Annotated in this window: 45 protein-coding genes (2 of these 45 running past the window's edge); 30 read left to right on the top strand and 15 right to left on the bottom strand. The window is 66.6% G+C overall.

All coding sequences use genetic code 11. The annotated features are described in order from the left end of the window. The 3 genes from MWU77_RS00795 to MWU77_RS00805 all read left to right on the top strand — a co-directional run. Positions 1-10373: the 3' portion of a non-ribosomal peptide synthetase gene (locus MWU77_RS00795; RefSeq protein WP_247272726.1), read on the top strand. Its footprint begins 2935 nt before the window's first position; the window shows 10373 of its 13308 coding nt (coding positions 2936-13308); its start codon lies beyond the left edge, outside the window; its stop codon occupies positions 10371-10373. A gap of 68 nt (positions 10374-10441) precedes the next feature. Next, entirely contained in the window at positions 10442-10669 is a 228-nt protein-coding gene (locus MWU77_RS00800; protein WP_247272727.1) for a phosphopantetheine-binding protein, read from the top strand. A gap of 76 nt (positions 10670-10745) precedes the next feature. Beyond that, entirely contained in the window at positions 10746-12530 is a 1785-nt protein-coding gene (locus MWU77_RS00805) for a siderophore-interacting protein (RefSeq protein ID WP_281499128.1), read from the top strand. On the opposite strand, the gene MWU77_RS00810 is transcribed toward MWU77_RS00805, so the two are convergent. From MWU77_RS00810 to MWU77_RS00820, 3 genes are all read right to left on the bottom strand, one after another. Further along, positions 12521-13330, bottom strand: coding sequence for an ABC transporter ATP-binding protein (locus tag MWU77_RS00810; RefSeq protein WP_247272729.1), 810 nt, complete (start codon positions 13328-13330; stop codon positions 12521-12523). The genes MWU77_RS00805 and MWU77_RS00810 overlap by 10 nt on opposite strands. Positions 13331-13420: 90 nt before the next feature. Continuing rightward, the gene (locus tag MWU77_RS00815; RefSeq protein WP_169688270.1) at positions 13421-14113 is read right to left on the bottom strand and encodes a response regulator; all 693 of its coding nucleotides are present in this window, start codon (positions 14111-14113) and stop codon (positions 13421-13423) included. Further along, positions 14110-15735: a sensor histidine kinase gene (locus MWU77_RS00820; protein WP_247272730.1), complete on the bottom strand. Its 1626-nt coding sequence runs from the start codon at positions 15733-15735 to the stop codon at positions 14110-14112. The genes MWU77_RS00815 and MWU77_RS00820 overlap by 4 nt, the downstream gene beginning before the upstream one ends. A 202-nt stretch (positions 15736-15937) precedes the next feature. Here MWU77_RS00820 and MWU77_RS00825 point away from each other — a divergent pair, with 202 nt between their 5' ends. The 3 genes from MWU77_RS00825 (at position 15938) to bluB (ending at position 18594) form a co-directional block, all read left to right on the top strand. Beyond that, positions 15938-17302, top strand: a complete 1365-nt coding sequence (locus MWU77_RS00825) for a cation:dicarboxylate symporter family transporter (protein WP_169688272.1) — start codon at positions 15938-15940, stop codon at positions 17300-17302. A gap of 78 nt (positions 17303-17380) precedes the next feature. Beyond that, complete coding sequence (locus MWU77_RS00830; protein ID WP_169688273.1) at positions 17381-17875, top strand: glutathione peroxidase; 495 nt, start codon at positions 17381-17383, stop codon at positions 17873-17875. A 47-nt stretch (positions 17876-17922) separates the two neighbouring features. Further along, positions 17923-18594 (top strand): 5,6-dimethylbenzimidazole synthase, encoded by a 672-nt coding sequence (bluB, locus tag MWU77_RS00835; RefSeq protein WP_169688274.1) that lies wholly within the window; start codon positions 17923-17925, stop codon positions 18592-18594. Between the two features lie 87 nt (positions 18595-18681). On the opposite strand, the gene MWU77_RS00840 is transcribed toward bluB, so the two are convergent. After that, positions 18682-20808 carry an NAD(P)/FAD-dependent oxidoreductase gene (locus MWU77_RS00840; protein ID WP_247272731.1) on the bottom strand — a complete coding sequence of 709 codons (2127 nt, stop codon included), beginning with the start codon at positions 20806-20808 and terminating at the stop codon, positions 18682-18684. A 197-nt stretch (positions 20809-21005) separates the two neighbouring features. Between MWU77_RS00840 and MWU77_RS00845 the strand changes: the two genes are divergently transcribed. Both MWU77_RS00845 and MWU77_RS00850 read left to right on the top strand, forming a co-directional pair. After that, a complete protein-coding gene (locus MWU77_RS00845) occupies positions 21006-21710 on the top strand; it encodes a DUF2334 domain-containing protein (protein ID WP_169688276.1) in 705 nt (234 codons plus the stop codon). Between the two features lie 66 nt (positions 21711-21776). Next, on the top strand, positions 21777-23417 hold the full coding sequence (locus MWU77_RS00850; protein WP_169688277.1) for an FAD-binding dehydrogenase: 1641 nt from the start codon (positions 21777-21779) through the stop codon (positions 23415-23417). A 21-nt stretch (positions 23418-23438) separates the two neighbouring features. Here the strand turns inward: MWU77_RS00850 and MWU77_RS00855 are convergent, their stop codons facing one another. After that, positions 23439-24083 carry an MBL fold metallo-hydrolase gene (locus MWU77_RS00855; protein WP_169688278.1) on the bottom strand — a complete coding sequence of 215 codons (645 nt, stop codon included), beginning with the start codon at positions 24081-24083 and terminating at the stop codon, positions 23439-23441. A gap of 102 nt (positions 24084-24185) precedes the next feature. Here MWU77_RS00855 and purS point away from each other — a divergent pair, with 102 nt between their 5' ends. The 12 genes from purS (at position 24186) to purM (ending at position 36988) form a co-directional block, all read left to right on the top strand. Beyond that, positions 24186-24431: a phosphoribosylformylglycinamidine synthase subunit PurS gene (purS, locus tag MWU77_RS00860; RefSeq protein WP_054714511.1), complete on the top strand. Its 246-nt coding sequence runs from the start codon at positions 24186-24188 to the stop codon at positions 24429-24431. Further along, complete coding sequence (gene purQ / locus MWU77_RS00865) at positions 24428-25105, top strand: phosphoribosylformylglycinamidine synthase subunit PurQ (protein ID WP_169688279.1); 678 nt, start codon at positions 24428-24430, stop codon at positions 25103-25105. Before purS ends, purQ begins: the two co-directional genes overlap by 4 nt. Positions 25106-25514: 409 nt before the next feature. Continuing rightward, complete coding sequence (locus MWU77_RS00870; protein WP_240959190.1) at positions 25515-26345, top strand: acyl-CoA thioesterase II; 831 nt, start codon at positions 25515-25517, stop codon at positions 26343-26345. Between the two features lie 31 nt (positions 26346-26376). Continuing rightward, the gene (locus MWU77_RS00875; RefSeq protein ID WP_169688281.1) at positions 26377-26793 is read left to right on the top strand and encodes a DUF427 domain-containing protein; all 417 of its coding nucleotides are present in this window, start codon (positions 26377-26379) and stop codon (positions 26791-26793) included. A 57-nt stretch (positions 26794-26850) separates the two neighbouring features. Beyond that, positions 26851-28158 carry a M18 family aminopeptidase gene (locus MWU77_RS00880; protein WP_169688282.1) on the top strand — a complete coding sequence of 436 codons (1308 nt, stop codon included), beginning with the start codon at positions 26851-26853 and terminating at the stop codon, positions 28156-28158. A gap of 65 nt (positions 28159-28223) precedes the next feature. Beyond that, positions 28224-28895, top strand: a complete 672-nt coding sequence (locus MWU77_RS00885) for a Uma2 family endonuclease (protein ID WP_169688283.1) — start codon at positions 28224-28226, stop codon at positions 28893-28895. Positions 28896-28978: 83 nt separating this feature from the next. Continuing rightward, positions 28979-31261: a phosphoribosylformylglycinamidine synthase subunit PurL gene (gene purL / locus MWU77_RS00890; protein WP_169688284.1), complete on the top strand. Its 2283-nt coding sequence runs from the start codon at positions 28979-28981 to the stop codon at positions 31259-31261. 4 nt (positions 31262-31265) lie between these two features. Further along, entirely contained in the window at positions 31266-33041 is a 1776-nt protein-coding gene (locus tag MWU77_RS00895) for an alpha/beta-hydrolase family protein (protein ID WP_169688285.1), read from the top strand. Further along, positions 33038-33709, top strand: coding sequence for a CPBP family intramembrane glutamic endopeptidase (locus MWU77_RS00900; RefSeq protein WP_169688286.1), 672 nt, complete (start codon positions 33038-33040; stop codon positions 33707-33709). The genes MWU77_RS00895 and MWU77_RS00900 overlap by 4 nt, the downstream gene beginning before the upstream one ends. Further along, entirely contained in the window at positions 33696-34082 is a 387-nt protein-coding gene (locus tag MWU77_RS00905) for a sterol carrier family protein (protein ID WP_169688287.1), read from the top strand. Before MWU77_RS00900 ends, MWU77_RS00905 begins: the two co-directional genes overlap by 14 nt. 94 nt (positions 34083-34176) lie before the next feature. Beyond that, positions 34177-35760 carry an amidophosphoribosyltransferase gene (gene purF / locus MWU77_RS00910; RefSeq protein ID WP_169688288.1) on the top strand — a complete coding sequence of 528 codons (1584 nt, stop codon included), beginning with the start codon at positions 34177-34179 and terminating at the stop codon, positions 35758-35760. 154 nt (positions 35761-35914) lie between these two features. Continuing rightward, complete coding sequence (gene purM / locus MWU77_RS00915; RefSeq protein WP_169688289.1) at positions 35915-36988, top strand: phosphoribosylformylglycinamidine cyclo-ligase; 1074 nt, start codon at positions 35915-35917, stop codon at positions 36986-36988. 206 nt (positions 36989-37194) lie between these two features. Here the strand turns inward: purM and MWU77_RS00920 are convergent, their stop codons facing one another. The 4 genes from MWU77_RS00920 to MWU77_RS00935 form a co-directional block, all read right to left on the bottom strand. After that, the gene (locus MWU77_RS00920) at positions 37195-37395 is read right to left on the bottom strand and encodes a DUF3073 domain-containing protein (protein WP_169688290.1); all 201 of its coding nucleotides are present in this window, start codon (positions 37393-37395) and stop codon (positions 37195-37197) included. Positions 37396-37589: 194 nt separating this feature from the next. After that, the gene (locus tag MWU77_RS00925) at positions 37590-38546 is read right to left on the bottom strand and encodes an asparaginase (protein ID WP_169688291.1); all 957 of its coding nucleotides are present in this window, start codon (positions 38544-38546) and stop codon (positions 37590-37592) included. Then, positions 38543-39214: an MOSC domain-containing protein gene (locus tag MWU77_RS00930; RefSeq protein WP_169688292.1), complete on the bottom strand. Its 672-nt coding sequence runs from the start codon at positions 39212-39214 to the stop codon at positions 38543-38545. Before MWU77_RS00930 ends, MWU77_RS00925 begins: the two co-directional genes overlap by 4 nt. Further along, the gene (locus MWU77_RS00935) at positions 39211-40344 is read right to left on the bottom strand and encodes a folate-binding protein YgfZ (protein ID WP_247272732.1); all 1134 of its coding nucleotides are present in this window, start codon (positions 40342-40344) and stop codon (positions 39211-39213) included. Before MWU77_RS00935 ends, MWU77_RS00930 begins: the two co-directional genes overlap by 4 nt. Before the next feature lie 55 nt (positions 40345-40399). Here MWU77_RS00935 and MWU77_RS00940 point away from each other — a divergent pair, with 55 nt between their 5' ends. The 6 genes from MWU77_RS00940 (at position 40400) to MWU77_RS00965 (ending at position 49472) form a co-directional block, all read left to right on the top strand. Continuing rightward, positions 40400-41254 (top strand): aminodeoxychorismate lyase, encoded by an 855-nt coding sequence (locus tag MWU77_RS00940; RefSeq protein ID WP_247272733.1) that lies wholly within the window; start codon positions 40400-40402, stop codon positions 41252-41254. A gap of 208 nt (positions 41255-41462) precedes the next feature. Then, positions 41463-42986: a cytochrome ubiquinol oxidase subunit I gene (locus tag MWU77_RS00945; RefSeq protein ID WP_169688295.1), complete on the top strand. Its 1524-nt coding sequence runs from the start codon at positions 41463-41465 to the stop codon at positions 42984-42986. Positions 42987-42995: 9 nt separating this feature from the next. After that, the gene (gene cydB / locus MWU77_RS00950; RefSeq protein WP_169688296.1) at positions 42996-44033 is read left to right on the top strand and encodes a cytochrome d ubiquinol oxidase subunit II; all 1038 of its coding nucleotides are present in this window, start codon (positions 42996-42998) and stop codon (positions 44031-44033) included. Beyond that, on the top strand, positions 44030-45739 hold the full coding sequence (cydD, locus tag MWU77_RS00955; RefSeq protein ID WP_247272734.1) for a thiol reductant ABC exporter subunit CydD: 1710 nt from the start codon (positions 44030-44032) through the stop codon (positions 45737-45739). The genes cydB and cydD overlap by 4 nt, the downstream gene beginning before the upstream one ends. Then, positions 45736-47433: a thiol reductant ABC exporter subunit CydC gene (gene cydC / locus MWU77_RS00960; protein ID WP_247272735.1), complete on the top strand. Its 1698-nt coding sequence runs from the start codon at positions 45736-45738 to the stop codon at positions 47431-47433. Before cydD ends, cydC begins: the two co-directional genes overlap by 4 nt. A 311-nt stretch (positions 47434-47744) precedes the next feature. After that, entirely contained in the window at positions 47745-49472 is a 1728-nt protein-coding gene (locus tag MWU77_RS00965; RefSeq protein ID WP_247272736.1) for a BCCT family transporter, read from the top strand. Between the two features lie 22 nt (positions 49473-49494). Here MWU77_RS00965 and MWU77_RS00970 read toward each other — a convergent pair whose 3' ends face one another. From MWU77_RS00970 to MWU77_RS00995, 6 genes are all read right to left on the bottom strand, one after another. Beyond that, positions 49495-50148 (bottom strand): FABP family protein, encoded by a 654-nt coding sequence (locus MWU77_RS00970; protein ID WP_247272737.1) that lies wholly within the window; start codon positions 50146-50148, stop codon positions 49495-49497. A 213-nt stretch (positions 50149-50361) separates the two neighbouring features. Then, on the bottom strand, positions 50362-50667 hold the full coding sequence (locus MWU77_RS00975) for a DUF1416 domain-containing protein (RefSeq protein ID WP_169688300.1): 306 nt from the start codon (positions 50665-50667) through the stop codon (positions 50362-50364). Between the two features lie 4 nt (positions 50668-50671). Beyond that, entirely contained in the window at positions 50672-51505 is an 834-nt protein-coding gene (locus MWU77_RS00980; RefSeq protein WP_169688301.1) for a sulfurtransferase, read from the bottom strand. Between the two features lie 87 nt (positions 51506-51592). Continuing rightward, entirely contained in the window at positions 51593-52051 is a 459-nt protein-coding gene (locus MWU77_RS00985; protein WP_169688302.1) for a DUF4395 domain-containing protein, read from the bottom strand. 230 nt (positions 52052-52281) lie between these two features. Continuing rightward, entirely contained in the window at positions 52282-52707 is a 426-nt protein-coding gene (locus MWU77_RS00990; RefSeq protein WP_169688303.1) for a thioredoxin family protein, read from the bottom strand. After that, positions 52704-53486 (bottom strand): LmeA family phospholipid-binding protein, encoded by a 783-nt coding sequence (locus MWU77_RS00995; protein WP_169688304.1) that lies wholly within the window; start codon positions 53484-53486, stop codon positions 52704-52706. Before MWU77_RS00995 ends, MWU77_RS00990 begins: the two co-directional genes overlap by 4 nt. Positions 53487-53620: 134 nt before the next feature. On the opposite strand from MWU77_RS00995, the gene MWU77_RS01000 reads away from it, so the two are divergent. The 4 genes from MWU77_RS01000 to pstC all read left to right on the top strand — a co-directional run. Beyond that, positions 53621-54343, top strand: a complete 723-nt coding sequence (locus MWU77_RS01000) for a response regulator transcription factor (protein ID WP_247272738.1) — start codon at positions 53621-53623, stop codon at positions 54341-54343. A gap of 17 nt (positions 54344-54360) precedes the next feature. Then, entirely contained in the window at positions 54361-55293 is a 933-nt protein-coding gene (mshD, locus tag MWU77_RS01005) for a mycothiol synthase (protein WP_169688306.1), read from the top strand. Positions 55294-55531: 238 nt separating this feature from the next. Further along, entirely contained in the window at positions 55532-56650 is a 1119-nt protein-coding gene (gene pstS / locus MWU77_RS01010; RefSeq protein WP_169688307.1) for a phosphate ABC transporter substrate-binding protein PstS, read from the top strand. A 61-nt stretch (positions 56651-56711) separates the two neighbouring features. Next, a protein-coding gene (gene pstC, locus MWU77_RS01015; protein ID WP_169688308.1) for a phosphate ABC transporter permease subunit PstC crosses the window boundary here: on the top strand, positions 56712-57671 show its 5' portion. The gene runs 90 nt beyond the window's last position; only the first 960 of its 1050 coding nucleotides appear in the window; the start codon lies at positions 56712-56714; its stop codon lies off the right edge, out of view.

The following is a 57671-nucleotide window of genomic DNA, read 5'->3' on the forward strand; positions in this document are numbered from 1 at the left end:
AACTGCCGGATCCTTCCGATCGCGCATCTGCGCGGGGCGACTCCGGTCGCGAGCCCGGTACACCTGCGGAGTACGCGCTGTGCGCCGTCGTGGCCGAGGTGCTGGGCGTCGAATCCGTGTCGCTCGACGCCGACCTGTTCACGCTCGGCGGCGACAGCATAGGTGCGATCAGCATCAGCAGCCGGCTACGTGCGCACGGACTGGCCCTCACCCCCAAGGAACTGCTGTCGGGTCGGGACCTGGCCACACTCGCGGCACTTGCGCGCGAACTGGTCGACGACACCGCGGCACTGATCGACGACAACGGAATCGGGCAGGCGCCGACCACGCCGATCATGCGCAACGTCCTGCGGAGCGACTCGATCGAATCGGTGTCGTCGTACTCGCAGTGGACGGCCGTCGAGGTCGACGGCGACATCGACGGGGAGGCGCTGGCAGCTGCGGTACAGACACTGCGGGAGCGGCATCCCGCCCTGCGGATGATCGTCCACGACGACTCCGTGGACATTCCCGCCGCGACCACCGCGCCCGTGACGATCGGGGAGCGCGGGCCGGTCTCCGCAGGCGACTTCGTGCGCGAGGTGGCCTCCTGGGCCCGGAGCAGCGCCGACGAGCTGGCACCGGGGGCGGGCGATCTGCTGCGGGTGAGCATCGTTCGGATGACCGACGGCAACGATCGGTTGCTCGTCGTGGTCCATCACTTCGCCGTCGACGCGGTGTCCTGGAGCATTCTGCTGACCGATCTTGTGGCGGCCTACCGCGGTCGTGCTCTCCCGGCGACGGCGAGCGAATCGTGGCGGCACCGCGCGAGGGATCTCGCCGCCCGCGGTGCCGTACACCGCTATGTCGACGAGAAGGCGATGTGGTGTGAGGTTCTGGAGACGGGCTCGCGGGTGCTCGTCGACTCCGAACTCCGGCCCGGCGTCGACACCCATTCGACCGCGGAGGTGACTCGAACGAACACGACAGCCGCGGTCACCGCCGCGGTCGTCGACACCCTGTGCGCGATGTACCGGGCACGACCGGACGAGGTGCTGCTCGCGGCGCTGACCGTCGCGATGCGCGCCTACCGGGGAACAGCAACGGGCGATTTCCCGGTCCTGGCGGAAGGGCACGGCCGCGACGCGGACTCGGGTTCGGATCGTGGTTCGACCGTCGGCTGGTTCACCACCGAGTATCCGGTGTCCGTGCCTGCCGCGTTCGTCGACACCGACGAGCGTCTGACCGAAGCGTTGGGCGGGGGACGCGTCGTCGCCGAGATCCTGCACGAGGTCAAGGCCCGCCGCCGCGCGGGACGCGACAACGGAATCGGGTACGGGGTCCTGCGATTCCTGGACGATGCCGGTGCGGCACTCACCGAGCTGTCCGCGCCCCAGGTCGTGCTCAACTATCTCGGAAAGCCCGCCGGAATGTCGGGGCCGGACTGGCGCACGGTTGCGGGTGACGCATTCGGCGTGGTGGAGCCGGGCACCCGCACGCTCACCGAGGTCCTGGCGATCAATGCGTTCGTCCACGACGACCCGGCGGGGCCTGTGCTGTCCATCGAATGGACCGCCGCCGGTGAACTTCTCGACGGAGCGGCGGTCGCGGAGCTGCAGCGATGCTTCGAGGATGCATTGAGCGGTTTCGCCGCCCACGCCGCGCTGAATACCGGTGGGCTGAGCGCCGTCGACTGCGATGACGTCGTCGTCACGCAGAGCCAGATCTCCTTCCTCGAATCGGTCGCCGGACCGCTCTCCGAGATCCTGCCGCTCTCCCCGCTGCAGGAGGGGCTGCTCGCACATGCTGCTCGCTTCACCGAACACGACCCGTACGTCCTGACCGCGGTCGTCGACCTCGCGGGCGAACTCGACACCGACCGGTTGCGTGCCGCGTTCTCGGCTGTCGTCGCCCGTCACCGGAACCTGGCCGCCGGATTCCATTTCGACGGTGTCGATGAACCCATCGCGACGATCCCGCAGGTGATCGAGATTCCGTGGCGGGTCTCCGATCTCCGGGATCTGCCGCAGAGCGCTGCCGCTGCGGCCGCCGCACAGGCCAGGCTGCGTGCCTCCGAGCGGATCTTCGACGTGCAGCGGGGACCTCTCCTTGCGGGGCACGTGCTGCGGCTCCCCGGCGGGCGGACACAACTCGTACTCAATGCGCATCACCTCGTGACCGACGGCTGGTCGACGCCGATCGTGTTGCGCGAACTGGTGCACGTCTACAACCACGGCCGGTACGACGACGGGCAGTACACCAACGGCACGGCCGGTTTGCCGCCCGCACCCGACTATGCCGACTTCCTGCGGTGGCTGCGCCGGCTCGACCGCGCCGAACTGCGTGGAGCATGGCGCCGGCGTCTGGCCGGGCTGGCGGAGCCCACCCTGATCGCCCGTGGCGACAGCACCGGTGAGCATCCGGTGGCAACCGAGGTCGCGGTGGACGACACACTCGGGCAGCAGGTCGCGGAGGTTGCGCGCGCGAACGGGCTCACTGTCAACACCGTCGTGCAAGGTGCGTGGAGTGCCGTCCTGTGCGCGCTCGTCGGCAGCGACGACGTCGTGTTCGGTACGACCGTGTCCGGCCGGCCCGCCGACCTCGAACGGGTCGAGACGATGGTGGGCCTGTTCAGCAACACCGTTCCGGTGCGGATGCGGATGGATCATCGTCTGCTGCGGGACGTGCTGCAGGCGAGCCAACGAGACCAGTACGACCTCGGCGACGCGGAGCACCTGCCGCTGTCCGAGATCGAATCCTGCAGCGACGTACGAGGCGGCACCGGTCTGTTCGACACCCTGGTGGTGTTCGAGAATTATCCTGCGCGGTTCGGTGCGAACCCGGACGACTCCACCGACTCGACACATATCGTCGGTATCGGCAACATCAGTACGACGCAGTACCCGCTGTCGCTGCTCGCGCCGCCCGGCGATCGGTTCCGTCTCGTGGTCGACCACGACCCTGCCGTCGTGGATGCGACGACCGCGTCGAAGGTCGTCGAGGCGCTCCCGGCGGTGATCGCGGAGATGATCTCGAAACTGGATCATCCTGCGTCCGAGTTCGTTCCGCTCACGATCGGCGTCCTGCCGCCGCGGGCCGTTGCCGCCCGCGTACCGTCGTCCGGCGGTACCGCACTGCCGCACCTCGTCGATACCGTGACCGCGCAACTGGGCGAGGTACTCGAGACCACTCTGCTCCCCGATGACGATTTCTTCGATCGTGGCGGGCATTCGCTGGTCGCGATGCGCGCGGTCAGCGGTCTGCGGCGGCACGGCATCGTCGTCTCCGTCGCCGACATCTTCGCGGCGCGCACGGCCCGGGCACTCGCCGCGCGCGCACAGGCTTCCCCGGCAGCCCCCGTCGTGGATGCATCGGAGCCGGACGACATCTCCCATGAGCCGATGTTGTCGTCCGCGCAGGAGCGGCTGTGGATCCTGCACCGGATGGACGAGCAGTCCCGTGCGCACGATGTCCCCATCGTGCTCGCCTTGTCCGATGCCCCGGACACGGCGGCGCTGCGGGCCGCATGGCGAGACCTGGTGGCGCACTTCCCGGTCCTGAGGACCTGCTATCCCGCAGGGGCCGACGGTAACCCCGAGGTGCGGGTGCTTCCGGAGTCGGCTATCCCGGAACTGCGGAACTTCAGCACCGAGGTCGACCTCGACTCCGCTGTGCGTCAAGATCTCTCGGCCCCGGACTCGGTGTTCGATCTGACATCCGCGGTGCCTGCTCGGGCGACTGTGCTCCGCGGACGCGGATGGGCAGCGCTCGTCATCGTGATCCACCACATCGCAGTCGACGGCGCGTCGGTGCCGATCCTGCTCGACACCCTGGCCCAGGCCTACCGGGATCGGCTGGCGGGCCGCACTCCGCGGCTGGCCTCTGTCGCACCCGATTTCGCTGAGTTCGCTCGGGCAGACCGGGTCCGGACACGCTCGGCGGATGCCGAGCGGTCGTTGGCACACTGGAAACAGCGGCTCGCCGCTCTTCCTTCCGAGCTCGAGCTGCCTGCCGATCGGCCCCGCCCCCGGCATGCGACGCACAGGTCGGTCGATGCAGTCCGGCTGCTCGACAGCGCGATGGCGGACGCACTGAAACACGCATCCGTCCGGCGCGGTGTGTCGGCCCTGATGCTGCTCGAAGCTGCGGTCGCGTTGACGTGGCAGCGATTCGGAGCGGGCAGTGACATTCCACTCGGCACGACGGTATCCGACCGGGAACTTCTCGCGGACGGGCGATTCCGGGACACCGTCGGATATCTGGTGAACACCGCCGTACACCGGATCGACCTCACCGGTGATCCGACACCCGGACAGGTGCTCGACCGCGTGCGCGCTGTCGGCCTCGACGCGCTCGAACACCAGCACGTGCCGTTCGATCGTGTCGTCGACGCGGTCGCGCCGGAACGCACCGCAGGGCGTCACCCGTTGTTCCAGACGATGGTTGGACACGAAATCCTCGGTGCGCCAATCGAACTGGGTGGCATTGTTGCCACTCCCGTCGAACCGATCGATCCGCCTGCGCGCATGGATATCGCCGTCTGGCTCCGTGAGAGCGGAACGACGACCGAGATCCGTTTGGGCGGCGCCGCCGACCTGTTCGATGCGGACACGATCGCCCACATGGCCGACGAACTCCTCGTCACCCTCACCCACATCGTCGAGCAGCCGGACCGGCCGATCTCGATGCTCGGCAGTGTCGATGCCCACGACGGTCCGATGCGCGAGGGTGCACCGCAGTCGGTGGTGCAGCGGTTCCTGATCCAGGTCGGGGAACGACCCGACGCCCCCGCGATCGTCGTGGACGGGGCGGAGACCAGCTATCGCGAGGCCGGTGCCCGCGTCGAGGCGCTCGCCCGCGCGCTGACCGCGCGCGGAGTAGGCGCAGGGTCGGTGGTCGGGGTCGCGGTCGGCAGGGACGCCGGCCTGCCTCTGGCGTTGCTCGCGGTGCTGCGGTGCGGTGCCGTCTACCTGCCGCTGGATGTCGACTATCCACGCGATCGTCTGCAGTACATGCTCGACGATGCGCGTCCGATCTGTGTTCTGGTGTCTGCGGAGACCGCCGGCGACGTCGGATGGATGGACCTTCCCGCGGTGCGGGTGGACGCTGCCGGCATGGAGATTCGGACAGAATCCGTGCTGCCGGAGATCCCCGTCGCCGACGACGGGCTCGCCTACATCATTCACACCTCGGGGACGACCGGAAAACCCAAGGGCGTCATGGTCACCTCGGCCAACCTCGCGGCGTTCGCGGATACCACCGGCCGGTTGGGCTGGATCGGCAGTGACGATCGGGTGATGGCGGTGACCACCGTGTCGTTCGACATCGCAGTGCTGGAACTGCTGTGTCCGCTGGCACTCGGTGCGTCCGTGGTCGTGGCTCCGCGCTCGTCGGTGGTCGATCCCGAGAAGCTGGCCGCGCTGATCGAGGCGTCCGGTGCCACGGTCGTGCAGGCGACCCCGTCGCTGTGGCGACTGCTCCTGACCGTGCCCGGCGTGCGGACGGTGCGTGCCCTGATCGGTGGTGAAGCGGTCCCCGCCGAACTGGCCGATCAACTGACCACGGTCAGCGACGAGGTCTGGAATGTGTACGGCCCGACGGAAGCCACGGTGTGGGCCACGACGGACCGCCTCACCGCGGGTGCGCCGGTCACGATCGGTGGACCGTGGATCGATGTGCGAGCCACTGTTCTCGACGACCTCCTCCGGGAGGTTCCCGAAAGTGCGTTCGGCGAGCTGTACCTGGGAGGCGCCCAGATCGCGCGGGGCTACCTCAACCGACCGGGGCTGACCGCGACCCGATTCGTCGCCGACCCGCGGCGACCGGGGGAGCGGCTGTACCGGACGGGCGATGCGGTACGCAGACGCCGCGGCCGTATCCAGTACCTGCGGCGCACCGACGATCAGGTGAAGGTGCGCGGGTTCCGGATCGAGCTCGGCGAGGTCGAGACTGCGCTGCGCGCGTTGCCCGAGGTCACCGACGCGGCCGCGAAGGTGGCTGCGATCGCGGATGGATCGTCCCGGCTCTTCGGGTACGTCGTTGTCCGTGACGCTGCCGCGGCCGATCCGGTCCGGATGCGGCAGGCACTGGCGGAGTCGCTGCCGGATCAATTCGTGCCGCAGGCGATCACTGTCGTCGAGTCTCTGCCGCGCACGCTGAACGGCAAGCTCGATCGCGCGGGCCTGCCTGCGCCGGCGATCACCGCCCCGCCGAGCGGGACGCGCCCTGGCGCCGGCGACCGGGCATCGGGATCGATCGCAGAGGATCTCGTTGCCGCAGCCCGTGACGTCCTCGGCACCGAGATCGACATGCGATCGAACTTCTTCGCTCTCGGTGGGGACAGCATCGCCGCAGTGCGGTTCGTGGCAGCGGCGTCCGGCCGGGGGGTGCGCATCGTCGTGGCCGACGTGTTCGAGTGCGACACCCTGGATGAACTCGTGGATCGTGCAGTTCGGGTGTCGATCGGAGACGACGTACCGCACTCGCGTGCCGAGCTCGTCGAGATGGACGATGCGGCCCGAGCGCGCGTGGACACCGAGTACCCCGGGTGGCAGCAGGTTCTGCCGCTGACCCCGTTGCAGCGGGGAATGTACTTCCAGTCCGTGAGCGGCGGGCTCGGTGCCGCGGACAACTATCACGTGCAGCACCGCTTCACATTCGCGGAGCCCGCCGACCGCCGGGCACTGGCCGCTGCGTTGGCGGCCATCGTTCTCCGATACCCGAACCTCGCTGCGGCATTCACGCATTCGATGTTCGCGGAACCTGTGGCGGTCATCGGTCCGGTGACGATCGACATCGAAGAGAAGCAATCCGGATCCCTCGCCGGACTCGATGACATCGCTGCCGACGAGTTCGCTCGGCCCTTCACGCTCGACCGCGCACCACTGGTGCGCACGGTGCTCGTCACGGCACCGGATACGGCCGGGCAGCTGATCGTGACTCAGCATCACCTCCTGTCCGATGCGTGGTCCCAGGGAGTGCTGTTCACCGAACTGTTCACGCTCTACGGCGTCGCGAAGATGCTCGTCGGCCTGTACCCGGCGGACGCGGCGGGCGACCAGGAGGTCGCATCGGCGCTGCAGCGTGTGCTGGTTCCGGCGGCGGACTTCACCGATCATCTGCGTCATCTCGCCGGACTCGATGCGGAGACGGCTGCGAAGGCCTGGGCACTCCACCTGGCCGATCTCGACGAACCGACGTTGATCGCACCGAACGCGGCGCCCGGCACGATGTCGCTGCCCAATCGCGTCACCCACCGGCTCGACGACTCGGTGCGCGACGAGATCGTGGCTCTTGCAGCAGAGAACGGTGTCACGGTGTCGACCGTGATGTCGCTCGCGTGGGCACTGACCTTGCGCCGACTGACCGGACGCGACGATGTGGTCTTCGGATCCACGGTGTCGGGACGCGACCCGCTCGTGCCGGATGTCGATCGTATGGTCGGGCTGACACTGAACACCGTGCCGGTCCGCGTTCACCTGCGGTCGTCCATGACCTTGGTGGATACGTTGCGCCGGTTGTTCGTCGATCAGGGTGCTCTGATCGAACACCACCATGTAGGCCTCGGCGAGATCACCCGCGCCGCAGGGTTCGGGGTGCTGTTCGACACGCTCGTGGTGTTCCGCAACGTCGGAGGTGCCGAGGCACGATTCGGTGTGTTCGAACGTGCGGGGATCTCGACGGCGGAGGCGATGGACTCGACCCACTACGCGATCACGCTCGACATCGACCCCCGGAGCCGCAGTGGTGCCATGGAGGTGACGATCGAGAACCGGCCCGATCTCGTCGACGACGAGGCAGCGGCGTCGCTCCTCGCGGACCTCACCGGCATGATCGAGGAGCTCGCGAGGGCTCGGGCGCGGGTCGCTACCACGGTGGCAGAGACCGGGCGTGCGTACGCGGAGCTGGAACGGACCGCGCTCACCGCGCCGCGCGAACCGATCCCGCTGCCCGGCGCGGCACAGGGCAGCATCGACACGCTGTTGTCCGAACGCGCCACCGCGACCCCGCACTCGCCGGCGCTGACCTGCGGCGCCGAGACGTTCACTGCCGGTGAGTTCGACAGCCGGGTAACTGCGCTTGCTCGGCATCTGGTGGCGAGCGGAGTCGAGGCCGGCGACCTCGTCGCCCTGATGCTGCCGCGGATCGCCGATCACGTCGTGGCGATCTTCGCGGTGATGCGCGCAGGTGCCGCGTATCTTCCGCTCGATCTCGCGCACCCGGCTTCGCGGCTGACGGAGATCGTGCTCGACAGCGGAGCCCGGACGGTCGTCACGGCCGACGCCCGCGCCGAAGGTGTTGCCGAAGTCGTGGCCGGGCTACCCGGGATCTGCGTCGTCGACCTCGCCGTCTCGGAGGTCGCCGAGGTCCTGGCTGGAGTTCGTCCCGCACCGGACGTGGCGCCGCACCGCATCGCTGGACCCATCCATCCGGACCAACCCGCCTATGTCATCTACACATCGGGCTCGACAGGTAAGCCGAAGGGCGTGCAGGTCGGTCACCGCGGCCTGACCACGATGTACCACAACCATCGCGACGAGATATTCCGAGGCACAGAGGATCTCGTCGACGGTCGGCAGCTGCGGATCGCACATACCGTGTCGTTTTCCTTCGATATGTCGTGGGAAGAACTGTTCTGGCTGCTGGCAGGTCACCACGTGCATGTCATCGACGAGGAGGCCAGGTCCGATCCGCGCTCACTGGTGCAGCACTATCGGACCGTCGGGATCGACGTCGTCAACGTCACGCCGTCGTATGCGCGCGAACTGGTCGCTGCCGGCCTGCTCGACGGCGATCGGGCCCCGAAGCTGGTGATGCTCGGTGGTGAGGCCGTGCCACAGGAACTGTGGAGCCGGCTGCGGGACCAGGAAGGTATCGACGGCTACGATCTCTACGGCCCGACCGAATTCACCATCAACGCGATGGGATCGGCCGTCGCGGACAGTGCGACCCCGTGCCTCGGCACACCGATCCGCAATGCCTGTGCACGCGTGCTCGATTCCGGGCTGCGTCCGGTCGCCATCGGCGCTGCCGGTGAGCTCTACATGTCCGGTGACGGTGTGGCGCACGGATATCGGGGCCGGCACGGACAGACCGCGTCGTTGTTCGTGGCGGATCCGTTCTCGGCCGGAGAGCGGATGTACCGCACCGGCGATCTCGTCCGTTACCTCGACGGAGGGCGGCTGGAGTATCTCGGGCGAGTCGATCGGCAGGTCAAGATCCGGGGTATCCGCATCGAACTCGGCGAGATCGAGTCGGCACTCGAGGCGTTGCCGGGAGTGGCGCGGGCCGCCGCGACGGTCCTGTCGACCGGCAACGCGTCGCGACTGATCGGGTACGTCGTGGCCGACGGTGCGCAGACGGAGAGCGAACTGCGCGCACAATTGCGTGACACGGTTCCGGCGCATCTCGTTCCGGCGCAGATCGTGCGAGTGGACACCATCCCCCTCACGGTCAACGGCAAGCTCGACCGGGCGGCCCTACCCGAACCGCCGCGCCGCAACGTCGCGGATTCGCTTCGCACACCGACACAGTGGATGGTGGCCGCCGTGTACTGCGACCTGCTCGGGTTGGACGAAGTGGGCGCAGACGACGGTTTCGTCGACTGTGGTGGAGACTCGCTGGCAGCGATGCGATTGGTCTCGCGGCTCGAACGCGACACCTCCGTCCGTGTGGATGTCGCCGAGTTGCTCGAACGCCAGACCGTGGAGGCGGTGGCAGAACTCGTCGACGCCCGCCGGGGCGGTGACGCCGACGATGCGACGGGCGACGTGATCCGCTTCGGCCGCAGCGGAACCGGAAAGCCCCTGTTCTGCATCCATCCGGCCGGAGGCTTCGCGTGGCAGTTCGCGTCGCTGGGCTCGATGCTCGACCGTCCCGTCGTCGGACTGCAGCTTCCCGTGCACGACCGTCCCGAGTCGTTCGACGACCTCGTCGCACACCACTTGCGGGCCGTGCGCCGCGAACAGCCGCGAGGGCCGTACCGCCTGCTCGGATACTCATTCGGTGGAACGCTTGCGCACGCGATCGCGGCGGCGTTGACAGAGTCCGGTGACATCGTCGACTTCGTCGGGTTGGTGGACAGTGAACCACTCGACGGGCACAGCACCGATGTGCCGGCAGGACACGCGTCCGGACTCCCCTCGGAACTGGCCGCCGAGATCGCCGAGAACTTTTCCTACACCGCGACTCTGCTGGAAACGGCGAAGGCGCCGGTGTACTCGGGGACCCTCACGCTGTTCGAGGCCCAGCGGTCGAGGCCGCCGGTCTGTTTCTCCGACCGGTGGGAGCGAATCCACGACGGGACACTCGTGGTCCACTCCGTGGACGCAGATCACGACGGTATCGCGACGGCAGCCGGGTGGCGGCAGATCCTGCCCGCGCTCGAGGAATGATCCGGTTCGCGACAGGGTCTCGGACGGTACGAAGAAACACGCAAGACGAATCAGGGAAGGACAACACAGTGCTCACGCGCGAGATCGTCATCGGAGACATCGCCAGTGCTCTGGATCAGCCGCTCGAATCGATCAGCGACGAGGTGAATCTCCTCGACGAAGGGTTGGATTCGATCCGGATCATGGGACTTGTGGAACGCTGGCGCTCCGCGGGGGTGGAGGACCTCGATTTCCCGACGCTTGCTGCCGATCCGACCGTGGCACACTGGGTTGCTGTTGTGCTCGGCGAGTACTGATCTTCTTCGAACGAAAGGGCTATCGATGGCTGGGACCGTCCGCGAGCTCGAGGTATTTCCCATCTGTATCCGAGAGATGGACGTGCTTCGAGTCGAAGATGTCACACCGGGTATGCGCCGGGTGACGGTCGGAGGACCGTCGATGGACTCCCATGTTCGTGACGGTGTCGAGTTGCCGCCGGTGCGGACCAGTGGTTTCGACGACGACGTCAAGCTGTTGCCGGTCGACCCGAAGACCGGGGAACTGCCGTTCGAGGTGCCTCGGAACTCCGACAGCGGTGCTGTCGAGTGGCCGTCGGGATCGTTCCAGTACGCCCGGACCTACACGGTGCGCTCCTTCGACGCGGACAGCCGTGAGATGGCCATCGACTTCGCGATGCACGAGGGCGGGCTGGCGTCGGACTGGGCGAATCGTGTGCAGCCAGGGGAGAAAGTCCTCATGGCGGGGCCGAAGCATTCTGCCGGCCTACCCACTGCCGCCGACTGGATGCTCATCGCGGGCGACGAGACCGCACTGCCCGCGATCGCGCACTGCCTCGAGCAACTCCCACCGGATCTGCCCGCGACGGTGGTGATCGAGGTCGCCGAACCGTCGCATCGACAAGAGCTGAAATGCGAGGCACCCCTCGACGTCACCTGGCTGTTCCGTTCCGACAACGGGGGTGAGTCGAGGCTGGTCGAGACGGTGCAGGCGGCACAGTGGCGTCCCGGTCAACCGTATCTGTGGGTTGCAGGCGAGACACTGACGATCAAGCCGCTGCGACGATGGGCGAAGCGGGACAAGGAGATCGCGAAGGAGTTCGTCGAGATCACCGGGTACTGGCGTCACCGGGAGGTTGCGCATGCTGCGGCGGATTCGCAGGCAGTCACGGCGGTTGCCGAGGCCGACCCGGACGCGCAGTTGCACGAGATGTCCGAGTTGCTGCCGGCGCTCGCCATCCGGACAGCAGTGACCGTCGGGCTCTTTCCCGCGATCGACGGCGGTGCCGACACCGCGGCCACGATCGCCGCAGAGTGCGGTACGCACCCCACGGCGACGGCGAAACTGCTGCGCCATCTCGTACTGATGGATCTGTTGTCCGTCGAGGACGGCCGGTTCGCACTCACCGAGATGGGATCGATCCTGGCCGATCAGGACACGTTCGCCAGCCAGGCGCTGCACTTCGACAAGATCCACACCCGGCTCGACATGGCCTTTCTGGGACTGCTCGACGCTGTCCGGACCGGGGCGCCCGCAGCCGGACACGGCTTCGCCGACAAGCTTCGGGAGCCCGGGTTCGTGGATGACTTCCACGAGGAGGTCGCGTTCGGGTCCGTGTACCGCGCGCCGGCACTACCCGACGCGGTCGATCTCGACGGTGTGCACACGGTCGCGATCTACGGGGAAGGTGCAGGCGTCTACGCCGATACTCTCGCCCGCCTTCATCCCGGCCTCGAGATTTCGCTCGTGGGACTGCCCGCCCAGAACACCCGGAACCTGCGCGACGTGGCCGAGTCGCGCCGCGAGAAGATCCAGCGCATCGACGGCAGCGAGTTCACCGCGCTCGCGACGCCCGTCGACCTCGCCGTCGCAGTGGAGATGGTCGACAGTCACCCCGACGCCGACGCGCGCCTGCTGCTCGGTGCACTCGGTGCGTCTGCGCGACGGGTCGTGCTGGTCACCGACGTACTCGATCCGCAGACCACCGACGACCACGAGACAGAAGCGGATCTTCTGAAACTGTGCCTGCACGGCTCAGGCCAGCGCACCGAGGCGGAACTGTCTGCGCTGGTAGCGGAGTCGGGATGCGGAACCCCCCGATTCGGGGCGCTGGGCTGGGGGTCGACGGTCGTCGAGTTCAGCGGTACGCGTCAGCTGTAGGCCTGCACCGCTCCGGTGGCCGACCACCGCCCGGCGCGGCGCTCGACGGCGATCGGATGCCGGAAGGCCTCGGAAATCGTTTCGGAGGTCAACGCCTCGTCGACCTCACCCCGAGCGACCACCGTGCCACCGGAGAGGACGAGAGCGTGTGTCGTCGAGGCGGGCAGTTCTTCGAGGTGGTGGGTGACCAGCACGGAAGCCAGTTCGGGGCGGAGTTGACGTAGCTCGGCGAGGACACCCAGGAGGACCTCGCGGGCTGCGAGGTCGAGTCCGGTGGTCGGCTCGTCGAGCAGTAGCAGATCCGGGTCGGTGACGAGGCCGCGCGCAATCAGTGCGCGGCCTCGTTCTCCTTGCGAGAGCACCGACCACGGACTGTCGGTGATCGCACCGAGCCCGAGCATGCCGATCAACTCGCCGGCCTTGCGCTTCTCCTCGTCCGACGGGGTGGCTCGCGGCGGCAGTGAGGTGGATGCGTAGAGCCCGGTCAACACTGCGTCACGCACCGTGACACGAGGGTCGATACGTGTGCGTGGGTCGACGTGACCGATGTGTGTTCGCAGTGAGCGCATGTCCACGCGCCCGAGACGGTGTCCGAGGACGTGCACGGTGCCGGTCGTCGGGTGCTGGTGGGCTCCGCACAATGCGAGCAGCGTCGACTTCCCGGCGCCGTTCGGCCCCATCAGCGTCCATTGCTCGCCTGCACGGACATCGAGATCGATGTGTGCGATCAGTGACCGGCCCTGACGCACGACGCTGACGTCCTGTAGTTGGAGGACGGAGGGGCGGTTATCTGTGCTCATGAATTCGTATTCTGTCATTTCGGAGTCAGAGCATCGGCGATGGCCAGCAGGTGTTCCCGGGCGGTGGGCGCTGTGACGGTGAGGGCGGTGTCAGGGAGTGCGCGCGTAGCGCACCTGCGGTCGCCCGGCCTTTCCGTATTCGGTGAGTCGCACGAGTGCCCCGTCGTCGGCGAGACGCTCGAGATAACGCCACGCCGTCACCCGTGACACGCCGATCCCGGCGCCGACCTGAGCGGCAGTGCACGGGGCATCCGCGTCCCGGAGGTACCCGACGATGAGGTCGAGGGTCGCGGGCGCGATGCCTTTCGGACTCGATGCGCGCGAGTCGGACGTGCGCAACGCCGACATGGCGCGATCGATCTCGTGCTGCCCGGCGGCCTTTCCTGAGTCGTCGAGCGCCTCACGGTAGGACACGTAACGTTCGAGTTTGTCGCGCAGGGCCGCGAAGGTGAACGGCTTGAGTAGATACAGCACGATTCCGCGGGCGACGGCGGTGCGCACCACCTCGAGTTCGCGCGCCGAGGTCACAGCGATGATGTCGGGACTCGGATGGAACACACTCAGCGCGGCTGCGATGTCGAGTCCGCTGGTGTCGGGTAGCCCGATGTCGAGGAGCACGAGGTCGATCGGCTCCCCCCCGTGAGCTGCCGTGGTCACGGCGCGCAGTGCATCCTGTCCGGTGTGCGCGACCGCAACGACGGTGAAACCCGGTATGCGAGCGAGATATTCGCGATGGGCTTTCGCGATCAACGGCTCGTCCTCGACGATCAGCACACGGATCATTCGTCGTCTCCAGGCTCGGCGGCGAACGCAGCGTCGTCGGTGCCGGTCCGGCCGAGCGGGATCTCCACAACGACCATCGAGCCGAGGGACGGCTCGGTGCGCAGACTTCCCCGGTACTTTCTGACCAGCCCGTTGACCAACGCCAGACCGAGCCCGTGGTGATCGGACTTCGTAGAGTAGCCGCGTGCAGTTGCTCGTGCCAGGGTCTGCGCGGACATGCCCGGTCCACTGTCTGCGACTTCGACGATCATGGTGGTTCCATCCTGCCGTATCCCCACCTCGACCCACGGTTCGTCCGAGATGCGCGCAGCGTCGATCGCATTGTCGACGAGATTGCCCACGAGCGTCACCAGGTCGCGAGTGCTCATGATCGAGGTGGAGTCGAGTGCGGTGTCCTCGGTGATCGTCAGCTCCACACCCCGGTCGGAAGCGTCCGCACTCTTCCCGAGCAACAGCGCGACGAGCGCGGGTTCGCGCACGGCCGAGGTGAGACGGTCGATGAGCGCCTGCGACATCGCGAGCTCCTCGGTCGCGAAGGCAACCGCGTCGGTGGTTCTGCCGAGTTCGACCATGGTGATGATCGTGTGCAACCGGTTGGCGGATTCGTGGGCTTGCGCGCGCAGTGAATCGGCGAAACCCTTCACCGCGTCGAGTTCACCGAGCACACTTCGCAGCTCCGTGTGGTCACGCAGCGTCACGACCGTGCCGAGCGTTCGCCCGTCCCACCGCACCGCATCACTGTTGATCAACAGAACGCGGCCCTCCGTGACGTGGACCTCGTCCCGAACGTCGTGGCGGCTGAGCAGGTCGCGGACCGTCGCGGGCAGAGCATCGAACGGCACCGGACCGGTGCGCGGCAGATCGAGAAGCCGCCGTGCCTCGTCGTTGACCACATCGATCCGCGGTCGCGACGACTCGAAATCGAATACGAGCAACCCTTCACTGATCGAATGCAGTACAGCGTCGTGATGCTCGTAGAGGGTGCGGAGCTGCCGCGCATCGAGGCCCAACGTCTGCCGGCGGAACCGGCGGGCGATGAGATACGCGCCGACAGCCGACACCGCAACTCCCGCCGCAACCACTCCGAGGATCGTGGGTAGCCCTGCGACGAACTCTTCCCAGATGTGGGTACGCGTCACCCCGACGGACACGAAGCCGACGAGGTCGTCCGCCTCGTCGTAGACGGGCGCGACGGCGCGGATCGACGGGCCGAGCGAGCCGGTGTATGTCTCGGTGAACGTCGCACCCGCGCGTGCCTGATCCGTGTGGCCCGTGTACGGCCGCCCGATCTCCTCGGGGGTGGGATGAGTCAACCGGATCTCGTTCATTCCCATGACCACCACGAAATCGACCCCGGTCGACGTGCGAACCTCTTCGGCCCGCACCTGCAGGTCGCCGCCCGCGTCATTCGTCGTGATTCCGACAGCGACTTCGGGGAACTGCGCGAAGGTGTCGGCGATCTCGGTCACTTCGCGTCCGGTGGCGTCATCGGCCTCGCGGCGTTCGTCGAGTACGAACAGGACTCCGGCGACCACGGCCATCACCGTGAACACCACCAGCTGCAGGATCAGCAATTGGCGCGCGACGCTCAGAGGGCGGCCGCGACCCGGTCCCGACCTCATCTCGACCTCCCGCCGCGCGTCTTCTCCAAGAGTTCACGCGCACGTTCCCCGTGAACACAATGCACGCAATCTTCTGCGCGCACTGCCCTTCACTCCACCATGTTCACAGTGCGCGTGACTTCGGTCACCCGATTCGACGCCGGTGGAACCTCGATCCGAGCAGGTTCGTCGCCGACACTGCACCACAACGTGAAAGGCACACATGAGTATCACCACGCGCGGGGCGAAACACCGCGACCGCACCCACTGGTTGTACATCGGCGTCATCGTTGCGGTTGTCGCGGGTGTGATCGTCGGATGGCAGGCACCCGAGGCCGGTAAATCGCTCGGTGTGCTCGGCACGATGTTCGTCGATCTGATCAAGATGATGATCAGCCCGGTGATCTTCTGCACCATCGTGCTCGGCATCGGCTCGGTGCGTGCCGCCGCCAGCGTCGGGCGGATCGGTGGTCTCGCCCTGGCCTACTTCGTCGGAATGTCCACGGTCGCCCTGGCGATCGGACTCGGCGTCGGGAATCTTCTCGACCCGGGCTCAGGCCTGACGCTCGACCCGGAGACCGCAGATTCGGGTGCCGCACTCGCCGAGCAGGCGCACGCTGCGGGCGGCACTGCCGAGTTCATCTCGTCGATCATTCCCACGTCGCTGCTGTCGTCGCTCACCGCGGGCAGTGTGCTTCAGACACTGTTCGTCGCGCTGCTCGTCGGCTTTGCGATCCAGGGCATCGGGAAATCGGGTGAACCGATTCTGCGCGGCGTCGCGCATATCCAGAAGCTCGTGTTCAAGATTCTGACGATGATCCTGTGGCTCGCACCGATCGGAGCATTCGGCGCAATCGCCAATGTGGTCGGGCAGACGGGGCTGAACGCAGTCGTGCAGTTGGGTGCGTTGATGCTCGCGTTCTACCTCACGTGCCTGGTGTTCGTGTTCGGTGTGCTCGGCTCGCTGCTCAAGGCAGTGGCGGGAGTCTCGGTGTTCAGACTCGTCCGCTATCTGGCCCGTGAATACCTCTTGATCTTCGCGACGTCGTCGTCGGAGTCCGCGCTGCCGCGTCTGATCGCCAAGATGGAGCATCTCGGCGTCGAGCGCACCACCGTCGGTGTCGTCGTGCCCACTGGGTATTCGTTCAACCTCGACGGAACCGCCATCTACCTGACGATGGCCGCGCTGTTCGTCGCTGATGCAATGGGAAGTCCGCTCACGCTGTCGGAGCAGGTGTCGCTGCTGGTGTTCATGGTGATCGCCTCGAAGGGCGCGGCCGGGGTCACCGGCGCCGGTCTTGCGACGCTGGCCGGTGGCCTACAGAGCCACCGCCCCGACCTGCTCGACGGTGTCGGTCTGATCGTGGGTGTCGACCGCTTCATGTCGGAAGCGCGCGCGGTCACCAATTTCTCCGGCAACGCTGTCGCGACGCTGCTGATCGGCACGTGGACACGCTCGGTCGACCGCGATCGAGTGGACGAGGTGCTCTCGGGTCGGCTGCCGTTCGACGAGAACATGCTCGGAGACGACGACGGCATGCCCCGGCCGCCCGAAGAACCGTCCCGGCTCCAGAAAGTGTCTGTCTGAGCTTTCCTGAACCTGGTGCCCGGCCGGTCATCTTCTCTCCGAGGGAAGAAGGCAGGCCGGGCACGATAGCTTGGTCGTATGACCACGCCTCTGCAGAACATCACCATCAACACCCTCTCCGGTGAACCCACCAGCCTCGGTGCGTGGGACGGCCATGCCCTCCTCGTCGTCAACGTCGCATCCAAGTGCGGCCTCACGCCGCAGTACACCGTGCTCGAACAGCTCGCGAAGGACTATGCCGACCGCGGGCTGTTCGTCATCGGTGTTCCGTGCAACCAATTCATGGGTCAGGAACCCGGCACCGCCGAGGAGATCCAGGAGTTCTGCTCGACCACCTACGGCGTCACGTTCCCGCTGCTCGAGAAGATCGAGGTCAACGGCGAGAACCGGCACCCGCTGTACGCCGAGTTGACGAAGCAGGCCGACGCGAGCGGCGAAGCCGGTGACATCCAGTGGAACTTCGAGAAGTTCCTGATCGCGCCCGACGGTACGGTCGTGAACCGCTTCCGTCCCCGCACCGAACCCGATGCACCCGAAGTGATCGACGCTCTCGAAGAGATCCTGCCCGCCTGAAGACCGGCCTGCCGCGACAGACCAGAACAGAACAGAGCACGAGAAACATGTTTTCGACCGAGGCGCGCGACGCGCTGTACGACATCATCCGCATGCGCCGTGACGTGCGCGCCGAGTTCAACGGTGACGTGATCTCCGAGGACGTGCTGTGGCGCGTCCTCGGTGCTGCCCACCACGCGCCGAGCGTCGGCAACACCCAACCATGGGACTTCGTGGTCGTGCAGGACCGGCAACGTCTCGCGCAGTTCGCCGAGCATGTGGCCGGGCGCCGTCAGGCTTTCGCCGACTCGTTGCCCGAAGACCGCAAGGGCACCTTCGACCCGATCAAGGTCGAGGGGATCGTCGAGTCCGGAACCGGCATCGTCGTCACCTATGACCCGGAGCGCGGCGGCAAGCACATCCTCGGCCGCCACACCATCGACGAATCGGGTCTGTTCTCCGCGGTGCTCGCGATCCAGAATCTCTGGCTCGCGGCGACAGCGGAGGGGCTCGGTGTGGGCTGGGTGTCGTTCTACGAGGAGCCGTTCCTCGCAGATTTCGTCGGTGTCTCCGGTCCCGTCCGGCCCATCGCGTGGCTGTGCGTCGGACCGGTCACCGCGTTGCAGGAGGTCCCCGATCTCGAGCGGTTCGGCTGGCGCAGCGGACGGGAACTCACCGATGCGGTGCACCGCGACACGTTCGCGGGTGCTGCGTTCGAACCGGACGTCGCAGACGCCTGACAGCCGACATCCCTACCGACAGCGGCGGGCGGCCCCCCCCGGGGGCGGNCGGCACCCACGGGTGCCGGCCGCCGCTGTCGATGCTCGTCAGAGTTCGGTTGCGACCTTCCATGCCGAGTGGATGGCACCTTCGATGTAGTCGACGCTGCCTGCGTCCCCGACCACGCGCACATCCAGGCCCGAATCGGCCAGTTGGTCGGCCAGCGGTGCCGCGGCCGACACACCGGACGCGACGATGACCATGCTGGCGCGAGCAGACTTCGTCTCGCCGTCGACGGTGAACTCCACCGTCTTCGGCGTGATCCGCTCGACAGTGGCGTTGCGGTGCACCTGCACGCCGATCTCACGAGCATGCTTTGCGGCGGTCCACCGGCGCGGCATCGCCATCGGAACACCGAGCTGCTGCCCTTCGGCGAGCAGCGTCACGCGGCTACCGCGCTCGGCCATGAACTCGGCCAGCTCGAGTCCGACGAGCGAGCCACCGATCACGACGACGTCCTTGGCCATCGGCAGGAACTTCAGGAACCGGGTGCTGAGGCTGCGGATCCGTTCGGCGCTGGTGGTGATGCGTGCCAGTTTGCCGAGCTTGCCCATGATGCGCAGGAACAGTGCCTGATCGGAGACGTCGCCCGTGCCCGTCATGAGGGCCCGCATGCTGTCGCCGGTGTGCACGTGTGGCAGGTTGCCGCCGGGAACGGTCGGACGTTCTCGCACTGCACCAGTCGCGACGATCACCACATCCGGGTTCAGTGCACGCACGGACGCGGCGGTCGCCTCTGTGTTCAGGCGCACGTCGATGCCGAGCCGGGTGACTTCCTGCGCTTGCCACTTCAGCATGCGTCCGTTGTCGGGGGTGGTCAGGCTGGAGAACCACATCGTGCCGCCCAGCCGGTCCGCCTTGTCGAGGACCGTCACCCGGTGTCCGCGTTCGGTGGCGACCCGCGCTGCCTCCAGACCGCCCGGCCCGGCGCCGATGACCACGACATGCTTGGACGTGGCGCTCCGGACGAACGGCATCAGCGTCTCGTTGCCGAGCGTGGGGTTGACCGCGCAGATCGGCGTCGCATCCCAGAAGTTCTCCTGAACACACACGTAGCAGTTGATGCACGGGCGGATCTGCTCGGTCCGGCCCGTCTCGAGCTTGTTCACGAGCTGCGGGTCGGCGAGCAACTGGCGGCCCATCGCAACGAAATCGGTGTGGCCTTCGGCGATCATCTTCTCGCCGACCTCGGGCAACATGCGTCCGACGGTGATGACCGGGATCGACACCGCACGTTTGATGGCGGCAGCGTTGTCGGTGTAGAAGCCGACCTTGTCGGGCAGCGGGCCGTCGGTGAAGTTCGCGAAGGCGTTGAGCGCGGTGCCCGTGACGTGGATGGCGTCCGCGCCCGCCTGCTCGAACATGACAGCGGCGGCCGTGGACTCCTCGACGGTGAGACCGTCGGTTTCGCCGTATTCCTGGCCGGCCAGACGCACGATCACCGCGAGGTCGTCGCCGACCTCGGCCTTGACCGCGCGGATCACCTCGACCGTCAGCCGGGCCCGATTCTCCAGCGACCCGCCGTATTCGTCGGTGCGTTGATTCGAGTACCGGCTCAGGAACCCGCCGAGAACGTAGTTGTGGGCGACATGGATCTCGACCGCGTCGCCACCAGCAGCCTTCACACGTCCTGCCGCTTCGGCGAACATGCGGATCAGCCACTCGATGTCATCGACGGTGGCCTCGTGATACGTGGTCTGCTTGCCGCCTTGGATGGCGGCCATCTTCTTCAGTTCCTCGGGCGTGTTGTCGATGAACGCGCTCATGTCGCTCGGTGGCTTCGGCGTGCTCGGAACGAGCTGTGGCCGATCCTGGACCGTGTCGATACGCGCAACCTTGCCGTGGTGCGTCATCTGCACGCACAGCTTGCTTCCGGCGTCGTGAACGGCGTCGGCGAGCGCTTTGAGCCCGGGGATGAACCGGTCCTCGGACAGGCCGGGCTCCTTCGTGCTGGCACATCCGGCGGGGTACGCAACTGCGCAGCATCCGGTGATGATCAGCCCGGTTCCCCCGGCTGCACGAGCGACGAAATGATCGATGTCGCCCTGCTCGATCTCGCCGTCCTCGCAGAGGTTCATGTCCATCGCGGGCAGCACCACCCGGTTGTCCAGAGCAATGGGACCGATGGCGCCGGGGGATAGCAGGTTCGGGTAGGTCTGAAGCCGGTTCGTCACGGAAGAAAGCTATTCCCTGGCAGAAGGGCCGTCGGGAACCGGTCTCGATGAACGAGATGTCGGTCACTCACCGCCGAAGCAGTGCGACCGGTACGCTGTCGAACCCGCCTGCGGGGTATGCGGCGTGAAACGGACCTTCGCGTAGGTTTCGGCCCCCCGACGTTTTCCGTTCATCCGCATAATGCATCGTGAAAGACATGAGCGGACAACTGATCGTGTCGGTCTCGGGGATCAGGGACGCCACACGCGACGTCATCGACGGTTTCGCGCGGGAGATGGACGCCCGCGGTGTGCCGCTGTCGTTGTTCGTCGCGCCGAGGCTCAAAGATCACTACCGCCTGATCAACGATCCGGAGACCCAGGAGTGGCTGCTCGAACGCCGTGAAGGGGGCGACGCGGTGGTTCTACACGGGTACGACCAGGCTGCGACCAAGCGTCGTCGCGCCGAGTTCGCCGCGCTGCCCGAGCACGAAGCCCGTCTGCGTCTGCTCGCGGCCGATCGTGTCCTCGAAGAGGTCGGACTGCGTACCCGCCTGTTCGCGCCCCCGCGCTGGCTCGCGTCGCCCGGGGCGGTCGCCGCGCTCCCGCACGCCGGGTTCCGTCTCATGGCCGACATCGCAGGCATCCGCGATCTCGAACGTGACACCGTCGCCAAATCCCGCGTCTACGGGATCGGGGACGGCGCGAAGACCGAACCGTGGTGGTGTCGCGCCATGGTGATCGGGGCAGGGCGCGTTGCCCGTCGTGGTGAACTGCTGCGTGTCGCGATCTCGGGGGCGCACCTGGCAAAGCCCGGGCCCCGGCAGGCGATGCTCGACGCGGTCGACCTCGCGCTGCATCACGGTGCCGAGCCCAGCGTCTACCGTTGGCAGCGCACCGTATTCGATCGCAGTGTGGCCTGACGTCGTTCGGGACGATCGCCGGACTCGCATCCCATCGGGTGCTACCGGTCGGTAGGCTTTCCGTCCATGGACGCAGACGTGATCGTGGTGGGCGCGGGTCTCGCAGGATTGGTTGCAGCGGGGGAGTTGATCGACGCGGGCCGCACGGTGCTGCTCGTCGATCAAGAGAATTCGAACAACTTAGGAGGACAGGCGTTCTGGTCTTTCGGCGGACTGTTCTTCGTCGACAGCCCTGATCAGCGTCGCCTGGGGATCAAGGACTCGTACGAACTTGCCCTCCAGGACTGGATGGGTACCGCAGGTTTCGACCGCGACGACGAGGACCGGTGGCCGCGCCGCTGGGCGCAGGCCTACGTCGAGTTCGCGGCGGGCGAGAAGTACGCGTGGCTCCGGGCTCGGGGTCTGAAGATCTTCCCGATGGTCAACTGGGCCGAGCGCGGCGGTTACGACGCTGGCGGCCACGGCAATTCAGTTCCGCGCTTCCACATCACGTGGGGAACCGGACCGGCGCTCGTCGAGGTCTTCGCGCGCAAGGTGCGCGACGGTGTCGACCGCGGGCTGGTGACGCTGAAGCACCGGCATCAGGTGGATGAGCTGGTGGTGACGGGCGGCGCGGTCACCGGTGTGCGCGGCACGATCCTCGAACCGACCACTGCCGCGCGCGGCGTGAAGTCGTCGCGGACCGCCGTCGGCGACTTCGAATTCTCCGCCGGCGCCGTCATCGTCACCTCCGGCGGCATCGGCGGCAACTACGACCTCGTGAAGAAGAACTGGCCGAAACGATTGGGCGCGCCGCCGAAGCACATGCTCACCGGGGTACCCGCGCATGTCGACGGCAGAATGCTGGAGATCACGGAGAACGCAGGCGGCAACGTCGTCAACCGCGACCGCATGTGGCACTACACCGAGGGCATCACCAACTACGATCCCGTGTGGCCGAACCACGGCATCCGCATCCTGCCCGGACCGTCGTCGCTGTGGCTCGACGCCACCGGAAAGAGACTCCCGGTGCCGTTGTTCCCCGGCTTCGACACACTCGGCACACTCGAACACATCGTGGGTACCGGCCACGATCACACCTGGTTCGTTCTGGACCAGAAGATCATCGAGAAGGAGTTCGGGCTCTCCGGCTCGGAGCAGAACCCCGATTTGACCGGTCGTGACATCCGACTGCTGTTGCAGCGCGTGAAGTCCGGCGCCCCCGGTCCGGTCGAGGCGTTCAAGGAACGCGGCGTCGACTTCGTGGTGCGCGACAACCTCGCCGATCTCGTCGCAGGCATGAACGAACTCACCCCCGACGCGCCGCTGGACTACGCGACGGTGCGGTCGGTGGTCGAGGCCCGCGACCGCGAGATCGCCAACAAGTACACGAAGGACCTGCAGGTCGCGGCCCTGAGGGCAGCGCGCGCCTACAAGCCCGACCGCATCGCGCGGATTGCCTCACCGCACCGGATCCTCGATCCGAAGGCCGGGCCGCTCATCGCCGTCAAACTGCACTTGCTCACCCGCAAGACGCTCGGTGGACTGGAAACCGACCTGTCGTCGCGGGTGCTCAAAGCCGATGGCTCGGTGTTCGATGGTCTGTTCGCTGCAGGTGAGGTCGCGGGCTTCGGTGGCGGCGGCGTCCACGGTTACCGTGCGCTCGAGGGCACATTCCTCGGTGGTTGCATCTTCTCAGGCCGGGCGGCGGGTCGCGCCGCCCGGTGACCGCCCCGGCCGGGTGCTTCGTCAGACCTCTTCGTGGTCCTCGTGCTTCAGCACCCGGAACTCGGTGCCCGCAGGCGCCATCTCGGAGTACCGGCCGTAGAAGATCCCATTGGCCTGGTCGGTGATGATGCCCTGGTGGATCGGCACCGCCACGCGCGGGTTCACCGCGCGCAGGTAGTCGACCGATTCCCAGATCTTGAGCCAGGGAGCGGCCGAAGGCAGCGCGAGGACATCGACCTTCTCGTGTGGAATGTAGAGAGAATCGCCCGGGTGGAGCAGGCGGGCAGGATTCTCGTCGTCTCCGACGAGGTAGGCGGTGTTGTCGATCACCGGCAGTTCGGGGTGGATCACTGCGTGGCGTCCGCCGGTGCCGCGGACGGTGAGGGCGCCGACGGTGAACGTGTCGCCGGGACGCACCGCCGCCCACTCACCGTCGAGCATCGACGCCGACTGCGGGTCGGAGAACAGCGCCGCGCCGGGGTTGGCCTCGAGTAGCGCGGGAAGGCGCGCCGGATCGGCGTGGTCGGGATGCTGGTGGGTGACGAGAATGGCGTCGAGCCCGGTGATCCCCTCGAATCCGTGCGAGAAATTGCCCGGGTCGAACAGGATCGTGGTGCCGTTGTGTTCGAGCAGGATGCAAGAGTGTCCGAAGTGCGTCAGTCGCATGGATCCGAGTATGCCGGGCTCGACCGCTGCATGTGGGCCGGTAAACTGCAGCGTGTCCGGTGTCCGTCTCCGGATGTCAGCACTACTACCGAGGAGCAGCACGTGGCGCGTGTCGTCGTCGAAGTCATGCCCAAGACCGAGATTCTCGACCCCCAGGGCCAGGCCATTGTCGGGGCGCTGTCGCGGCTGGGCTTCGCGGGCGTGACCGACGTCCGTCAGGGAAAGCGGTTCGAGCTGGAGATCGACGGCAGCGTCGACGACGCCGAGCTCGAAAAGATCGCCGAAGGTCTCCTCGCGAACACCGTGATCGAGGACTGGACGGTCCGTCGAATCGACGGTGAGGCATGAGCGCCCGCATCGGAGTCATCACGTTCCCGGGAACGCTCGACGACGTCGATGCATCCCGCGCGGTGAAGCTCGCCGGTGGTGAGGCCGTGAGCCTGTGGCACGGCGACGCCGACCTGAAGAACGTCGACGCGGTCATCGTGCCCGGCGGATTCTCCTACGGCGACTACCTGCGCTGCGGCGCGATCGCCCGCTTCGCCCCGGTGATGGGCAAGGTGGTCGAGGCTGCGCAGGGCGGCATGCCCGTCCTCGGTATCTGCAACGGCTTCCAGGTGCTGTGCGAGGCCGGTCTGCTGCCGGGCGCGCTGACCCGCAACGCCGGTCTGCATTTCATCTGCCGCGACCAGTGGCTGAAGGTCGAGGCCACCGGCACCGCGTGGACATCGCGTTACGAGTCGGGCGCCGAGATCCTCGTGCCGCTCAAGTCGGGTGAGGGTCGCTATCAGGCTTCCGAGCAGGTGCTCGACGAGCTCGAGGGCGAGGGGCGAGTCGTGTTCCGCTACGCGGGCGACAACCCGAACGGTTCGCAGCGCGGTATCGCAGGTATCGCGTCGGCGAACGGCCGCGTCGTCGGTCTCATGCCGCATCCGGAGCACGCCACCGAGGCGCTCACCGGTCCCAGCGATGATGGACTCGGTATGTTCTACAGCGTTCTCGATGCGGTTGTGAACGCCTGACTTCCAGCACGACAAGACCCCGCTGCCCATCGGCGCAGCGGGGTTTTGTGTTCGGAAACAGAACGAGGGACCCCGTCGCCGTCCCGATCGGCTTCGAGGTCCCTCGCCCGTAATTCGCCCGGAATTCAACCCCCCGATCGAGTCCCGAGCCGGTGCCACCCCCATCCCCTCCGATGGCGCCGACCACAAGTGTGCCGGATTCGACCGATCTTGTCGTGAGTAGGAATACCCAAACTTTGGGTATCCACAGTTGCACCGCGCGGACGTACGCTGTAGCGCATTGTCCCCGATCCCGCTGACGAAGGACCGGCATATGGAATTTCCCGGTGCAACACCGTCCGATACCGCCGCTGCGAATCCTGCCACTGCAGGCGAAGAGGCTGCGCCCGAAGAGTCTTCGGTGGAGCGCATGCTGCGCATCTTCGACGTGACGCCGACAGGGGAGGACAGCTTCACCGGCGAGAGCGACGGCGGCGGGCGCCGCGTGGTCGACGGCACCCAACTGCTCGCCCAATCGATCGTTGCGGTAGCGAAACGATTTCCCGACAAGGAGATCCGATCTGCGCGGGCGATCTTCTCGCGCGCAGTGGATGCGGACGAGCCGGTCGATTTCGAGATCGATGTCGTCCATGCGGGACGCACCATGGTCAGCGCCAACGTCGCCGTCTGCCAGAACGGTCGACGTCACGCGATGGTGTCGATACTCGCGGATCGTCCGACCCCGGACGTGATCCGCCATCATGCACCATTGCCGGATGTGGCCCCGCCTGCCCGAGCTCATCGGAACGAGATGCCCATGACCGGACGGGAGCTCAGGGTGGTCGACGTGGTCGACGTCCGCAGCCCCGAGGAGGTCGGGCCGCCGGAACTGTATGCCTGGCTGCACTACGACCCGATCCCGACGCGCACCGACCTGGCCAAGGCGCTCATTGCGCACTTCACAGGGCACCTGTCGGTGTCCGCGACCATGCGGGCACACGACGGGATCGGAACGAGCCAGGCGCACCGGACGGTTTCGACCGGAATCATGACGGTGTCGGTCGCGTTCCACGACCCGGTCCGATGGGACGGATGGTTGCTCTATTCCCACGAAAGCACGCAGGTGGGTGGCGGAATGTCCTACGTGCGAGGACAGGTGCACACCGAAAGCGGGGAACTGCTCGCCTCGTTCACCCAGGAAGCGATGATCCGGCCGGTGCAGGCCGACCATTCCGCGATCCCCGCGAGCGCGCGGTTGTGAGACCGCAGGATCACAGCACAGGAGAACATCGATGAGTGTGCACGACGAGACACGTCCCCGGGGCAGCGCGGGTTTCGCGGACCGCCCCGACTACCGGGTCGATATCCATGCCCGCCGCAACGTGGTCCGCGCGACCCTGGACGGGGTGCTCCTCGCCGAGACCACAGCATCCCTGCTGGTCGACGAGCAGGACCACGGCCTGGTGTTCTACTTCCCACGCGCGGACGTCGCGGTGGAACTGACACCGGCCGAAGACTCCGGGTCGCGGTGTCCGTTCAAGGGCGAGGCCACCTATTGGCGTTTCGATGGGGACGGCGAGCAGCCGCTGTGCTGGAGCTACGAGGAGCCGTGGGAGCAAGTCGCTCGGATACGCGGATTCGTGGCGTTCTACCAGGACGCCGTGACCGTGAGCGTGGGGCAGGCCCATCCTGCGGTGTCGGGGCGCTGAGCAGAAGGCGACGGGTGGCGCAGGCGAGGGCGCCGCAGGGAGTGCGAGGATGCTGGTATGCCTTCGATCACGCATGCCGATGCCCAGGGTCTGTGCAACTTCGTCGACCTGTCTCCCTCACCGTTTCATGTGTGCGCGACCGTTGCGGCAACTCTGACCGACAACGGGTTCACCGAGCTCGACGAGACCAGCGGCTGGCCTGCCGATCCGGGTAGGTACTACGTGATCCGGGGCGGCTCGCTGATCGCGTGGAGCACCGAAGGCGACGAGCCGAGCCCGGCCCGGCCGTTCCGCATCGTCGGGGGACACACCGACAGCCCGAATCTGCGGGTCAAGCAGCATCCGGATCTCGCGTCGGCCGGTTGGCAGCTCGTAGGACTCGAGCCGTACGGCGGGGCGTGGCTCAATTCGTGGCTCGACCGCGACCTCGGGGTGTCCGGACGGTTCACCGTCCGCTCCGGTCACACGACCGAGGACGTGCTCGTGTGTGTCGACAAGCCGGTTCTGCGCGTGCCGCAGCTCGCCATCCACCTGTCGGAAGACCGGAAGGGTGTGCAGCTCGATCCGCAGCGCCACGTCAACGGTGTGTGGGGCATCGGGGGCGAGCCCCGGTCGTTCATCGAGTATCTCGCGGAGCAGACGGGCATCGACGCCTCCGCGGTCCTCGGCTGGGAACTGATGACGCACGACCTGGCGCCGAGCTCACTCGTCGGCGCAGCCGGAGAGCTGGTCAGCGCGCCGCGACTGGACAACCAGGCCACCTGCTACGCCGGCCTGCAGGCGCTGCTCGCCGCGACCGAGCACGTCGCCGAGCATGCGGGACCGATGCCTGTGCTGGCCCTGTTCGATCACGAGGAGGTCGGCAGCATGTCCGACCGCGGGGCGTTCTCCGATCTGCTGAACACCGTCCTCGAGCGCATCGTGCTGGTGCGCGGCGGTGGGCGCGACGAGTTCCTGCGTGCCCTGGCGGGGTCGATCGTGGCGTCCGGCGACATGGCACACGCGACGCATCCGAACTATCCGGACCGGCACGAACCCGCGCACCGGATCGCGGTCGGCGGCGGACCGGTGCTCAAGGTCAACCAGAATCTGCGGTACGCGACCGACGCGGAAGGTGCCGGTGCATTCGCTCTCGCGTGTGAGCAGGCGGGTGTTCCCCTTCAGCGCTACGTCCACCGGGCAGATCTTCCGTGCGGTTCGACGATCGGACCGATCACCGCGTCCAGAACGGGCCTGACCACTGTCGACGTCGGTGCACCGCAACTGGCGATGCACTCGGCGCGGGAATTGATGGGTGCGGCGGACGTGGCGATGTACGCGGATTCGCTCGCCGCATTTCTCACACCGCGCTTGCCTCATTCCTGAGACCGGCGCGCCGCCCGGTGCGAGACTGGGGGCGTCCAGTCCGGCGTGCGATCGGGGGTGTCGAGGTGAGCGGCCCGTCCTTTCCCGACCACCTGCTCGGACTCGACGAGTGGGCGGAACTCCCCGAGTACGAGCGCTTCCACGTAGAGCTCTGCGAGGGGGTTCTCGTTGCGTCGCCGCAACCCGGATCGGTGCACGACCACGCGGCGCTCGCGCTGGTGTTGCAGCTCGACGACCAGCTTCCCGGCAACCTGTGCGTGCTCGGTGGGGTGGAGGTCCTGGTGGCGTCCGAGCCGCTCACGGTGCGCATTCCCGACGCGATCGTGGTCGACCGAGCCGTCGTCGATGCGGATCCCGATCGAGCTCCGTCCTCCGAGGTGCGGTTGGTACTCGAGGTCACCGTCGACGGCACCGCCCGCACCGACCGCGTCACGAAGTTCTCGGAGTATGCGGAGGCCGGGATCCCGCAGTACTGGATCGTCGATCTCACCGGTCCGCCGGTGATCGCGGTCTTCACCCTCGATTCCGGTTGGTATCGATACGACGGTGAACACAGCGGTGCACCGACGCTGACCGCGGCGGGAAACGAGGTCACCGTGGACCTCGGCGGGCTCGTCGAACAGAGCGCCCGTGCACCCGCGGAACACCGCGTGACGACGACCGTGCAGGAGCGCAACGCAGTGGTCGCCGACACCGCTGCGGCACCGGAAGCGCCGGAGGGGCCTGCCCCCCGATAGACTGGCTTCCGGCAGTGCCCGCCCGGCCTGCTGTTTTCGATCCTGCTGTTTCTCGATCCCAGAGTGAAGGGACCCGACGCCCAGTGTCATCGCACGTGGATACCGTCACCCACGCCGCCGAAACCCCCGATGTCGCTCAGCCCTATCGGGAGCTGGGGCTGAAGGAAGACGAGTACACCCGCATCACGGAGATCCTGGGGCGCCGCCCCACGGATGCCGAGCTGGCGATGTACTCGGTGATGTGGTCCGAGCACTGCTCGTACAAGTCGTCGAAGGTGCATCTGAAGTACTTCGGTGAGACCACCACCGACGAGATGCGCTCGTCGATGCTTGCCGGTATCGGTGAGAACGCAGGCGTGGTCGACATCGGCGACGGCTGGGCCGTCACCTTCAAGGTCGAATCCCACAACCATCCCTCCTACGTCGAGCCCTACCAGGGTGCGGCCACAGGTGTCGGCGGCATCGTCCGCGACATCATGGCGATGGGTGCTCGCCCGATCGCAGTGATGGACCAGCTGCGCTTCGGCGCGGCCGACCACCCCGACACGCGTCGCGTCGTCGACGGTGTGGTGCGCGGCGTCGGTGGATACGGCAACTCCCTCGGCCTGCCCAACGTGGGTGGCGAGACCGTGTTCGACGCGTCCTATCAGGGCAACCCGCTGGTCAATGCGCTGTGCGCGGGAGCGATGCGTGTCGAGGATCTGCATCTGGCATTCGCGTCGGGTACCGGCAACCGGATCATCCTGTTCGGTGCCCGCACCGGTCTCGACGGCATCGGCGGTGTGTCCGTCCTCGCGTCCGAGACGTTCGACGACAGCGAGGGCGGCGGACGTCCGAAGAAGCTGCCCAGCGTGCAGGTCGGCGACCCGTTCACGGAGAAGGTGCTCATCGAGTGCTGCCTCGACCTGTATCGCGAGAAGCTCGTCGTCGGGATCCAGGATCTCGGCGGTGCCGGGCTCTCCTGCGCGACATCCGAGCTCGCCGCTGCCGGTGACGGCGGCATGCACATCTACCTCGAGCGTGTTCCCACGCGCGCGACGGGCATGACCCCGGCCGAGGTGCTCTCCTCGGAGTCACAGGAACGCATGTGCGCGGTCGTCGCACCCGAGAACGTCGACGCATTCATGGCCGTGTGCAAGAAGTGGGACGTGCTCGCCACCGACATCGGTGAGGTCACCGACGGGGAGCGTCTCGTCATCACGTGGCACGGCGAGACCGTCGTCGACGTGCCGCCGCGCACGGTTGCGCACGAGGGGCCGGTCTACGAGCGTCCCGTGCAGCGTCCCGACACGCAGGACGCACTCATCGCCGATACCACCGCGACGCTGAAGCGTCCGGAGACCGACGAAGAGCTGAAGGCCACGTTGCTGAAGATGCTCGCGTCGCCTGCGCTGTGCAGCCGCAAGTGGATCACCGAGCAGTACGACCGGTACGTGCGTGGCAACACCGTTCTGGCCGAGCACGCCGATGCCGGTGTGGTCCGCATCGACGAGGAGACCGGCCGCGGTATCGCGCTGGCCACCGATGCGTCGGGCCGCTACACGCAGCTCGACCCGTACGCCGGTGCGCAGCTCGCGCTCGCCGAGGCCTACCGCAATGTGGCCACCACCGGTGCCACCCCGAAGGCAGTGTCCAACTGCCTGAACTTCGGGTCGCCGGAGGATCCGGGCGTGATGTGGCAGTTCCAGCAGGCCGTGCGTGGCCTCGCCGACGGATGCGCGCAGCTCGGTATTCCGGTCACCGGTGGCAACGTCAGCTTCTACAACCAGACCGGTTCCACGCCGATTCTGCCGACGCCCGTCGTAGCGGTCCTCGGTGTGATCGACGATGTGCACCGTCGTATCCCCACCGGCCTCGGCCTCGAGCCCGGCGAGACGCTGATCCTGCTGGGGGAGACCCGCGACGAGTTCGACGGATCCATCTGGGCGCAGGTCGAGCACGACCACCTCGGGGGTGTGCCGCCGAAGGTCGACCTCGAGCGCGAGCGTCTGCTGTCGGAGATCCTCCTCGCAGGGTCGCGCGACGGACTGATCTCCGCCGCCCACGACTTGTCCGAGGGCGGGCTCGTGCAGGCGGTCGTCGAAGCCGCACTGGCGGGGGAGACGGGATGCCGGATTCTGCTGCCCGAGGATGCAGATCCGTTCGTGACATTGTTCTCCGAGTCCGCGGGCCGCGTGCTCGTCGCCGTCCCGCGCACCGAAGAGTCCCGGTTCACGGGCATGTGCACGGCGCGCAACCTGCCGTGGGTGCGGATCGGGGTTGTCGACGAAGGATCCGATTCGGTCGAGGTTCAGGGGCACTTCTCGGTGCCCATGAGTGAACTCCGCGAGGTCTACGAAGGTACCTTGCCGGCACTGTTCGGGTAACCGAATGGCGGCTGCCCAGGTCGACCGGCTGGCAGCGATAGAAGCCCGTCAAGGGCAGATCATCGCCGCAGTCACCGATTTCGGTGAACGCCACCCCCTCACCGCTCGGGTGTGGGGGTGGCTCAGCCTCGATACGACCGGGGTGGCATTCGCCGCTCTGTTCTTCTGCTGGTCGTTGTCGCCGTCGCTACTGCCGCGCGACTGGCTGTTCCAAGGCATCATCGGCGGGATCAACGCCACGATCGGGTACGGGCTCGGCTGCATCGTCGGCTGGGTCGCCACTCGATTCGTGCTCAGGGGCCGAGCGTGGTGGCCGTTGCCGTTGCCCGTCGAACGGGCGATCAGGGTGGCGGTCCCGGTCGCAGGCATCCTCGCTTCGCTGGTCGCTCTCGTACTCGCCGCCGGTCAGCAACGTCAGCTGGCTGCTCTCATGGACGCCGAGGGCACCACGACGTCCGGATACCTGCGCACCTGTCTGCTCGCCCTTGCCGTTGCCGCACTGCTGATCTCGCTGTGGCGCGGATTGCGCGACCTCGGCCGCTGGATTTCAAAGCAACTGGTGCGGCGCACACGGATGCCGGCGGGGCTCGCCCGCACCCTCGCGGTCATGGTCGTCGTCCTCGCGACCTTCATGCTCATCGACGGTGTGCTCCTGCGCGGTGCATATGCGATCACGAACTCGGCATTCAGCATCCAGGACGACAGCACCCGACCCGGTGCGGTACAACCGTTGAGCCCCACGAAATCCGGTAGTCCCGAGTCCTTCGCCCCGTGGGAGACGCTCGGGTTCGAAGGCCGGAACTTCGTGTCGCGGGGACTGGACACCGACGAACTCACCGCGATCAACGGTGCCCCGGCGCAGGAACCGATTCGCGTCTACGTCGGGCTCGACACGGCCGAAACGGCCGAGGAACGCATCGATCTGGTCGTCGACGAACTCGAGCGCACCGGTGCGTTCGACCGTTCTGTACTGGTGCTCATCCCCACGACGGGGACCGGCTGGGTCAATCCCACGGCGGCGCAGGCGATGGAGCTCGTGCACAACGGCGACGTCGCGATGGTGGCGTGGCAGTACTCGTACCTGCCGAGCTGGATCTCGTTCCTGGCAGACAAGGAGAAGGCCGCTGCTGCAGGCGAAATGCTGATCGACCGCGTGCACCAGCGGTGGCTCGAGCTCCCGGAAGACCAGCGGCCCGAATTGTTCGTCTACGGCGAGAGCCTCGGCACGCAGTCGGGTGAAGGTGCTTTCGACAGTCTCGCCGACATCCGCGAGACCGTCGACGGGGTGCTGTGGGTCGGACCGCCGAATTCGAACCGGCTGTGGAGTCAGCTCGTCGAGCGCCGAGATCCGGGTAGCACCGAGGTCGATCCGGTCTATGCCGATGGTCTCGTCGTGCGGTTCGCGGACGGCCGGTCGGAGATCGGTGTTCCGGAAACCCTGTGGTTGTCGCCGCGCGTCCTGTACATCCAGCACGCCTCGGACCCTGTCGTCTGGTGGGACCCGGACCTGCTGTTCACACGCCCCGACTGGTTGTCCGAGCCGCCCGGGCCGGATCGGCTCCCGCAGATGCGCTGGTTCCCGTTCGTCACGTTCTGGCAGGTCTCGGCCGATCTGACGAACGCGGCCGGGGTTCCGGACGGGCACGGTCACAACTACGGCACCACCGTGCTCGATGGGTGGGTGGCGGTGACGCAACCCGAGGGCTGGACCGATACCGACACCGAACGGGTCCGGATCGCGTTGGAGGCGCTGCGCAAGACTCAGGGACCGGAGAAATGAGGGTCCGGTCGTGGCGCGGCCCGGTCGCCGCCGTCGCTGCGGTGGCGATCGGTGCGGTTCTTCCCGCAGCCCCTGTAGGTCCGCGGGGTCGCGTGCTGCTCGCCGCCGGTGCCGGGATCGGCGCGGTGGCCCTGACCCGTGCATCGGGTCTCGATCGGCATGCGTTGGGTCTCGATCCGTCGCGGCTGCGTGCGGGCCTGAAGTGGGGTGCAGCAGCAGGGGGAGCAATCGGAGCCTGCTATGTCGCCGCGCTGTCTGTTCCGGCGGTGCGGGAGCGATTCGTCGACGATGAGCGCGGCAGGCGCGGGGATTTCTACGAATGGATCGGTCTGCACATTCCGATCGGCACCGTCCTCGCCGAGGAACTGCTCTTCCGAGGTGCACTCACGGCCCTTGTCGGACCGCTACCGCAGGCCGTGGCCTTCGGGTTGTGGCATGTGCGCCCGGCGATGGCCGTCGGCGACAGTGTCGTGACCACTGTCGTCGTGACCGGGCTGTCCGGACTGGGCTTCGCGTGGTTGAGGAAGGGAAGCGGCAGCGTGCTTGCACCGGCACTGGCTCATCTCGCGATCAATGTCGGGGGAGCGATCGCGGTACGGGCCGCGACGCTCGGGACCGGTCCGGAGCAGCGCCGTGCGGCGGATCGGGCCGGCCATGGCACCGCGTAAGTCCGTCGATCCCGCCGAACTTCGCGGGGCGCTCCAGCGAGTCGAGGCGTGGGTGTCGGGGCACAGCGACGAGAAACCCGCGAGGGCCGACCTCGCGGCGGCAGTGAGGCTCAGCGCCCGGACTCTCGAACAGATCGCGCCCGGCTCGAGCGTCGAGGTGCGGGTTCCACCGTTCGTGGCGGTGCAATGCATCGAAGGCCCCCGGCATACGCGTGGGACGCCCCCCAATGTCGTCGAGACGGACCCCCGCACGTGGCTGCGGCTGGTCGTGGGACGCGAGATGTTCGACGATGCCGTGGGTGCCGGTGGAGTCGATGCGTCGGGCGCACGGGCAGGTGAGATCGCGCATTGGCTTCCGCTCCTGCGTCTGTGATCCAGGAGCTCGTGCGGGTGCGTGGTCGGAGGCGTCGCGAGCGGCACGTAGAATGGGCCTGCCCCGATTTTGTCCAGCCCCAGGGAGCACCCCGGTGACCAGTGCCGATCTGTCGGTTCACACACGCAATCTTCTCGCCTCGGACGAACCCGAGAACGAGCCGCGCGAAGAGTGCGGCGTCTTCGGAGTGTGGGCTCCCGGCGAGGACGTGGCGAAACTCACGTACTACGGGCTCTATGCCCTTCAGCATCGAGGTCAGGAAGCCGCGGGCATCGCGGTTTCCGACGGTGCCCAGGTCCTCGTGTTCAAGGATCTCGGTCTGGTGAGCCAGGTCTTCGACGAGCAGACCCTGGCTGCGATGCCGGGTCATATCGCCGTCGGCCACTGCCGCTACTCGACGACGGGTTCGACGACGTGGGAGAACGCACAGCCGATCTTCCGCACCACGGCGGCAGGCACCGGTGTGGCACTCGGCCACAACGGCAACCTCGTCAACACCGCCGAACTTGCGCAGAAGGCGCGTGAGCTGGGCGCACTGGACCAGAATCGTCCGGGCGCAGCGACCTCCGACTCGGACCTCGTCGGTGCGCTGCTCGCCCATGCGGCGGCGGACAGCACGATCGAAAGCGCCGCACTCGAGCTGCTTCCGACCCTCCGCGGCGCGTTCTGCCTGACATTCATGGACGAACACACCCTTTACGCGGCGCGCGACCCCTGGGGCATCCGGCCGCTGTGCCTGGGTCGTCTCGATCGTGGCTGGGTGGTGGCCAGCGAAACCGCGGCGCTCGACATCGTCGGAGCGTCCTTCGTTCGCGACATCGAGCCCGGTGAGTTGCTCGCCATCGATTCCGACGGTGTCCGGTCGTCCCGTTTCGCGGCGCCCGAACCGAAGGGCTGTGTTTTCGAGTACGTGTATCTGGCGCGCCCGGACTCGACGATCAGCGGACGTTCGGTGCACGCGACGCGTGTCGAGATCGGACGGCGCCTCGCGAAGGAACATCCGATCGACGCGGACCTGGTGATCCCGGTCCCCGAGTCCGGAACTCCCGCCGCGGTCGGCTACGCACAGGGGTCCGGTCTGCCGTACGGACAGGGGCTGATGAAGAACGCCTACGTGGGCCGCACCTTCATCCAGCCGAGCCAGACGATCCGTCAGCTGGGTATTCGGCTCAAGCTCAATCCCCTGCGCGAGGTCATCCGCGGGAAGCGACTCGTCGTCGTCGACGATTCGATCGTGCGTGGCAACACCCAGCGCGCTCTGATCCGCATGCTGCGTGAGGCAGGCGCGCTCGAGATCCACGTCCGGATCGCGTCGTCGCCGGTGAAGTGGCCCTGCTTCTACGGCATCGACTTCGCCTCACCCACCGAGCTCATCGCCAATGGTGGCGGTCACCGCGACACGGACGCCGACGGGCACGACTACGACGAGATGGTCGAGATGGTGCGCCGGTCGATCGGTGCCGATTCGCTCGGCTACATCTCGATCGACGGCATGATCGGCGCGACCGAGCAGCCGTCGACGCGTCTGTGTGCGGCGTGCTTCGACGGCAGCTACCCGATTGCGTTGCCCACCGAGTACGCGATCGGCAAGAACGTCCTCGAAGGTGTCGTCGATGCGGAATCGGTCACTCCGACCGTGCTGGACAACGCCAACGCGGACGTTCTGAGCCGTCCGTAGATCCGGTTCCGGTACCGTGAGTGCGCGGTCGGCTCTCTCGGGCCCGCTTTCGCATGCGTTCTGACGGACACCGGCCACCCTGCATTTCGGTCACGAACGTGCCGTAACGCAACTGACAACCCTATTCACAACTCGAAGCTGGAGCCGACAACCCATGACCGAGGAGACAACCCCCGGAGCTTCCTACGCAGCGGCAGGCGTGGACATCGAGGCGGGCGACAAGGCCGTCGAACTGTTCGCTCCGCACGCGAAGAGGGCAACACGACCGGAGGTGCTCGGAGGTCTCGGGGGCTTCGCGGGACTGTTTTCCCTCAAGGGCGACTACAAGGAGCCGCTGCTCGCCGCGTCCACCGACGGCGTCGGCACGAAGCTTGCGGTGGCGCAGGCGCTGGACAAGCACGACACCGTCGGTCTCGACCTGGTGGCCATGGTCGTCGACGATCTGGTCGTGTGCGGCGCCGAGCCGCTGTTCCTGCAGGACTACATCGCTGTCGGACGCGTTGTGCCCGAGCGTGTCGCCGAGATCGTCTCGGGTATCGCCGAAGGCTGCGTCCAGGCCGGCTGCGCACTTCTCGGAGGTGAGACCGCAGAACACCCCGGCGTGATGGCAGACGGCGACTACGACCTGTCTGCGACCGGTATCGGTGTGGTGGAGGCCGAGAAACTCCTCGGCCCCGAGCGCGTGCGCCCGGGCGACGTCGTGATCGCGATGCGCTCGTCGGGACTGCACTCCAACGGGTACTCCCTTGCACGCAAGGTGCTGCTCGAAATCGGCAAGATGAGCCTGACGGCCCACGTCGACGAGTTCAGCCGCACGCTCGGTGAGGAACTGCTGGAGCCGACGCGGATCTACGCGAAGGACTGCTTGGCCCTCGCTGCCGAGACCGAGGTGCGCACCTTCTGCCACGTCACAGGTGGTGGGCTTGCGGCCAACCTGGCGCGCGTGATGCCGAAGGGCCTCGTCGCGGAACTCGACCGCACCACGTGGAGCCCGGCACCCGTTTTCGGTCTCATCGCTCAGCGTGGTCGTGTCGAGCGCGCTGAGATGGAGAAGACCTTCAACATGGGTGTCGGCATGGTCGCGATCGTCGCGCCCGAGGACGTCGACCGCGCGCTTGCGGTGCTCACGGCTCGACACATCGAGAGCTGGACTCTCGGAACTGTCCGGAAGGCGCAGGATGCCGACGGTGAGCGGGCGCTGCTCCTCGGCGATCACCCGCGTTTCTGAGGGCAGGCGGCAAAGTACGAACAAGGGTCGGATATTCACGCTCTGGCGTGAATATCCGACCCTTGTTTGTTCGTGTGAACTGTTTGTTCATGTGAACTCGCGGTCGTTGCGTCGCACACGCATGGGGACCGCTCGATCAGCCGATGTCACCATCAGTGGAGGGGGAGCCGATGTCGGCTCCCCCTCCACTGATGGTTTACGTCTGGTCAGCGACGCCAGTCGTCGTCGTCGTCCCAACCGGAACCTTGGTCGGCGAAGACCTCGTCCCTGTGCGAGTTGGGTGCACCGCCCGACAGATCTCCGTCCGACAACTCTCGTTGAAGGCTCTCGAAGTCGGTGGATGGCGAGCTGTACTTCAGTTGCCTTGCAACCTTGGTCTGCTTTGCCTTAGCTCGGCCGCGGCCCATGGCCAACCCCCTCGCGCTTTGACGGGGCGGCCTGGGGAATTTGGCGGCCCCGGTGTGTTGAGTATTTTCCTGTGTCCCACTTTAGCTTGGAAAACTCAGTTCCGCTCCCACCCACCCGTTCAGGCAGGTGTCCGTTACATCTCATTGACACCCGACCTGCAGTAATGCGGTATTCAATTGTCCGAAGATGCGGCTCAGAACACCCCCGGTACGGCTCGGACGGTGCCGACACGCGCACCACCACCGAGTACGGGTTGCGAAGCCAGAGCTGCCAGCTTCTCGTCGACGGCTATCCCGAGCCGGGTGAGGACCGCGGCGGTGAGCGGGAGCCGGGCACGCTCATGACCATCGTCGATCTTGAAAGCGAACGCCGAGCCGTCCGGAAGGGCGCCCGCATGGATGCCGTCGGCTCCGGCCTTGCACATCAATCCCGGAACGGCCTGAATGAGCCGCAGGTCGTCCTTACCCGACCCCGAGATGAGGAACGGGTGCTCGCGGATCGCGTCGGCGACAGCGCGTTCGGGCGTGTCGGGATCGGCGGTCGCCAGCCGGGAGTACGCGCGGGCCAGATTGATCAACGGCACCGGGACGATGGGAAGTCCACATCCGTCGATTCCGAGGTCCGTCTCCTCGATGTCGCCGGTGAGATCGAGGATCGTCTCCACCACAGCTCGCTGCAGGGGGTGGGCGGAGTCGAGGTAGTTCGCGGTGGGCCAGTCGTTCGCCGCGCACGTCGCGAGCATCGCGGCGTGTTTGCCCGAACAGTTCATGTAGGTGGGACGAGGGACACGACCCGCCGCGAGGACCTCGGCGCGGGCGAGTTCGTTGCCGGGTAGGTCCGCGGGACACTGCAGTGCGTCCTCCCCGAAACCGGAGTGGGCGAGCAGTTCCTCGACGAGTTCGACATGGTCCGATTCGCCTTCGTGCGACGCGGTCGCGATGGCGAGTTCGGCGGTGTTGCGGGGTGCGAAGCCCAACCGCAGCATCGCGGTTGCCTGCAAGGGCTTGTTCGACGAGCGCGGATAGACGGGAGTGTGGACCTCCCCGAGTGACACGATCACCTCACCGCGGGGATCCAGGACCACGAGAGATCCCCGATGTACGCACTCCCGGAATCCAGAGCGCACCACTTCGACCAGTTCGACGCTCAATACATCACCCGTACCTCTCGCCCGGCGACACGTCGCCGGGCCTTGTCCGCGACACTCGGCGACAGATCTTGCTGCTGCTCGAGCATCACCGCGATCCGTTCCGGGTCGCGTCCGCTGAACAGGTCGCGCACGGTCACCCCGTGCCCCGGGACGTCCTCGACGACGATCCGGTCGCCGGTCGCGACCGGGCCTTCGACGAGGACCTTCAGGTAGACGCCCGTGTCGCCGCGGGCCGCGAACCGCTTGACCCACCCTGTTTCGCCGGACCACACTCCGAACGTGCCGCAGGGCGTACGGGGGCCCGTCACCTCGAGCAGGAGACCGGCGTCGCCGACCCGCCACCGCTCGCCGATGACCGCGTCGCTGGTCGCGATGCCGCTGGTCCGAAGGTTCTCTCCGAACCATCCGGCGGGAAGGTCACGGCCGAGGTCGGCTGCCCAGCGTCCGGCTTCGTTGTCGCCGTATGCGTAGACGGCTTTGAAGCGTCCCCCGTGGTTCTCGGTATCGCATTGGCGGTCACCGTCGAGGCCGAGACGTCCGACGTGGACGGGACCGTCCACGGGGCGCTTGTCGATCCCGGTGACGGGGACGCGGCGGGTGCCGCTGGCCCGGATCTCGTGCACCACACACACGGCGTCGACCCGACCGGAATTCGGTTCGGGACTCAACGGCCGCGCAATCGGTCGACCGCGAGGCGTCCGGCCTGGACCGTGTCGTCGGCAGGCACCGAATCCGGATCGATGGCGGCCGCACACGGACCGACGACGAGCGCGGTGTCCGTCGCGATGTTCCGTTTGACGAGGGCCAGCGCTATCGGACCCAGCTCGTAGTGATCGACGACGGTGCCGAGCCGTCCGACCGAGCGGCCTCCGGCGGTGATCGCCTCACCGGGCTCGGGACGTCCGTCGGCCGAGCCGTCGAGGTGCAGAAGTACCAGGTGGCGCGGCGGTTTACCGAGATTGTGGACGCGGGCCACGGTCTCTTGGCCGCGGTAGCAACCCTTGTCGAGGTGGACCGCGCCGGCCTCGGCAGGGCCTCCGATCCAGCGGGCCTCGTGCGGAATGGTGCGCTCGTCGGTGTCGAGACCCACCCGCGGGCGGGAGTCGGCGACACGTAGTGCCTCGAACGCCCAGATGCCCGCGGCGCGGGCGCCGCCGGCGGCGGTGAGTGCGGTGAAGATCTCGCCGAGTCTCCCGCGCGGCACGAGCAGGTCGTAGGAGTGCTCGGTGGGCCACGGCATTCTCCGCACGAATCCGCCGCCGGGGAGCGCGACGGCCGCATAGGCCTCGGCGGGCATGGCATCGAGGCCCAGTGCGGCGAGGATCGGCGCACCGTCGGCATCGGGGCCGAGCAGGGAGAGCACCGCAAGTTCGTTACCGTCACGGGGCTCGGCCTTTGCCCAGAAGACCATCTTGGTGAGGAATCCGAGCAGATCGGGGCCGCGGTCGTGTTCGGTGTCGATCCAGGTGGTGCCATCGAGGTCGGTCTGCACGAAGTGGTGTTCGACGCGACCGTTCATATCGAGGCTGAGGTTCTCGGCGGAGGTGCCGTCGGGCAGGGACTGCACGTGTTGACTGGAAATCGTGTGCAGCCAGCTCAGGCGTTCGTCGCCGCGGATCGCGATCACGAAGCGGTTGGAGCGGTCGACGACGGCGACGGAGCCGACGGCGGCGCGCTGTTCGCCCAGCGGATCTCCGTAGTGCCACGGTAGGCCCTCGTCGGGACTTCCGGGCGGGGACGCGACGGCATCGGGGAAGGTGAGCAACGGGCTCTCGGACACGATCGGAAACTCGGCCACGACACCAGTCTATGGGGAAGCGCTCGGCAGGGGAGTAGTGGATAGGGTGGGCGGCATGGCTGATCGGGTGCTGGTGACACTGGATGGCGAGGTGAGGGATGCTGATGCGCCCCTGCTGCACGCCGACGATTTCGGGGTGCTGCGAGGGGACGGTGTCTTCGAGACGCTACTGGTGCGAGGCGGGCGAGCCCGCGCGGTCGAACTGCATCTTGCACGGCTCGCGTCGTCCGCATCCGTAGCCGATCTTCCTGCCCCCGAGCTCGATGACTGGCGCATGGCCATCGACATCGCCGTCGAGGAGTGGGGGGATGCACGAGAAGGTGTACTTCGTCTCGTCTACACCCGAGGCCGGGAGTTCGGCGACGGGCCCACGGCGTTCCTGCTGGTGACCCCGGTGGCCGAGCGTGTGGAGGCTGCGCGGCGAGACGGTGTCTCGGTGGTGTCGCTCGAGCGCGGGTACTCCGTGGACCTCGCGCAGAAGGCACCGTGGCAGCTTCTCGGCGCGAAGACGTTGTCGTATGCGACCAACATGGCTGCGCTGCGTCACGCGGAATCAGTGGGGGCCGACGACGTGATCTACACGAGCAGTGAGGGCCACGTTCTGGAAGGTCCGCGATCGACGGTGGTGATCGCGCGCGGCCGGACTCTGCTCACGATACCGCCGGAACAGGGCATCCTGCCGGGCACCACCCAGCAGGCTCTGTTCGAGGCAGCTCGCGGGCATGATCTGACGGTGCGCTACGAGGCGCTGCGGCCGGCCGATCTCATCGTCGCCGACGGCGTCTGGCTGTTGTCGAGTGTGGCGCTCGCTGTGCGTGTGCACACGCTGGACGGTCACTCTCTCGCCACCGAGGCGCTCGAAGGCGAGATCGAGAAGCTGGTCGACAAGGCGATCGAGACCACGCGCTGACAGTCGCGTGAGCTCGGCCGCTGGTGTGGCCGAGGTGTGGTTGTGGACACGGATGGTGGGCGGCACCGAAATTTTCTACTACTGTTCGTAGTAACAAGCCGTTGTGCATGTGCGTCGGCGGTTTTGTGTGCAGAATCCGACGTGGGCCTCGCGCTCGGACTTATCCACGTACTGGGCTCCACCTGTACCGGCTCGACTCGGAGTGGCAATGGACGTGCTCGACCTGTCCCGATGGCAATTCGGGATCACGACGGTGTATCACTTCATTCTTGTTCCGTTGACCATCGGGCTCGCTCCGATGATCGCGATCATGCAGACGATGTGGGTGGTCACGAAGAAGGACCACTGGTATCGGCTCACCAAGTTCTTCGGGAAGATGTTCCTGATCAACTTCGCGCTCGGTGTGGCCACGGGCATCGTGCAGGAATTCCAGTTCGGCATGAACTGGAGCGAGTACTCGCGCTTCGTCGGCGACGTGTTCGGCGCGCCACTCGCGCTCGAAGGCCTCGTGGCCTTCTTCATGGAATCCACTTTCCTCGGACTGTGGATCTTCGGGTGGAGTCGCCTCCCGAAACTGGTACACCTCGCGACCATCTGGCTCGTCGCCATCGGCGTCAACGCCTCCGCGTTCTTCATCATCGCAGCCAACTCGTTCATGCAGCACCCGGTCGGCGCCGTGTACAACGCGGAGACCGGGCGCGCCGAGCTGACGAGCATCTGGGTACTGCTCACCAACAACACCGCGCTCGCGGCGTTCCCGCATGCGGTGGCCGGGGGCTTCCTCACGGCGTCGACGTTTGTCGCCGGTATCGGAGGCTGGTGGATGGTGCGGAACATGCGCCGTGCCGCGAAGCTTCGTGAATCCGAAGCGCCGGAGACGGATGTCCTCGAAGAAGCCGAGCGGCTCGAATCGGATGCGCGGACGATGTTTCGCCCCGCGACACGGCTGGGTCTGCTCATCATGATCATCTCGGGCGTCGGCCTGTTCGTGACGGGCGACGTCCAGGCGAAGCTCATGTTCGAGCAGCAGCCCATGAAGATGGCCTCGGCGGAATCCCTGTGCCATACCGAAACCGACCCGAACTTCTCGATTCTCACCATCGGCACCCACAACGACTGCGATGGCGTGATCCACGTTCTCGAAATGCCTTTCGTGCTGCCGTACCTCGCCGAGGGCGAGTTCTCCGGTGTGACACTGCAGGGCGTCGAAGACCTGCAGGCCCAATACGAGGAGCAGTTCGGTCCGGGCAACTACAAGCCCAACCTGTTCGTCACCTACTGGTCGTTCCGCGCGATGATCGGTCTCGCGGCGGGGTCTGCCGCTCTGGCGCTCGCCGGTCTGTGGGTCACCCGACGCGGACGGGTGCCGGATCAGAAGTGGTTCGGATGGCTCAGCATCGCGGCGATTCCCACACCCTTCCTCGCGAACAGTGCCGGCTGGATCTTCACCGAAATGGGCCGCCAACCCTGGGTGGTCCACCCGAACCCGACCGGTGTCGACATGATCCGGCTGACGGTCGAACAGGGAGTCTCGGACCACGCGCCCGCGACCGTGATCACCTCGCTCGTCGCGTTCACTCTGGTCTACGCGGGCCTCGGTGTCGTGTGGTTCTGGCTCATCCGCAAGTATGCGATGGAAGGCCCGATGGAACACGACGCGCAGCCACCCGGCGAGCACGACGACGAGTCCGACGACAACGGACAGCCCAAACAGCTGTCCTTCGCGTACTAGGAGACGGCCATGGGGCTCCAAGAAGTCTGGTTCATCCTGATCGCCGTGCTGTTCACCGGGTACTTCGTCCTCGAGGGGTTCGATTTCGGTGTGGGCATGCACATTCCGGTACTCGGACGGGGCAGGGACGAGACCGCCGACACCCGTCGGCGCGTGTTGCTCAACACCATCGGACCCGTATGGGACGGCAACGAGGTGTGGCTGATCACCGCAGGCGGTGCGCTGTTCGCTGCATTCCCCGAGTGGTACGCCACCTTGTTCTCCGGTTTCTACCTACCGCTGCTGTTGATACTGCTCGCGCTCATCCTGCGCGTGTGCGCCATCGAATGGCGCGGCAAGATCGATGATCCGACGTGGCGTCGCCGCTGCGACCGGGGCATCATCTTCGGCTCATGGGTACCGGCGGTGCTGTGGGGTGTGGCATTCGCGAATATCATCCGCGGCGTCGCAATCGACGAGAACAAGCAGTACGTCGGCGGGTTCTTCGACCTGCTCAACCCCTACGCGCTGCTCGGTGGCGTCACCACCGCACTCGTGTTCGCTCTGCACGGGGCAGTGTTCATCGCACTCAAGACTGCCGGCGACGTGCACGAGGATGCGGTGAAACTCGCACGGCGGCTTGCACTCCCGGCTGTTCCGGTCGCGGGCGGGTTCGTGATGTGGACACAGCTCGCCTACGGCAAGGACTGGACGTGGATCCTGGTTGCCGTCGCGGCGCTGTCGATGCTGGTGGTCGTGGCACTCACTGTCGCCGAACGTGAGGGCTGGGCATTCGCGTTCACGACCATCGCGATCATCGCGACCGTCGTCTTGCTGTTCGCCTCGCTGTTCCCGAATGTCATGCCGTCCACCCTGGACCCCGCATGGTCGTTGACGATCGAGAATGCGTCCTCGAGCCCGTACACCCTGAAGGTCATGACCTGGGCTGCCGCGATCATGACCCCGGTCGTTCTGATCTATCAGGGCTGGACGTACTGGGTTTTCCGCCAACGTATCTCGACCGCCCAGATTCCCAAGTCCATCGGGCTGACAATCGGATCGAAATGACCGTCGAGTCCGCTGCGGTTTCCGCCGACGTGTCTGCACGCAGGCGGGGACCGATCGACCCGCGGCTGTGGCGCTACTCTGCCGCAGCGCGCGGGTACCTCGTCCTGACGGTCGTCACGTCGCTCGTCGATGTGGCGATGGTGATCGCGTCCGCGCTGATGATCGGTACGGTCCTCGCCGGAGTCATCACCACAGACGCGCGGTCGCTCGGAGACTGGAGCACCGAACTCGGGCTCCTCGCTGCGGTTGTCGTCGTCCGGGTCGCGGTGAGCTGGCTGCATTCACGCTACGCCCACCGGTCGGCGACCCGGGTGATCGCAGAACTCGAACACGAGGTCCTGGACGCCGCGTCCACTCTGCCGCCCCGCGAACTGGACCCGCGGCGCAACGAGATCGCGACCGTGCTCACCCGCGGCCTCGACGGCCTCGGCGAATACCTCACCGGTTACATCCCGGCGCTGCTCCTGGCCGTCACGCTCACCCCGCTCACGATCGTCGTCATCGCCACGCAAGACCTCACGTCCGCGCTCATCGTGGTGATCACCCTTCCCCTGATCCCGATCTTCATGATCCTCATCGGAGTCCTCACGAAAGGGAAAGCCGACCGCACCCTCTCGGCGATGACCACATTGTCCTCACAACTGCTCGACCTGGTCGCGGGACTGTCGACCCTGCGCGCACTGGGTCGTGAACGCGGACCGGAAGCTCGTGTGCGCCAACTCGGCGAGGATCACCGTCGCACCACGATGTCTGCGCTCCGGGTTGCGTTCCTCTCGGGCACAGTGCTCGAATTCCTCGCGACCCTCTCGGTCGCGCTCGTCGCGGTGGCAATCGGCCTGCGCCTCGTCACCGGCGATATGGCCCTCGAAGCCGGCATCATCGCACTGATCCTCGCGCCGGAGGCGTACCAGCCACTACGCACCGTCGGTAGCAAGTTTCACGCCGCCGAGGACGGGATGGCCGCCGCGGAGAGAGCATTCGCGATCCTCGACAGCGCGGGAACCGGTGCGCCCCGACCACCGGCAGGCCCGACGAAGCACCGGAATCCGAGCCGGGACAACGCACCGGAACTGGTGTTCGACGGGCTCAGTGTTGCGGGCCGTGACGGATACGCCCCGCACCGGCTCAGTGCGGTCTGCCGACCCGGTGAGATCACCGTCCTCACCGGACCCAACGGCAGCGGTAAGACCACCGCATTGCTCGCGCTCCTCGGCCTCGCCGAAGCGGCAGAAGGACTGGTCACCGTCGACGGCATCTCGGCAGAAGGCACCGATCAGTGGTGGAATCGGGTCGCGTGGCTGCCGCAACGACCGGTGCTGGTTCCAGGCACCCTCGCCGACAACCTGCAACTCACCGGGGCCGACCCCGCGACGCCCGAACTCGACGAGATCTGCGTCGCAACGGGGTTCGACGTTGTTCTGGCCGACCTTCCGGATCGATGGAACACCGTCGTCGGTGTCGACGGCACCGGTTTGTCGCTGGGCCAGCGGCAACGGCTGGCACTCACCCGCACCCTGGCGTCACCGCGAGATGTCCTGCTGCTCGACGAACCCACCGCACACCTCGACGACCTCACCGAAGTCACCGTGTTGAACACGCTTCGTGACCGCGCGGAAGCCGGACGTACCGTCGTGATCGTCGCGCACCGGCCGTCCCTGCTCGCGATCGCGGACCGGGTGGTCGCCGTGGAAGGTCGTGCCGCATGACCGAGCCGAAGGGCCGCAGCGACAGAAAGTACCTGCTGCGGCGCGCGATGGCGCTGCTCGAACTCGAACCTCGACGCGTGATGCTCGCCGTGGGCGCCGGGGTTGCGACCCTCGGCAGCGCGCTGCTGCTCGCCGGAGTCTCGGCGTGGCTCATCGTGCGGGCGTGGGAGATGCCTCCGGTCCTCGACCTGACTGTGGCGGTCGTCGCGGTGCGTGCGCTGGGTATCTCGCGCGGACTCTTCCGGTACTTCGAGCGCCTGGCCACCCACGACACCGCTCTTCGCGGCATGACATCGGCACGGTCGCGGCTGTACGAGCGCCTCGCCGAAGGTGACCCGGCTGCCTCCGCCGGGCTGCGACGCGGGGATCTGCTCGCCCGCACCGGTTCCGACGTCGACGCTCTCGGCGACGTCGTGGTGCGCGCTCTCGTGCCTATCGCCGTGGCGGTCGTGTTGTGCGTCGCCGCGGTGATCACGGTCGGGATCCTCGTACCGGCTGCGGGCGCGGTCCTCGCCGTCGCTCTGCTGATCGCCGGAGTCGTCGCACCGTGGCTCTCGGCGTCCGCCGCGGCCCGTGCGGAAGCCGACGGCGACGCCGCTCGGTCTCGCTTCGGTGAGGACGCCGTGACCGCACTCGACCACGCCGCGGAACTACGTGTCGCGGGGCGCTTGACCGCCGTGACCGACCGCGCGCGGGCCGCGAATCTCGAATCGGTGCGTGCCACCGATCGTTCGGCGGCTCCCGCCGCATTCGCGGACGCGGCAACACCACTCGCGATCGGAGCGAGTGTGCTCGGCGCGCTCTTGATCGGCATCGCCGCATTCGGATCGGATGCTTCGACGATGAGCCCCACGAGCCTCGGAATCCTCGTGCTGCTGCCGCTGTCCGCGTTCGAAGCCACTGCGGTCCTTCCTGCTGCGGCGCAGACACTGACCCGAGCTCGACTTGCGGCCCGGCGCATCGTCGACATTCTCGACCGCGCAGATCGACCGGTGCCCCACGGAACTGCCTCCGCGGACGGACCCGGCATACTCCGCGCCGACGGACTGCGCTGCGGATGGCCGGGCGGCGCGAGCACGACCCCTGTCGATCTGGTGGCGGGCCCCGGTTCGCGGGTCGCGATCGTCGGGAGCAGCGGTAGTGGCAAGACCACCGCGCTGATGACACTGGCCGGACTCCTCGTGCCGACGGGTGGCTCGGTCACCCTCGACGGTGTGGATCTCGCAGAGATCGATCAGGCTGAGGTCCGCCGACGTATCGCATTCTTCGCCGAGGACGCCCACATCTTCGACACGTCGATCCTCGAGAATCTGCGTGTCGCCCGGGGGACTGTCGACGAGTTCGAGGCGCGGGCCGCACTCGCGTCGGTAGGTCTGGGGGAGTGGGTCGACGCCCTGCCCGACGGCGTCCACACGGTGCTGACCTCGGGTGCCCGCGACATCTCGGGCGGACAGCGACGCCGCTTGCTCCTGGCACGAGCGATCCTGTCGCCTGCGGACATCCTGTTGCTCGACGAACCGGCCGAACACCTCGATGCGGAGGACGCCGCGCACCTGCAGCGCCGGCTCCTCGATGCCGGTTCGGGACTCGTCGACGCCGCTCGGACGATCGTCGTCGTCACGCACAACCTGCCCGAGGACACCGCCGCCGACCTGGTGGTACGCGTCCAGAAAAATGCGTTGCCGACGTTGTGATCCGCGCGTACTTTCTCAGGTACACGAGAAAGGAGGTGGTCTGGAAGTGATTGATATTCGGACGCGTGAGGTGACCATCCGCTAGCAGTGTGACGACGGAATTCACCCGCCGCGCATGGCAGGCGAATCCCAGGTGGTCACCCGACCCCCGAGCACCGGTCTGTCCGGACCGGACCCGACATTCACGGACATCGTTCTGTGATGTGTCGGGAGGCTCGGGGGTTGTTCGCGTTCCCGGGTGGATTCCGAAGTGATCATTCGCACGGTTCCGAAAACTCAGTGTGGGTGTGGAGGCGCCGGGGTACACATGGATGATGCCGATTCTGCAGCAGGCCCACGATGCTCTCCGGCTACGCACTTCGCCGGGCATCTTCTTTGCGTCGGCGGGTGTCGCGATCCTGTTCGTCGTGCTGACGATCGCGTTCACCGATGCCGTGGACAAAATATTCAGTACCGCATCGAACTGGATCATGACCAACCTCGGCTGGTTCTACATACTCGGGGTCACTACCTTCCTACTCTTCCTGGTGGGGATCGCGCTCACCCGCTATGGCAGGGTCCGGCTCGGCGGCGACGACGAACGACCGGAACATTCGAACATCGCCTGGTTTTCGATGCTCTTCGCAGCGGGTATCGGCACGATTCTGATGTTCTGGGGAGTTGCAGAACCGATCTCACACTTTGCGAACCCGCCGAGGCAGGACGTCGAACCGGGTTCGGTCGAGGCCGCTGAAGAGGCAATGGGCTTCGCCCTCTATCACTTCGGTCTGCACACCTGGACTATCTTTGCGCTCCCCGGCCTGTGCTTCGGGTACTTCATCTACAAGCGGCATCTGCCGCCGCGGGTCAGTTCGATCTTCGCGCCACTCCTCGGCGGACGGATCTACGGGCCGATCGGGCACACCATCGACGTCGTGGCGATCCTCGGCACCGTGTTCGGCGTCGCGACCTCGGTGGGTCTGGGGACGCTGCAGATCAATGCCGGTCTCGCGCAGTTGTTCGACCTCGAGGAGTCCGGAGTCATCCAGATCGGGTTGATCGCGATCGTGACGGTGATGGCCGGTGTCTCGGTGGCTCTCGGCCTCGACAAGGGCATCAAGCGATTGTCGAATCTCAACATCGGCATGGCCGTGGGTCTTCTGATCTTCGTGCTGGTCACCGGCCCGAGCCTGTTCCTGCTGAAAGGCATGATCGAATCGGTAGGCATCTATGGGGAATCTCTACCGCGACTCGCGTTCTGGAACGACACTTTCGCGAATTCCGGTTGGCAGAACACGTGGACCGTCTTCTACTGGGCATGGACGATCACCTGGTCGCCGTTCGTCGGTATCTTCATCGCCCGCATCTCCCGCGGCCGCACCGTCCGAGAGTTCGTCGGCGGTGTGCTCGGCCTGCCCGTGCTCTTCTCCGTGATCTGGTTCAGCATCTTCGGCATGGGGGCCTTCGACATCGAACTCAACGGTGAAGGTGGGCTGGTCGAGCGTGTGGTGGACGACGGTGACATCCCCGGTGCGCTCTTCGAATTCCTCGGGCATTTCCCGTTCACCGGGGTCGTCTCGTTCATCGCGGTCGTGCTCGTCGTGATCTTCTTCGTGACCTCGGTCGACTCCACAGCGATGGTGCTGGACATGATGGCGTCCGGCCACGAGGAGAAGGCTCCGATCCATCAGCGCCTGTTCTGGGCGGTGCTGATGGTAGTCGTTGCGGCGACGATGCTCGTCGCGACCGGTAAGGACGGGCTCGACGCGCTGCAACAGGTGATCACAGTGGTCGGATTGCCATTCTTCGTGATGGGCTGGGTGATGATGTACAGCCTTGTGCGCGGCATCCGCGAGGATCTCGGTGAACGCCCGGAACCGGTGACCAGGCAGTGGCCCGAAGTGCACTCGGCCGAGGCGCTCGCAGCGGCCGAGGGCCTACCTGCACCCGAGGTGGTTGTGGTCACGCACGCAATCCCGGAGGACGAAGAACAGGAAGGCCCGGAGGCGGACGGTCAGGAGTCGGCCCGCGCCGAAGAGCGGCCGGCCGACTCGAAGTGATGCGTCGGGCCGAGCCGGCGCGTCAGCCGACGTAGCGCGACAACCGCGCTGACATGCGCGGGATCATCTCGCCGTCGCCGACGACGCGTTCTTCGACGTAGGCGAGGTCGCCCCCTTCGATGATGCCGTAGAGCCGCTTGGCTCCGCCCACGGTCTCACCGGATTTCGTGCGGATCACGACGTCGGTCGCAAGCTCCCAGGAGGACTGGGTCAGGGCCGCTCCGTAGTACAACTCGACGACACCGGAACTGTGAGTGAGCAGCAGTTCGACGGTCTCGGGATCCTCGCTACCTGCGGCGTCGGTGCCCGACATACGCCAGAAGCCGCTTTCGCGGCGATCGGGTGCGCTGAACTCGCCGGCCTCGTCGAGGCGCCACGAGCGTGCTTCCCACGCGAGGTAGTCGGACCCACTGTGCGAGACGACGATCTGTTGACCGAATCGGTAGTCGCCCGCCTCGGGATCGTGTCCTTCGCCTTCACCGCGCCACACACCGACGAGCGGCAGCAATGCCAGCATCGCCGGGTCGAGGTCGGGTCCGAGCCTCAGGTTCGCGGTGTCCTCCGGGCCGGGAAGGCCGGGCAGGGCCGGGATGTTGCGCTCGGCAGTGGCCTCGGCGCGTTTCTCGGCCTCGACAATGGCGTCGTTACCGCTGCGGCGGGGTCCGTCGTCCGTCACTGGTCTTGGGTGACCAGGCGGTAGATGGTGTACAGCGTGAACCAGATGATGAGCAGCGCTGCGAGGACCAGGAGAACTTCGAAGAAAATGACCACGGGCACATATTAGACCCTCGGTGTTCGTCGGTACGACTCGGCCGGGTGCGAACGCGAAGGGCCCCGCTCCTGATCGGAGCGAGGCCCTGATGCCCTGAATGTGACCCTGTCGGTCGGGCTACTTCGCGACGGTGACGTCGACGTTGTGGACGCCTGCGGAGGTCGGGCTCACTGTCGCGGTGCCGTTGCCCGTGCTGGAAAGCGCACGGATCTTCCACTCGCCGGGTGCCGCGAAGAAGCGGAAGTCGCCGGTAGCCGATGCGACGACCTCGGCGGTGAACTCATCGGTGCCGTCGAGCAGGCGCACGAAGGCGCCACCGACGGGCTGTCCGTCGGCTGCGAGAACGCGGCCGGTGATGACCGTTTCCTTTTCGGTATCGACGTTCGACGGAAGAGTCTGGGACTGGACGGGTGCTCCACACATGTTCTTATGCTCCCAATTCGATCGGTGCGCCGACGAGCGAGCCGTACTCGACCCAGCTGCCGTCGTAGTTCTTGACATTCTGCTTGCCGAGGATTTCCTGCAGCACGAACCAGGTGTGGCTCGAGCGCTCGCCGATCCGGCAGTAGGCGATGGTCTCCTTGGAGTCGTCGAAGCCCTTCGCTGCGTAGAGCGCGGTGAGCTCGTCGTCGGACTTGAACGTGCCGTCCTCGTTGGCGGTGGTGCTCCACGGGATGTTGATCGCGCCGGGCACGTGTCCACGCTGCTGTGCCTGCTCCTGCGGAAGGTGCGCGGGGGCGAGGATCTTGCCGGAGAACTCGTCGGGCGAACGCACGTCGACGAGGTTCTTGTTGCCGATGGCGTCGATGACCTCGTCACGGAACGCGCGGATCGACGTGTCGGGTGCGGCGGCCTTGTACTCGGTGGCCGGGCGGGTGACCTCGTCCTTCGACAGGGGGCGGCCGTCGAGCTCCCACTTCTTACGGCCTCCGTCGATGAGCTTGACATCCTTGTGGCCGTAGAGCGTGAAGTACCAGTAGGCGTACGCGGCAAACCAGTTGTTGTTGCCGCCGTACAGCACGACGGTGTCGTCGTTCGCGACGCCCTTGGCCGACAGCAGTGCGGAGAACTGCTGCTGGTTCAGGAAATCGCGGCGGACCGCGTCCTGCAGATCCTTGCGCCAGTCGAGTCGGATCGCGCCCTCGATGTGGCCGCCTTCGTAGGCGGAGGTGTCTTCGTCGACCTCGATGAAGACGGTCTTCGGCGCTTGCAGGTTCTGCTCAGCCCAGTCGGCGGAGACCAGAACGTCGGAGCGAGCCATGGTTGTTCCTTTCGTGGTGACACTGAAGTAGTCGTGGGTGGAACGGCAGAAGTGCTGACGGACAGAAGTGCAGACGGAACAGCGAACTCAGGTGGTCTGTGACCGAACCCGGGCGATGAGCGGATACACGCGGCATCCGAGGCACACCCCGAATGCGGCATTCAACAGGGCTGCGAACAGTGCGAATCCTGCGGCGACGATGCCGAGCGTGACTGCATCGGCCAGTAGTGCGACGGTGCCGATCAGGGCGAAGACGAAGCCGACCCCCTGCGCGAACCGCAACGGCTCGGCGGGCTCGGTCTCCGTCGGGGGCGTCAGGCGGGGTGCAACCGCGACGGCGAAGAGCCTGCCGTACGGGCTTCGGCGTGGGCCGACAGCGGCGCCGAGGAGAAACACGATGGTCTGTACGGCCAGCACGATGCCTGCTGCCTGAGGCGCGAACGAGGTGATGACGAGGACCGAGACGAGGACCGCTGTGGTGATCCATGCGGCGAACCGGGGTCCGCGCACGTCTACCTGGAGAGCGGGGGATGTGGTGAAAGACATGTGTGTACTCCTGCTGGATCGATATCGCTGGGGCGAGTCGAATCGCGGTAGGTCGACCGCGGGTGGATCAGCAGGTACAACAAGTGCCACCGAGGCGGCACAGATCAACCGTGCGGCGTCGGGTGAGCATTAGCTCTTGGCAGGTCAACACGCGTCGCAGTGTATCCGAGAAAACGGCGCAGGGAAGGGCCGGGTGCCTGCTTGTTTCACAGCCCGGGTGCCCGCCGGTGTCACAGCGCGGCCAGTGCTCGCCTCAGATCGTCCGTCGTCGGAACCCCGGAGACCCGGTACCGCTGGTGTCCGTCGCCGTCGAACAGGAAGGTCGTGGGTAGTGAGAGTACGCCGAGTTGCGTGGCGAGGGAGACGTTCTCGTCGAAGTCGAGCTCGATGTCGCGCACGGGCGGCGCGGTGTCGCCGTTGCCCTCGATCACCCCGGCAACGACCCGGCGGACTGCGGCACATGGCCCGCACCAAGGCGCGGAGAAGTGCAGGATCACCGGTTCGCCTTCACCGACACCGACCTTGCCGAGCTCAGGGTCCGCGGCCGAAGTCTCGGTGACGGATAGTTCCTTCAGCCGGCCCGACCGAAACCGGATCACCGCACCCACTACACCCGCCGCGACGATCACGACCGCAAGGACGACAAGCGGGGTCATGAGGGCTGCTGCACTTCGGTGAGGTCGATGGTCACGTTGTGTGCTTCACCTTCGATCACGATCCGCGAGCCCCGCGCTTCCACCGACGTGGGATAGACGCCGAACGGCAGATCCTGTGGTTCGATCGTGGTGGTGAACAACCCGAGTACCAGGGGTTTCAGCGGATCGGGAACGGTGAAGTCGGCATGTCCCTCGGGGCCGAAGTACAGGTCGGACGCGACGATCTGTACCCGGTCGCCGTCGAGGACGAGATCTGCCTGAACACTGACCCGCGCGGAGAGCGGGCCGACCGGCACGGTACCGGTGAGCACGACACCACCTGCGGTGGTCGGGCCTGATCCGCCTGATCCGCCTGTGCCGTCCGATTTGCTGGCCGGCGGTGCAGAAATCTGTAGATCGGGAATGTCGAGGACCTGTCCGAGTTCGGTGGCGTCGATCATGACACGGCCGTACAGCAGATCGACCGGCACCGACCGGATCGATCCGTCGAGGAGCGCGGACGCCTCTGCGTGGGCACCCACCAGGTTCGCTTCGACTGTGATGTCGCCGAGCATGTCGGTGGGGACCCGATCCGCGGTGATCTCGACGTTCTCGTAGTGACCGTTGCGCGCTTGCAGAAGAAAAGGGAAACCGTGGATCGTCACCGCGGGATCGGACTCGAGGGCGCCTCCCTCACGCAGCGCGCGAGACAGTCGATACTCCGACCAGGCTGCCGCCCCGAAATCGACCAGTAGAGCGAGTCCGACGAGGACAACGAGGCCGTAAATGAGTTTGCGCACGCCGACCATTGTGACGGAACGTACCGGGCGACGTTCTCGCCAGCTAACACGGCGGTAACAAATGGGGGGTTAATCTGGACCACGCCGTTCATCCGGAACGGTCTGCCCAGGCAGTGCGAAGAAACGGAGGCCCGGTGGAGCTTCTCCTGCTGACCTCCGATCCGGATCCCGATTCCGTGTTGCCGTCGCTGTCGCTGCTGGCGCATTCGGTACGGCCGGTCCCGACCGAAGTGTCATCGCTGCTCGAAGCGGCTACCGCCGACATCGCGCTCGTCGATGCCCGAACCGATCTCGCCGCGGCGCGTGGATTGTGCCGCCTGCTCGGTAGCGCCGGTTCGGCGATACCTGTGGTCGCTGTTCTCACCGAGGGCGGGCTTGTCGCGGTCAACCCCGAGTGGGCACTCGACGACATCCTGCTCACAGGCACCGGGCCCGCCGAACTCGACGCTCGGTTGCGGTTGCTCCTTGCTCGGTCCGGTGGCGGGGTCTCTGCCGAGACCTCCGGACGGATCACGCTGGGCGAACTCACCATCGACGAGGACACATACACAGCGAGGCTGCGCGGGAAACCGCTCGACCTGACGTACAAGGAATTCGAGCTTCTCAAGTACCTCGCCCAGCACGCCGGCCGGGTCTTCACCCGCGCACAGCTGCTGCAGGAGGTGTGGGGCTACGACTTCTTCGGTGGCACCCGGACGGTCGACGTGCACGTGCGACGACTCCGCGCGAAGCTCGGCCCCGAACACGAAGCCCTCATCGGGACCGTCCGCAACGTCGGATACAAAGCCGTCCGGCCGAGCAGCCGTACCAAGGGCGGTCACACGGTCGGCCACCCCGAGGACGAGTTCGCCGAGTAATCGCTACCCTCGGGTGCATGAAGTCCGGGCCCGATGAGCACGAAGAGTTCTCGCTGCAGCAGCCGTTCGTCGAACGTCCTACCGCGGCGCAGGCCGCCGAGGTGCAGGCACTGCTCGAGCGTGCCACCGCGCACGACGGGACGGCTCCGGTGTCGGAGCAGGCTGTTCACTCGCTGACCCGCGACACCGATGCGCGGCATCTGATCGCCGTCGTAGACGGTGCGGTCGCCGGGTATGCAAACCTCACGCCCGCGCACGGCGAGCACCCATCGATGTCCGAGGTCGTCGTGGATCCGGCTCATCGAGGTCGTGGCCTCGGTAGCGAGCTCGTCGGAGCGGCGCTGACCGAAGGCGGATCCGAAGCACGAGTGTGGGCGCACGGAGATCTTCCCGCAGCCCGCGCTGTCGCTGCGAAGCTGGGCCTCAGGGGCGTTCGCGAACTCCTTCAGCTGAGGAGACCGCTCGATCTCGCGCTCCCCGAACTCGAGATACCCGATTCGGTCGAGCTGCGCACGTATCGAGGACCTTCGGACGATCCGGAGCTGGTGCGGGTCAATGCTTCCGCCTTCGAATGGCACCCTGAGCAGGGGCGGATGACCGCGAGCGACGTGGCCGACCGCCGGGCCGAATCGTGGTTCGATCCGGCTGGGCTGTTTCTCGCATTCGACGTCGCCGACCCCGATCGCCTGTTGGGATTCCACTGGACGAAGGTGCACCCGCCGGGGCCGACGGAACCGTCGCTCGGTGAGGTGTACGTGGTCGGCATCGCTCCGGAGGCACAGGGCCGGGGTCTCGGGCGGCTCCTCACTCTCGCCGGACTGCACCATCTGCGCGCGCGGGGACTATCCACTGTTCTGCTCTATGTCGAGGGTGACAACACCGCCGCGCTCAACACCTACGGCAAGCTCGGGTTCGAGCGCTTCCATGTGGATGTCGCATACGCGAAGTGAACATCTCCCGACGACACGTTGTTGTCCGGTGAAGTTCGGGTGATTGTCGCAACACCAATAGTGCCTGTATCCGGCGTGTTCATCTCCCGTTAACCGGCGAGAGAGTATCCGTCCACCGGATCCGCCTACCTTCTGCATACGGGTCGGATGCTGACGACTCGGCGCAGGGGATCCTCCCGCGTCTCGAAGTCGCCACCCAGCCTTGTGTGGCGGAAGCGATATTCCTGAAGGAGTACAGGTGAACCTGAAGCGCAATGGTGCCCTGCTCGGCCTGTTTGCGGCCGGCGCACTCACGCTCGCGGCTTGCGGTACCGACAACAATGCAGGCTCGGTCGAGGTCGACGCCGACGCCTCGGGCGCGACCTGCGAGGGCAAGGCGAACCTTTCCGGTGCGGGGTCGTCTGCGCAGAAGAACGCGATGGACAACTTCGTTTCCACCTACATCGCCGTCTGCAACGAGAAGGGCGCTTCGGTCAACGTGGCGTACAACCCGTCGGGTTCCGGTGACGGCCGCACGCAGTTCATCGCCAACCAGATCGATTTCGCCGGCTCCGATTCGGCCATCAAGGAGGAGCAGGCCGCGCTGGCAGCCGAGCGTTGCGCCGGGAACCCGGCATGGAACCTGCCTCTCGTGTTCGGTCCGGTCGCACTTGCCTACAACCTCGAGGGCGTCGACAATCTGGTCGTCAACGGTGAGGTTGCCGCAAAGATATTCAACGGCCGGATCACCACGTGGAACGATCCGGCGATTGCTGCGCTGAACGAGGGCGTCGAACTGCCCGACAGCCCGATCACCGCGATTGTCCGTTCCGATTCGTCGGGTACCACCGACAACTTCCAGCAGTACCTCGAAGCAGCATCCAACGGCGCATGGACCACCGGTGCAGGCTCCGATTTCACCGGGGGTATCGGTGAAGGTGCGAAGGGCTCGGCCGGTGTCGCCCAGGCTGTTTCGGGCGCTCCCGGATCGATCACCTACGTCGAACTGTCGTTCGCCGAGCAGAACGGACTCAGCATCGCTTCCATCGACACCGGCAACGGCCCGGTCGAGCTGAACTCCGAAACCGCCGCTGCGGCCATCGACGGCGCGGAGTTCGCCAGCGCAGGCGGCGGCGATCTGACCCTGGACCTCTCGTCGATCTTCGGCACCGACGCCGAAGGCGCATACCCGCTGGTGCTCGCGACCTACGAGATCGTCTGCTCGGGCGGCTACGACGCCGAAACCTCGGCAGCGGTCAAGTCGTTCCTGGTCAGCGCGGCCAACGAAGGCCAGGAGGGCCTCGAGGAAATCGGCTACGTCCCGCTTCCCGAGTCCTTCAAGTCGAAGCTGACCGAATCGATCGACGCCATCGCCTGATCGTCTGCACAGGCGGACCGCCCGTTCCGGAAATTCACGACGAGATAGATTGCGAGTTCACATGAGTGACGCGCCGAGCACCTCGGCTACTCGCGCCGCCGGTCCTGACCCGGCCGGGTCAGGACCGGGCGGTCCGCACGGCAGTACACCGGAGGCCAAGATTACTTCCCCACAGACCAAGAAGAAGACCGTCGTTCGGCCAGGCGACCGGATCTTCAGTTCGTTGGCTTCCGGGTCCGCCGTCCTGGTCTCGGTGATCATCGCCGCGATCGCGGTGTTCCTGGTGTGGCGCGCGGTGCCTGCGCTGCAACGCAACACCGTCAACTTCCTCACCAGCCGAGATTGGATCACGCAGGACATCGAGGCGATGGCCTTCGGTGTTCTCGACCTTTTCCAGGTCACGGTCCTCGTGTCGATGTTCGCGCTGGTACTGGCGATGCCGGTGGCCCTCGGTATCGCGATCTTCCTCACCTCGTATTGCCCCGAACGGATCAAGAAGGCGCTCGCGTACGTGATCGACCTGCTCGCCGCGGTGCCGTCGATCGTCTACGGCCTGTGGGGCATGCTCATCCTGGCGCCCTTCCTGCGACCGGTCGCAGAGTTCCTCAACACCAACCTCGGCTGGTTCCCGTTGTTTGCGACGGGCAGCGGATCGATCATCGGCGGCGGAACGATCTTCACCGCGGGCATCGTGCTCGCCGTGATGATCCTGCCCACCATTGCCGCGGTCAGCCGCGAGGTGTTCGTCCAGACACCCACCGCGCACATCGAGGCCGCACTCGCACTCGGTGCGACCCGCTGGGAAGTCGTGAAGACCACGGTCATCCCGTTCGGCAAGTCCGGTTACGTCAGCGGTTCGATGCTCGGTCTCGGACGTGCACTCGGCGAGACCATGGCCCTCTACCTCATCCTGCGGACCACCTCCGAGGCGTTCTCCTGGTCGCTGTTCGACGGAGGCGCCACCATCGCGTCGAAGATCGCTCTCGGTTACGCCGAATTCAACAACAACATCCAGGCCGGT

Origin of the sequence: Rhodococcus sp. F64268 (assembly GCF_023015605.1) — a bacterium.
Taxonomy (GTDB): domain Bacteria; phylum Actinomycetota; class Actinomycetes; order Mycobacteriales; family Mycobacteriaceae; genus Rhodococcus.

Excerpts from the sequence above, each read along its gene's own strand:
- MWU77_RS00870 (WP_240959190.1), top strand. The coding sequence starts at position 25,515 with ATGCTGCGCATCTTCGACGTGACGCCGACAGGGGAGGACAGCTTCACC.
- MWU77_RS00920 (WP_169688290.1), bottom strand. The coding sequence starts at position 37,395 with ATGGGCCGCGGCCGAGCTAAGGCAAAGCAGACCAAGGTTGCAAGGCAA.
- cydC (WP_247272735.1), top strand. The coding sequence starts at position 45,736 with ATGACCGAGCCGAAGGGCCGCAGCGACAGAAAGTACCTGCTGCGGCGC.
- mshD (WP_169688306.1), top strand. The coding sequence starts at position 54,361 with ATGAAGTCCGGGCCCGATGAGCACGAAGAGTTCTCGCTGCAGCAGCCG.
- MWU77_RS00845 (WP_169688276.1), top strand. The coding sequence starts at position 21,006 with ATGAGCGGACAACTGATCGTGTCGGTCTCGGGGATCAGGGACGCCACA.
- MWU77_RS00900 (WP_169688286.1), top strand. The coding sequence starts at position 33,038 with ATGAGGGTCCGGTCGTGGCGCGGCCCGGTCGCCGCCGTCGCTGCGGTG.
- MWU77_RS00975 (WP_169688300.1), bottom strand. The coding sequence starts at position 50,667 with ATGTGTGGAGCACCCGTCCAGTCCCAGACTCTTCCGTCGAACGTCGAT.
- MWU77_RS00875 (WP_169688281.1), top strand. The coding sequence starts at position 26,377 with ATGAGTGTGCACGACGAGACACGTCCCCGGGGCAGCGCGGGTTTCGCG.
- MWU77_RS00830 (WP_169688273.1), top strand. The coding sequence starts at position 17,381 with ATGACCACGCCTCTGCAGAACATCACCATCAACACCCTCTCCGGTGAA.
- MWU77_RS00990 (WP_169688303.1), bottom strand. The coding sequence starts at position 52,707 with ATGACCCCGCTTGTCGTCCTTGCGGTCGTGATCGTCGCGGCGGGTGTA.
- MWU77_RS00895 (WP_169688285.1), top strand. The coding sequence starts at position 31,266 with ATGGCGGCTGCCCAGGTCGACCGGCTGGCAGCGATAGAAGCCCGTCAA.
- MWU77_RS00880 (WP_169688282.1), top strand. The coding sequence starts at position 26,851 with ATGCCTTCGATCACGCATGCCGATGCCCAGGGTCTGTGCAACTTCGTC.
- cydD (WP_247272734.1), top strand. The coding sequence starts at position 44,030 with ATGACCGTCGAGTCCGCTGCGGTTTCCGCCGACGTGTCTGCACGCAGG.
- MWU77_RS00965 (WP_247272736.1), top strand. The coding sequence starts at position 47,745 with ATGATGCCGATTCTGCAGCAGGCCCACGATGCTCTCCGGCTACGCACT.
- MWU77_RS00805 (WP_281499128.1), top strand. The coding sequence starts at position 10,746 with ATGGACGTGCTTCGAGTCGAAGATGTCACACCGGGTATGCGCCGGGTG.
- MWU77_RS00810 (WP_247272729.1), bottom strand. The coding sequence starts at position 13,330 with ATGAGCACAGATAACCGCCCCTCCGTCCTCCAACTACAGGACGTCAGC.
- MWU77_RS00825 (WP_169688272.1), top strand. The coding sequence starts at position 15,938 with ATGAGTATCACCACGCGCGGGGCGAAACACCGCGACCGCACCCACTGG.
- MWU77_RS00905 (WP_169688287.1), top strand. The coding sequence starts at position 33,696 with ATGGCACCGCGTAAGTCCGTCGATCCCGCCGAACTTCGCGGGGCGCTC.
- purQ (WP_169688279.1), top strand. The coding sequence starts at position 24,428 with ATGAGCGCCCGCATCGGAGTCATCACGTTCCCGGGAACGCTCGACGAC.
- MWU77_RS00855 (WP_169688278.1), bottom strand. The coding sequence starts at position 24,083 with ATGCGACTGACGCACTTCGGACACTCTTGCATCCTGCTCGAACACAAC.
- cydB (WP_169688296.1), top strand. The coding sequence starts at position 42,996 with ATGGGGCTCCAAGAAGTCTGGTTCATCCTGATCGCCGTGCTGTTCACC.
- MWU77_RS00985 (WP_169688302.1), bottom strand. The coding sequence starts at position 52,051 with ATGTCTTTCACCACATCCCCCGCTCTCCAGGTAGACGTGCGCGGACCC.
- MWU77_RS00945 (WP_169688295.1), top strand. The coding sequence starts at position 41,463 with ATGGACGTGCTCGACCTGTCCCGATGGCAATTCGGGATCACGACGGTG.
- MWU77_RS00940 (WP_247272733.1), top strand. The coding sequence starts at position 40,400 with ATGGCTGATCGGGTGCTGGTGACACTGGATGGCGAGGTGAGGGATGCT.
- purM (WP_169688289.1), top strand. The coding sequence starts at position 35,915 with ATGACCGAGGAGACAACCCCCGGAGCTTCCTACGCAGCGGCAGGCGTG.
- bluB (WP_169688274.1), top strand. The coding sequence starts at position 17,923 with ATGTTTTCGACCGAGGCGCGCGACGCGCTGTACGACATCATCCGCATG.
- MWU77_RS00980 (WP_169688301.1), bottom strand. The coding sequence starts at position 51,505 with ATGGCTCGCTCCGACGTTCTGGTCTCCGCCGACTGGGCTGAGCAGAAC.
- MWU77_RS00850 (WP_169688277.1), top strand. The coding sequence starts at position 21,777 with ATGGACGCAGACGTGATCGTGGTGGGCGCGGGTCTCGCAGGATTGGTT.
- MWU77_RS00820 (WP_247272730.1), bottom strand. The coding sequence starts at position 15,735 with ATGAGGTCGGGACCGGGTCGCGGCCGCCCTCTGAGCGTCGCGCGCCAA.
- MWU77_RS00815 (WP_169688270.1), bottom strand. The coding sequence starts at position 14,113 with ATGATCCGTGTGCTGATCGTCGAGGACGAGCCGTTGATCGCGAAAGCC.